We start from the raw sequence: 52,400 nt of genomic DNA on the forward strand, positions 1-52,400 counted from the left end.
TCATCGAGTAGCTGTTCGGCACTAGGCGCGAAGACACGACCGACGGTGGTGAGCGTAACGCTGCGCGTCGTGCGCTCGAAGAGACGCACGCCGAGCGCCTCTTCGAGCTTGTCGATCCGGCGGCTCAAGGCCGGTTGCGAAATATTTACCGCCTCGGCGGCCTTGCGGAAGCTTCCCAGTTCCACTACAGCTCTGAATGCCTGCAAGTCGTTCAGGTCGAAGTTGATGCCCACGTGCCATTCTCCGCATTCTAGATGCGGTATTTTGCACGATACTGTGCCGCGCGCCCTCGACGAAGACTGAACTGCTGCGGTGCGCCATGATAGTGCAGCGGGACCAGATAGCCCATCTCGACCGCGTAGAGTGTTTTGAAGTTCTACCACCGTTGAGCAATTAAGCACCCCATGCGGAGCCTCATGCAGCGATCATTGTGTTGCATCGATCGGATGAATCCGCCCTTTGTAAGCAGCCATTTCCCCAGGCGCTTACCCGGACGGCCAGAGAGGGTCGGACAGTGACCATTTCGCAAGACGCAAAATCAATCTCCCTTCATTGAAAAGGAATTGTCACAGAAACGCTTAATTCCTCCGACACGGAGCTAACGTCAATAGTGGTGTACGAACATTTTGATGGCGGTCGATTTCAAGCGGCAAGTTTCTGCTGAACCGGTCGATCGTCTTGCACCGGTTCGCCGTCCTTGAAGGCAACGCCCTCGAGCAACAGCTTGATCTTTTCCGGGCCGTTGATACGGCGCCAGGTTTTCCCGGCTTCCTCGATCAGCTTGAATGCCAGTCCGAGGAAGGTCGGTCGCGACACGCAGTTACGCGTACGTGTCGTGCGATGACGCATCGTCGCGAACGTCGATTCAATTGCGTTGGTCGTGCGCAGATGCTGCCAGTGCTCGGCAGGGAATTCGTAAAACGCGAGCAAGCTCTCCCGGTCCTTCTTCAACGTCTCGGTCGCCCTCGGATATTTGGCCACATAGATCGCAACGAAACGATCGAACGCAGCGTGCGCGTCGGCGCGGGTCGCTTCCCATGACTTGTCGTTGCTCGCGAAGTTGCCAGTAGCGGAAAACGTCTTCAACTTCTTTCCGCGCTTCGCGCTTTCGCGTAGTCCGCTAACCTGCGCGTCCCACACGATGGTCCAATTCCATTGATAGGGCGCGGCAGCATCCGTCTTGATTTCAAAAACAATCGATGGAAATTTTGGCGTCCCGTTGATATAGAACTTATCGCCCGTCGCCGGACGCACCCATTCTCCCGTATCATTCTGGATCACGACCTTGACAAGCGATTTATCATTCACGGACGTTTGCCGGGCGCGTGAATTTCGATGTTGCCGTCCTTGATGCGGATATACGCACCACCAGATGTCAACAGGATTTCCTGCTTTGCCACCGCTTCGATGTTGTTCGTCGCCGAGAGCAGCGCTGACGAGATTGGTCCGGGCATCACTCGCGATATGAACGGACTTCTGCGTGGACAGCGCGATACCCGCGGGGCTGCCGAACAGCATGACCGGTTGCTTGAACGCATTGGCGTTACCTGTCCCACCACCCGCTGTTTTCCCACCCGACGATGAACCGGATACGCCGTTCTGCGTCGCATCCGTGAACGATTTGAGCGAATCGTAGCCGTCTTTCAGGCTTTCGGCCTGATGTGTCGTGCTGGCGTGGGACATCGCTTCGAGCACGCTTTCCGACTTCACCAGTTGCGTGGTTGTGTTTCGCGCGTCGAACGGCTGGCTGGCGACGGGACCGGTAGTGACATACAGGCCTTGACCTGCGCGCACGGCGCCAAATGCGTCAGACTTCAGATCGAAGCCGCTCCCCAGATAATTTCCTCTCATGTTGCCATGACTGATCGATGAGGTAACCCAGGTGTAGCTGGGCATTCGTGCTGGACGAGTAGAGTTGAACCCGGTTCTGGCCGGTCGAGTCGTCCAGCACCAGTCGCGCCGACGTAGAAATCCGTTCGCTTGGAGACGGAATAGTCGGCGATCACGCCCAACTGGTTGAAGTGCCGGTTCCCCACCGCCCCCCCGGCACCGGTACCGACGGCGTTACCCTTCGTGTACTCGTAGCCGATACTCGCATAAAACGACGGCGTGAACCGATATTTGATGCCTATTTCGCCAGTATTGAATTTGAATTTTGCGGAGTTGCCGCCGAGCGCGGCGATGTTGCCGTATTCGACATTTGAATACGCGGCGCCGATCAGCATATTGCCAATCACATAGGTGGCCCCGGCAGCGACCAGCTTATACGAAGACGCCGTCGTCTAACCATTATTGAGCACACCACTGAGCTGCGTCGCGCCATTGGGGTTTCCCGTGAAAAAGCCGGTACTGCCGGTCGCACCTGTCGAGTTCTTGAAGTACTCGTAGGCTGCGGCGAGCGCGAACGACCCATTCGCATACAAGACGCCAGCGTTATACCCGCTGCTACCGGTGAAGTTGCCGAGCTGTCCGCCAAGGCTCCATTCGCCACCGAAGGTAAGTCCCCGGTAGTTCACGCTGATGTAGCGGATCGAGTTATTCAAGCGTAGCGAATTGTTCAGGTTGTCGAGGTCGCCGGGGTGCGAGAAAAGCGCGCTGCTGAAATAGCCCATCGTCGTAACCTGCCGCACCAGGTAAAAGAGCGAGTCATATTGCCGGCCAAGCGTAATGGCACCAAAGCGGTTGCTTGCCAGACCCACATACGCCTGTCGGCCGAACTCGGCGCCTCCCTGTCCAAGCTGGCCGCTATTCAGGTTCACGCCAGATTCCAGCTGGAAGATCGCAGCAAGTCCGCCCCCGAGATCCTCCGAGCCCTTCAACCCCCATATGCTGCCGGTGATACCGTTGGTCGAGTCGAGGGTGAGCTGCCGCCCACCGACATTCCGGCCATTCACCACATTCTTGTTGTTACTGATGAATTGCACGCCCTCGTCAATAATGCCGTAAAGCGTCACAGACGCTTTGGGCATACGCGTGCGATGCGCAGCGCCGCAGACCGCAGCACGAGTTCGTTTCATTGTCATTTACATGAACGTTCATTGTTATGAGATTGCCCGCGCGTTCTCCAGCGATTCGAGCCAATCACTTTTAATAGCCTTGGAAGGTCGGCTTCGCGTGGCTAGTTGAACTCGAATCACTTGATCTGCAACAGCGATACGCCTTTTGTCTCCTTCAGGAAGCCGAAGATTACCGCGAGCCCCAGCAGAACACCGATTGAGGTGAAGAGCCAGATACCGACCGCCATGTCGAGATGGAGAGTCCTGATCGACGACAGCACGACGTATGGGGCGATACCGCCGCCAAACACGCCAATGTTGTAGATAAAGCCAACGCCGGAACCGCGCACGTTGCCCGGCAAATTCTCCGCAATGATGGTTGCATAGCAGCCGCCTGCACCGACAATAAAGAAGCCCGAGAAAAATGCGAATACGACGGCGAGCGGCATGATGGCCACTGAGTTGACCAATGCGTAGACGCTCACGCTGCCCAGAATCAACAACAGCGCCAGACCTTTCTTGCGCCCGAGATACTCCACGACAAAACCGGATGCAGAAAACCCGAAGATCTGCCCCACCGCCGAGGCGCTTGTCAACCAGCTGATTGTCGCGGCACCGAAGTTGAGCCCTTTGAGAAAGGTCGGCAGCAGCCCTTGCAGCGGCCATGCGGCGAACTGCAAAAATATCAGCATCAGCGCGAGTATTAACACAAGCCACGGATGCTCCGCGAACAGGCGAAACGCGGGCCACCGGCCGCTCGCTTTGCCCTGCTTCTGGCTGCGTTGCCACATCGGCGATTCGGGCAGATACCGATACAGGAACCATCCCAGGATTGCACTGGGAACAATGCCGACAAAGAACAGCACACGCCATCCGAAATGCGGATAGACAAAACCATAGACGAGCGCAGCCAGAATCGCACCGATACCCCATCCGGCATCGAGCATTCCGATGCCAATCGCGCGGTGCTTTTCGGGCCACGATTCAGCAATGATCGTCGAACCCAGCGCAAAGATCGGCGCCATGCCAAAGCCGAGCAGCAGGCGGAACACGAGTATCGATGCAAAGCTCCACGCGACCCCGGTCAACGCGCCACCCACGGTGAACCATGCCAGCGCGATCAGCAGCGGAATCTTGCGACCGATTCGATCGCTCAGGCTGCCGAACATCAAGCCACCGAGCCATCGCACGCCAAAGGTCGCGAGGATCAACAGCGAAGCTGTGCTGGCCGCTACGCCGAATGCCTTCGCAATGTCGGTCAGCACAAAGGTGACCAGCAGAAAATCAAATGCGTCCATCGCCCAGACGCACCACACGCCTATCAGTACCCCCCATTGGCCGCGGCTGATCTCGCGATACCATCGTTGTCCGGAATCCGACCCGGCTTGCTGTTTGGCTGTTTCAAGCATTTCTCTCCTCCAGTATATTTCTCGGCTCTATTCGGCCTGCGCACCACCTGTTTGACTACTTACGTTGCGCTGGCATGACGTTCCATGCAGGTATCGAGAACGTCGCCGCCATCACGCTTACTCCAGTTTTCACTCGAGAAGATTTCGACCTCGTTGAAACCTTCGTACCCCGCGGCTTCAACCCAGCCGCGGATTTTCGGGATGTCGATGACACCATCGCCCATCATGCCCCGATCGTTAAGCAGATCGCGAGTGGGCACCAGCCAGTCGCACACGTGAAAGGCCAGCAGGCGAGTGCGACCCGCGCGATCGATCTGCGCCTGCAACTTCGGATCCCACCACACGTGGTAAACATCTACCGCAACACCTAGCGCCCTGCTTTTTTCCGGGTCCAGTTCATCGCAAAGATCGAGAGCCTGCTCCAACGTATTGACGCATGCGCGATCCGCTGCATACATCGGATGTAGCGGCTCGATCGCCAGTGGCATATGAACACTGCGCGCGTATTCGAGCACCTCTGCGATACCATCGCGGACCTGCTCGCGCGCGGCACCGATATTCTTGCTTCCTGATCCGACGGGCAAACCGCCGACGACCAGAACCAGGCACGCGGCATTCAACTCGCGAGCTTCGTCGATAGCACGGCGATTGTCATCGATCGCCTGTAGCCGTCCCAAAGGGGTCGACGCCGGAAACATGCCGCCCCGGCAATAGCCGGACAACACGATGCCGGTTTCCCGCAAAAGCTGTGTTACCGTGCCGCGCCCGATCGCCGCCACCTGATCGCGCCACGGCGAAATCGCGCGAATGTCGCGCCGGGCGCATTCCTCGATGATTCGATCGAGCGGCCATTGCCGTACGGTGGCCGTATTGATAGATAACCAGCGGTGATCTCGCGACAAATCACGCATCCCACACTCCGTTCATCGCCAGCAAGGTTTTCATGCGCGTCACTGCCAGCTCCGGACGCTCCAGCAAACCTGCCGCGTCCGCAAGCCGGAACAGTTCCCCGAAATGCTGCAGCGAGCGTGCACTTTGTTGTCCGCCCACCATCGTGAAGTGAGGCTGATAACCATTGAGCCATGCCATGAAGACCACGCCCGTCTTATAGAATCGCGTGGGCGCCCTGAAGATGTGCCGCGCCAGTGCAACCGTCGGCTGCAGGATCTCGTAATAACGCGCGGTTTGCCCCGCTGCCAGTTCACCCAGCGCGGCGGCCGCGGCCGGTGCGATAGCGTCGAAGATGCCAAGCAGCGCGTGGCTTTGCCGATGGTTCTCCAGCGCGCCTATGCCGTCCCCCGCGATCAGCTCGGGATAGTTAAAATCGTCGCCTGTGTACATCCGCACGCCCTCCGGCAGACGGCGACGCATAGCGATTTCTTTATCCTTGTCGAGCAGCGAGATCTTGATCCCGTCAACCTTGCTGGCGTGCGCCGCGATAATGCCAAGTGCGGTATCCATCGCCTGGCCGAGATCTGTGGTGCCCCAATAACCTGTCAGGGCAGGGTCGAACATATCGCCCAGCCAATGCAACACAACCGGCTGCCGCGCCTGGCTCAAGATGCGGTCGTACACGCGTTCGTAGTCGGATGGCGATTTCGCCACGCGCGCGAGCGCGCGGCTCGCCATGATGATCAAGGTCCCACCCAGCGCCTCGATCGCTTCCATCTGTTCTTCATACGCGCGAATCACGTCGTCGACGTTGCGTGCGTCGTCCGGCGCGAGCTGATCGGTGCCGCATCCGGATGCGATCAACGCGCCCGGCGTGTCTTTGGCCACGTCCAGCGAACGCCTGATCAATTCGAGTGAAGTCGCCCAGTCCAGGCCCATGCCGCGCTGGGCGGTGTCCATAGCTTCGGCCACGCCGAGACCGAGCGACCACAGGTGTCGACGGTAAGCCATCGTCGCATCCCAATCGATCGCGCTCTGCGACGAGGGATCATGACTGGCAAACGGATCGGCGACTACGTGCGCAGCCGAGTAAGCGATTCGCGCGGTCTGTGGGCGCAGATGACGTGCCGTGAAACGGGCCGCTTCGCGGAGTTGGTAGTGCTGCAAGTTGCCGTCGCCGGCCGGGAGCTTCAAGGCAATGCTCATCGATCTCTCTCTAACGAATATCTGGCGCGCACGGAAGTTGACAGTGCCTGTCTTTTCGTGAGCCCTGGTCAGGTTTGTGTACGCACAGCAAAGAAATCAAGGACAGCGTCAATCTGGCCTTCCAGCATGGCGGGTCCCTGGTGGGTGGCGCAGCCTCGTGCCTGCGCGGCTAGCAGTAGCGGTGTCATCACGGGCTTCAGGATGATGTCGGCGACGAGCGCGTGACTTGCCAGATGCGTGAGGTCGACCGGCAATGGATCGTCGGTGCGCATGCCAATCGACGTGCAATTGACGATCACGTCGAAGCCCGCCGCTTCCGGTTTTCCTTCGAATACATCGATACCCAGCTGGCGGGCTTTGATACCGTCCACCAGAACCTGAGCGCGCCGCGCCTCGATGTCGAACAGCCCGATCGCCTCTGCACCCGCTGCAGCGATGGCGTGTGCCACCGCGCATCCTGCTCCGCCCGCACCAATGACCAGTACGCGACGTCCGGTTAGTGTGTGTCCTCGCGAGGCCAAACCTCGAATGAATCCTTCGCCATCGAAGTTCTCACCGATTAACCGGCCATCGTCGCCTTTCCGTATCGTGTTGAGCGCGCCGGTGAGACGAGCCCGCGGGCCCAGTTCGTCGACCCATTCAGTGGCTGCGATCTTGTGCGGCACGGTAACGATGAGACCGTCGAAATTGCGAATCGCACGGAAGCTGTCGATCACCAGCCGTAGCGCGCCAGGCGCTGCATGCAACGGCACTAACACGGCATCTACGCAGCGCTTGCGGAAAGCGGTATTGAATAGCTGTGGCGATGCGACCTGTGCGATCGGGTCGCCGACGATTGCATAGAGCCGTGTGCTACCCGATAACGGACCGGGGACGCCTTGGGCCGCAGTCATGCTGCTGACTCCTTTGCCGCGAGTCGCGGGTGCGGCGCTCGCGTTTTGCCCGCCAGTTGCTGTTCGATTCCCATCGGCGCTGCTTTGAAGATGCGCTCATCCATGGTTCGCAGTGCGGGGGAAACGATGGGGCGGAATCCCATCTGGCCTAATACGTCCCGCTCCAGATCGATACCCGGTGCGATCTCGATCAGCTCCAGTCCATCTGACGAAGCCCGGAACACCGCTCGCTCGGTGACGAACAGCGTCGTCTGGCCGCGTTCGCGGCCGTAGGGGCCACTATAGGAAACCTGCTCGAGCGCCTCGACGAACTTGCGATGTTTGCCCTCGGTCACGATGGCAAGTTGCCCGTCTCCCGTCGCGATCTTCAGACCTCCTGCGGTGAACGTGCCGCCGAACACCATCTTCCGGGCATTCTGGCTGATGTTCACGAAGCCCCCTATGCCGATCACCCGGTTAGCAAACCGGCTGATGTTCACACTGCCTTGCGCATCGACTTCGACGGCCGAAAGGAACGCCAGATCGAGCCCGCCGCCGTCGTAGAAGTCGAACTGATAGGGTTGATCGATCATCGCCCAGTAGTTGCGAGCGGCGCCCGCGTCCAACCCATTGGCTGGCGCACCGCCGATCAAGCCCTGTTCATTGGTCAGCACGATGTGCTCGAGGATATTTTCCTCGGCGGCCACGATACCGATGCCCGTACAGATGCCTGAGCCGACGTTACAGATCGCGCCTGCCTGCAGTTCCATCGCGCAGCGTCGCGCGACGATCTTCCGCTCATCAAGCGGCAAGGTCGGAAACGAGTCGAGCGGAATGCGCAGTTGCCCTGCAAAAGCCGGGTCGTAACGCGTCTGGTAGGTCTGCTTCTGGTCCGGCTCGACAACAACCACGTCGACCAGCATGCCAGGAATCTTGACTGTCTTGCCCGGCAAGGTGCCGCGCTGCGAGAGACGTTTGACCTGCACGATCACGATCCCGCCGCAACGTCGTGTGGCTTGCGCCATCGACAGCATTTCACCGAAGACGGCCTCGTCTTCCATCGAGATATTGCCGTCCTGATCGGCGGTGGTGCCGCGCAGAAATGCGACGTTGATATTGAACGGCTTGTAGAACAGCCATTCACGCCCGTTGAGTTCCACGAGCTCGACCAGATCCTCGGCGCAGCGCGTGCTCTGCTTGCCGCCGCTGATGCGCGGGTCAACGAACGTGTGCAAGCCGACGTGAGTGAGCAAACCCGGGCGCCCCGCAGCGATCTCCCGCATCAATTGCGACAGCGCACCTTGCGGCAGCGTGTACGCCTCGATTTCATTGCGGTTTGCCATTTCGGCGACTGCTGGCGCGTCGACCACGGTGCCGCACACGATGCGCTTGAGCAACCCGGGATGGGCGAAATGCGATACGCCACGATGTGAGCGATCTCCCAGTCCGACCGGGTGCAGCGACGTGATCGAACGCGGTGCCGCAGTCGCCAGAAAACGCCGCGCCACCGCCTCGATCAGTGCTTCCGGGATGGCATGTCCTGAGCCCGAGCCGCCAATGACGATCGTATCGTCATCATGGATCAAAGCCGTTGCCTGATCAGCCGTCAATACCTGCATCGCTACTCCACTGGAAAAGTATGGAGGCGAGCTTAAAACTTATTTACTAGTAAGTCAATAAATGCTCGCATAACGGTCTACCCTGCCCGATGGAGGCCTGCGGACGGACGTAGGCAGACCCGCGTCGGGGGACGCAGGGAAATGCCGGGAGACGGGGAACGTACGGGGAGTCGTACCGAAAGACGCGCGCAAGTCGCGCAGGACCTTCGCCGGATTACTTTGTCCGACGGGGTGTTTTCGGCTCCGGCGCATAGGCCGACAACATCACACGGGAAAAGGCATCGAAAAACAGTTTCAATTTGTCGAAACCGCCGGTGCCTTGCGTAAATACAGACGAACTGTTCACGATATTAATCAGCAGGAACGCCAGATCCTCTCGCGGGGTATCTTCACGCAGTTCGCCGTTGTGCCAAGCCGTGTCGACTGCAAGGCGGATGCCTTCGTGAATCGACGAGGTGAATGATGCGAGGATCGCGCGCGCGTTCTCGCTCAGAAGGTCGCTCTCGAGCCGCAACCTACCGATCAGGCTCCACGATTGAGCGCCTTGATCGCTCTGGTTGAAGCGCCGGTAACGCTCAAAGTTATAGTCGACCACTTTCTGCAGCTTTTCCTGCAAGGTAGTGGTCTGATCGAGCCAGATGCGCAGATGGCGCCCCCTCGCCTCAGCCACGTAATCCGCCACGACCTCGTCCACCAGGCCCTGCTTGTTGCCGAAGTGGTAATGAATATTCGTGGTCGTGACGCCGAGCCGGGTCGCGATATCGCCAAAGCTGGTGCCGTTGAAACCGCGGCTGATCAGCAGTTCCGTCGCCACCTGTTTGATTTTTTCGCGCATATCGGAACGTGATGCAACCGGCGTCTTGGTAACCCGTTTTTTCCGCGTTCCGGCTTGAATCCCGGAGTTGGGTTCGGTTTCCGTGCTGTTTCCCATCTTGGCTGCCGCCTCTTCTGATCACAGTTCAAGCGCAGCATGCTACCGCATCCAGGCGCGCGATGCGGCACCGATCACACCTGCACGAGCAATAGCGTTTCGCCCTCTTGCACGACTTCCTTGCGGCCATTGATGACTTTCATCGCGAGTGTCACGATGCCGCGATCGCTGCGCCTGGTGACGCGTTTGTCCTGAAGCCGCACCTCGACATGGATCCGGTCCCCAATGAGTAAGGGTGCGCGGAACGCCCAGTTCCAGCTTAACGTTGCAATACCTTGAAGTCGAACGGGGCAGCGCGTTTTCAGTCCATCGGCGAGAGACAAACCCAACAGCCCGTGCGCTATCCGGCCAGGGAAACCCGCTGCCTGCGCGAATTCGTCATCCATGTGAACGTCGAACAGGTCACCGGACAGGCCGGCAAATCCCACCACATGCGCTTCAGTGACGGTTACGCCGCTCGTCTGGTAGGTGTCGCCGATCTGCAGGTCGTTGAATCCATACTCGCCTGGCACGAGCACTCGCGCTGGTTTCTGGTCTTCCGACTGGTTTGCCATGTCCATCACTTTCACCGTGTTCATTCATTGGAAAGCACGATCATATCTTATTTACTAGTAAGTAAAAATTGGACCTAGGTTCAGGTGAGCAAATTCTGGCTTTGCGCTCCTCCACTGACGATCGTCTATGGCGACAAGTGGGTAACGAAGGTCTCTGTGCAAACGGCAGCGTCGGCCGGAATATCCATGCCGCTCGTTCGACAGATTTCGGAGTCGATCGGCCATCCATGCTGCGGCGAGCGGCGGACACTCGGCCAACGCGGCAGGCTGGTAGCCTGAGATCGCCACCGATGGAGATTTACACCTTGAGCAGCGACGCTTCGGAGGTGAGGCTATCCTCGATAAAGCGGATCAACGCGCCCCCAGCATCATGGATGCTGGTTGCATCGCCAAACACCGCAATCTGACAGACAGGAAGGGGCGGCAGGTGACGGCCAATATCACGCAAGCCGGGGTTGCGCAACAGCGAGGACTGACCAAGAATCGCCAGGCCCGACCCCGCTGCAATCGCCGCTTCGACGCCCAGCAGGCTGGTGCAGGCGTAGACCACCTCGCTCGTGCGTCCCATGCCCGCCAGCGCGTCGATGGCCATGCGCCGATAGGGACACTGTGCCGGCAAAGCCACCAGTTGCACCGGCCCGTCCTCGCTCCACTCGAAATCGGTTGCCGCGACCCAGCGCAGAGGCTCGGTCCATACGACCCGCCCTCCCATATCGTCACTATCGCGGCTTGCGACGACAAGATCGAGCGCTCCCGCGCGCATCTCCTTCAGAAGATCGGCAGACAGGCCAACTTGTACTTCGAGCCGAACTCGGGGATGCGTGCGGCGGAACCGGGTCAATACGCGCGGCAGGTGGTCGGGGACGAACAGTTCTCCGATGCCGAGGCGGATAGCGCCGGTTGCTTCCGGCGCGCGCAGGTGCGCGACGGCTGCGTCGCTGTCGCGCACGAGGCGCCGGGCGTAGCCGAGCAGCAGTTCGCCCGCCGGAGTAAGTTCCGTGCGATGAGCGTTACGGAAGAACAGGGGCTTGCCGAGCGCGTCCTCAAGCTTGCGGATCTTGAGGCTGACGGCTGACTGGGTGCGTCCGACGCTGCCTGCAGCTGCGGTGAAACTACCCCTGTCCGCTATGGCCAGAAAAGCCCGCAGACTGTCCAGTTCCAGTTGAGTCGTTGCCATTCGTGTGCTCCCAGCGTCGCAAGGGACGAGTCTATCATTCGAAATTCGAATCTTGAGAATTAGAATTAATCGTTTTTCTAATGCAGGCCTCGGGTCGTATCGTGTCGCCACCGACAACAGAAAAGGCAAAACCTGATGCGTGCCTATGTAACAACCGAATTCGGCAAACCCGGTCAATTGCGTGACGATATACCCCGCCCGGTAGCAGGTCCGGGAGAGCTCCTCATCGCAGTACACGCATCAGGGGTCAACCCCGCCGATCTGAAGATTGCAGCGGGCCAACTGGGGCCGGCGGCGCCCGAACTGCCTGCCATTCTCGGCATGGACTTCGCCGGTGTCGTCGTTGAGGTCGGTCCGGGTGTGCGGGGCTTCGCGGTTGGCGATGCCGTATATGGCTGTGCCGGCGGTGTGCAAGGACGTCCGGGCACGCTGGCTGAATTTGTCGCCGTCGACGCGCGGCTCGTCGCATCGAAGCCCGCACGGTTGTCCATGCGGGAAGCCGCGGCACTTCCGCTCGTAGCCATCACGGCCTGGGAGGGGCTTGTGGACCGCGCCACGGTGAACGTGGATGAAACCGTGCTGGTCCATGCTGCTGCCGGCGGCGTCGGCCATGTCGCGATCCAGATTGCCCGCGCGTTCGGCGCGAAGGTGTTCGCAACTGCGTCTACACCGGCCAAACTCGCCATTGCCAGGAATCTGGGCGCGGAACCGATCCCCTATCGCGACATGACAACCGAAGAGTATGTTGCGCGCCATACCGGCGGCTCAGGCTTCGATGTCGTTTACGACACGGTTGGCGGTTCGGTCCTTGAGCAGTCTGCCGTGGCAACCCGCCTTTACGGACGGCTCATCAGCTGCGCTGCGTGGGAGCCTCACGATCTTGTCCCCGTGCTGGGCCGCAGTCTGGATCTCATCGGTATTTTCATGCTGCTGCCGATGCTGACGGGTCAGGGGCTCGCCCACCACGGCGATATCCTGCGAGAGGTCGCCGCGCTCGTCGATGCAGGCAAGCTCACGCCACTTCTTGATCCCGTTCGTTTTCCGCTTGCCGAAACCGCGGCGGCACATGCTCATCTCGACAGCGGCAGTGCCTTGGGCAAGGTCGTGATCGACCTCATCGACTGACCGGGGAGTCCATTCATGTCCGAGGAAATTGCCGTTATCGCAACCGTCCAGGCGAGTCCTGGTCTGGAGGCCGAAGTCGAAGCCGCCATCCGCCCGTGCATTGCCGCAACCCGCAAGGAAGCCGGTTGCCGCCTTTACACGGTCCATACCGATCTGGAACATCCGGGCAGGTTTGTGTTCATCGAGCGCTGGGCCAGCCGCGAGGCGCTCGCCGCCCACGAGCGGGAAGCACATTTCCTCGCCATGGTCGACGCCTTCCGGACCCGGCTGCACGGATCTATCCAGGTGCAGACATTGCGCGAACTGACCTGAGCGCACCGACTTGCATGGAAGCCCGACCCGCGATTTATATCGAATTCCGGGTGAGTGCGTATTCATGGCCGAACGGCACGCGGTGCACGCGTCCAGCACATTCCCTATGCGAAGCGGAGAGATGACATAAATGGGGCGAATGACCGAAACGCGTCGAGGCCCGGCCACATGTCACTGTCAAGCGAGCGGCGCTTCGCGGCGACCAAAAGCCGACGACCGAGTGCGGTGATGACCTCCGCCGTGCGCTCGATGCAAAGGCATAACGCGACCCAACGCGGACCTTCTGTCATCACGTCCCGAGCGACAACTTTGAGGCCGATAACGGCAGTCCGGGCGTGAAGACTACCGCGCCCCTCTCTCATGTCCTGGCCTTCGGGCAAACGTCACGAGATCGCTCAATTCCTTGAACGCCTGTTCGACGTGGACGCCAAGATCCGTCGATCCGTTCTCGAACCAGGCAGCAACCGCCTGACCCAGCGCCGCCATTCCGACTTGTGCCGCCAGGTCGGCGGCACGGTCGGACACACCACGCTGCCGGAATGCCTCCACGAGCGCCAACATGACCGCGCGGGACTTCGTCTGTGCCCGCTCCTGCAACGCGGGTTGGGCCGCGATGATGTGCCGACGCGGTTCGGTAAACGAGCGATTCTGGATGAAGAGCGGCTCCACCGACGGGAACGCGCGAACCAGGGCTTCCAGCGGTCCGAGGTCCGACGGAACGCTCGCCACCGCGCTCGTCAGTGTCGAGATGAACTCGTCTTCCCCGCCGAACAGCACTTCCCGCTTATCCGGGAAATGACGAAAGAAAGTGCGCTGCGTGACACCAGCCTCAGCCGCGATGTCGGCCGCCGTCGTGTCATCGTAACCACGGGTTTGATAGAGCTTGAGCGCTGCCTCCTGAAGGCGGCGCCGCACTTTTCCGGGATCTCTGGGCATGATTCACCAATCGTATTGTCACAAGCTGACTTTACGCGTATCGTCAGCATATGACGATACGCTATCGTTGTTCTCCGTCCGCCGCAAGCGTGGGAGGGACAACCGCGTGTCTCGCATCCATTGCCGACCGTCACGGAGAATTGCAATGTCGAGTTCCGATCCATCAACGATGAAAGCCCTTTGGGTTCAGCGCTACGGTGCGCCGGCGGACGTCCTGCATCTGGCTGATGTTCCCGTCCCCTCACCCCGCGCGGGGCAGGTGCGTGTGCGAGTTCATGCGTGCGCTTTCAATCCGGCCGACTGGGCGGTGTGCCAGGGCTTCTTTCCGTTGCCGCCGCCGCGCGGCATCGGCTTCGACGTGGCGGGGACGGTCGATGCGATCGGGGAAGGTGTCACTGACGTCGACGTCGGCGATCCCGTCTTTGGCGTTCCCGACTATCTCGGCTATCCCACCGCCGGAGCGGCGGAATTCGCCGTCCTGAAAGTATGGTTCGCCGTGCCGAACGGGTTGAGCCTCGAGCACGCGGCGTGTCTTCCCATGGCCGTCGAAACGGCCACCCGCAGCATCGACCTGCTGGGTCTATCGAAAGGGCAAACCATCATGATCAACGGCGGCGGGACGATGACCGGGTTCGCCGCTGTTCAGATCGCACTGCTGCGAGGCGCCCATGTGATCGCCAGCGCCGGCGAAACGTTCGCGGGTCGTTTGCGTGCGCTAGGCGCGAAAGTGACACCCTATGGCGAAGGCATGGTCGAGCGTGTTCGCGAGATCGCGCAAGGCGCGACGGATTTCGCCTTGCATACCGCGCGTGTCGAGGGCGTGCTGCCCGACCTCATCCGGATTGTAGGCGGCGACCCTCGCCGGGTGATGAGCTTCAGCGATTTTGACAAGGGCGGCCTCGGCGTTCGCACGACGGGGCGCGAGAAGGGCGTGGTGCATCGCTACGACGTACTCGGAGACTACGCCCGACTGGCCGCCATCGGGCAGTTCGTTATTCCGGTCGCGCGCACGTTCACGTGGAAAGACTGGCGAAAAGCGATCGAACTCAGCATGGCCGGGCGCGCGCACGGCAAGCTGCTCCTCATCCCCGGACCGCTTTAAACGGGTAGCGGCTCCGCAATCAATCCCCTGATTTGCGGCTTCCAGGGCCTGCGGCCATCGAGCACGTAGGTCGCTGACTCCCGTCGACTGAGCGTCGGCGGTATGGCGGGATGCCGACGTTGGCGGCACCGCGCAATCGTGAGCTGTGAGTCGGAAGCACTGTCTGTTGGCATCGTCACGTTGCTTGTGTGCGTCTCGCCGACTGCTATTAAGACATATAGCCTCTCGGCGGATTGACGTTCTGCAAGTCCGCCGACGCGCAATTCGGCATACGACTTCTTCCTCACTCGCGCCGCCTCGTCAAAAAGTCAGGCTAGAACGTGTGGGAGATCCCGACTGAGGCGCCCGTAGTTGTCCCTGTGGTGGCGTGCAAGGTGGTTGGTCCCTGGCTAATCGAAAGACCCAGATCCTGCGCACCGTGGTTATTGACCATGCCGAACTGGGCGTAAACCGACGTGCGCTTCGAGACGAAGTAGTACGCGCCGATCGCCCCTAACAACGAATGGCTGGCGGAAACGGAGCGGTTGTCGACATACCAGACGCCGGTATTCAAGTCGATGTTCGGGCGGAGCATGTAGTCGGCGCCACCACCGTACACGTCGTTGTTAGCCCCGCCGCCAACCTTGATCTTTTCATATGAACCTTTTACGGTCAACGAGCCGATCGTGTACGTCGCGCCAATCAACTTGCCATCGAATCCCACCGTGGTGGGCGGCGTAGTCGACACGTTGCCACCAGGATTGCCATTGTAATAGGCAGCATTGATAGCGAGCCCGCTCCAGGTGTAGCTCAGACTGGCGGAGTATTGACGGCCGGACTGGAAATTTCCTGCCACGCCGCCCAATGCGTACATCGCGCTACCTTGAAACCCCGCGAGTTTCGGGCTTGTATACGATATGGCATTGGGGTTGAAAATACTGGTTGCACCAGCGGCATTGGCGAGAATCAGGATGGAACTGCCAAAGTTTGACAGGTGTCGCGGGTCCTGTGCAATCAACGACATGAAATACGGAGATTGCTGCAAGCCGGCACGGACTTCGCCAAACCCGCCTTTCATTCCGACCCATGCGTTGCGACCGAAAAGGTTGCCGTTCGAGTTGTTATAGCCGCCATTGGCAGTGTCGATACCGCTTTCAAGCTTGAACTCGGCCGAGAGCCCCCCGCCAAGGTCTTCAGATCCAGTCATTCCGAATAGTGACGGAAGGTTTCCACTATCATTAAAACCAACCAACTTTCCACTGTTTCCGCTGGTTTTGTTCAAATAAATCAAACCGGAGTCGACAATGCCATACAGCGAAACGCTACTCTGCGCGTGAGATCCGGCAGAAAAAATAAGCCCGGCGGAGACAGCGATTGCGGGCCTGACAACATACAACCTTTTCATCAAAATCTCCCGACATTTAAAGTATGTTTATAACAATAAGTAATGCTAATGTTTAATATCGAACTTTCTCTTGACAAGAAGCGCCACAGAAACATCTCGACGTGTGGATTCCAGACCTGAACGAGAACTCGACTCCGGTCAAATTTGGCTTAGACGACCTCTACTCGCCGAGCTTCAATCTCTCCGCGGCGACGAGGACACGTTTCTTTAAGGAATAGTCCCACAAACGCGCTTAATATGGAGACAACGCCGACGATGAGCATCGGATAGGTCAAACCAAACTTGTCAGCAAGACCGCCTGCCACAACTGGCATCAGCACCCCACCGACGAGTTCGCTTACTGCGGTGGGAACCCCAACTGCCGAGCCGGTCAGCCGCGGCGGTACAGACTCACATGGGATCACAGCGAGGAACAGGGGTGCGATGCCAAATCCGAAGAAGCCGGCTGCGAAGAGATTCGCGAACTTCGCAGTCGGTGCCGCGTCAACCACGACGAAGGCAAGCATCAAAACACCGTACAGCGCTGCCGACAGAACGAGCACAATCCGGCGGCCGACGCGATCTGATATTGCGGGCACGATGATCATGCCTAGGAAGCCGCCGAATCCCCAGCCGGAGATGATCAAACCGACAACGCTTAGTGGAAGGGCGGCAACCTTCGTCAGGTAGAGAGCGACAAACGTGGAGAAAACGAACAGTCCGGTCTGGAACAGCGAGCCAATCAGCGTCGCTAGCCATACGTTCCGGAACTTCAGCACAGCAACTGCGCTGCCTTTCTCGTTCGGCTGGCTAGCGTGTGCCGATCGAGGCAAGGTGTTGCGCATTATCTTCGCGAGAATCATCGTCAGGATAATTCCCGGAATTCCCAACACGAAAAAGACCGCCTCCCACCTCATGTGAAGAATCAGCTGCGTAGCGATGATTGGACCCAGGCCAATTCCAAGTAGCGGGAAGAATGATTGGTGAATACCCAGATTCAGTCCGCGCTTTCGTGGCGTGGAAATCTCATCGATCTTTGCAACACTGGTACTGAAGACCCCACCTTCTCCGATCCCAAGAAGTCCGCGTACAGCCAACATGCTGTAGAAAGATTTTGCGACGCCAGTAAAGGAAGTCATCAGTGAGAAGAAGACGGCAGATCCAATGAGAATCTTCTTTCGACCGAATCGATCGGAAAGACTCCCCAGCACCCACGTCGATATCGCCCACGTCAACGCGAGGACTGACGCAATGGCGCCCGCCTGAGTATTGTTCAGTCCAAGCTCAGGCATCAGCACCGGGAAGAGATAGACGATAACGAGCCTATCCAACCCGACGACGCCGAATAAAACAGCCAGGAGAACCACAATTGACCACTCGTATCCCGTGTCTTTTTCTGGTTTCATTTCGCAATCCTATATATCAATCGATCCAGTATCTATGGTCTCTTTACAGGGACCAGCCACTTTTACATGAGATTAGCGATCGTTCGCGGGTGTCTCGACCGATTGGACTTCCTCACCGCCAATCGATTCGATGTTACGTGCCCCTCCTGCTGCCGAGAGGTCACCCATCTCCACCCCATCGCTTCTGTCACGTAACTCGTGCATTGGTGGGCGGCGACGTCTGTCAAGCACAAGTCGGACGACATCGGGTCGTGCATAGTGCCCCGCCGGGTCAAACACTGCTTTCGAGAGCGACTGTAGCGACAAATCGATTTCGGCGAAGAGGAGGCCTTCAGCGTCGGGCGGCAACTTCTCGAAGAGTTCTGCACCGTCGGGGCCATAACCTACGCTATGCCCCCCGCCCGCTTTCAGCAAATTTCGCCGTTCGGGAGTATCGCAAAGAAGGTCAATCATTTCTTGACTGACAACTGTCGAGGGTGCGAGGACAAAGCAGCCGCCTTCTACAGCGTAGGTCCGTGTCACTGCGTTGTTGACCTGGTAACTCAAGGCGCTCGCAAAATCGTAAAGGGAAAAGCTGGGCCATGCCGCGACATGTATCTGTTCATCTTGAGCAAACATCGCGGCCTTGGTAAGTGGCTGTACATGCTCAGCGCAGCACAAAGCACCAATCCGACCCAAGGCTGAATCAACGACGGTTAGCCCCTCCCCAGATCCGTCTCCAAAAACGGTTCTCTCAAGAAGAGTAGGCTTGAGCTTGCGGCGCTGAAGAAGCGTCTCTCCGTCCGGTCCGATTATCCATTGGGAGATATAGAGGGATCGCCCAGCGCGCTCTGATAACCCCACGACGACAGTGATCGAGTGCGCGCGCGCGGCCTCCCGGAGCTGTTCAGCCTCTGGACTGTCATAGCTGAGTGAATTGTCGAAATATCGCTGAACGTAACCCTCTTGCATGTACCACGCGGGAGTACCAAGCCAGACGTAGAAGGGGTAACCCGGTAACCAGACTTCAGGGAATGCGATGAGGCTCGCGCCTTGGTTCGCCGCTCCCTCGATGAGTCGGATCGATTTTTCGATCCCAGCCTGAAGATCCAGGAAGGCGGGCGCCGCCTGAACAACGGCGGCCTTATAGCGTGGGTGTTTAAGTGTCATGTCTCTACTCCAATCGGCTCTTGCCTACTTCGAACGCGTTTCACGGAAGTGTCGGGCCGCAATATTCGCGTTGCTTGATTGACGCTGAACTCGAACTTGACTGCGACTGCCTGTGGAGTTGAGCCGATAACCACTAGCCGACGCAGCGCCGGCGTCGGCAGCACACGCTCGCCGGGCGGGCAGTGCATGTATTTCCAGTGGGATCCGAAGGATAGGGTCGATGGCTGGTCTGTCGACCGCATCTGGGACAAATGGCATGCACGCGTCGATACCGCCGACGGCTGGCAGATTACGAAAGGCAAGGTCTACCAGAAGAACATCATCGAGATGTTTTCGGGTGTGAAAGTGCGCCGAGACTTACGTCAGACAAGGACAGTGATCCAGCGTCAGCTGACCACGCATCCAAGGCTATGAACGCCGCGCGCCTGCGCCGCGCAGTTGCCGGTATTCCCTGGCAGACACCCCAGCATGGCGCCGGAACGCGCGACTGAAGTGCGAGGGGTCATTGAATCCCCACGTCATCGCGATCTCGGTGATGGACAGATGCGCGTAGGCCGGTTGACGCAACCACGCGGCACAACCGTCCAGACGACCGGTGATGATCCGCTCGCTCATCGACTCGTGCTCGTGGGAGAACAAACGATACAGATAGCGACTCGACAACCCGAGTGCGGCCGCCACTCGATCCGGATTCAGCTCCGGGTCACGCAAATGCTCGTCGATGAAACGACGCGCCCGAATTATGTGCATCGCCCTCAGGTTGGTGTCCGCGCTCGGCATCCGGTTGAAGAAGTCGGCCAGGGCCACGGCCACGAGGTGTGCCGTCACCCCCGCCAGACCGGCGCGGGCCTCCCCGCACGTCGGCTCGAGTAACAGCTCGCGATGAACCGTTGCCACGTGCTCGGTGGCAATGCGCCGAATGCCGTCCTCACCGGGGATACGGACCGCCGTATGTTGACGGCTCAACGGCGCTAGCCCCGTCAGCAGTTGACGAGGAAATCGAACGGTATAGTGCTCCCCGGAGAAATGCCATTCGAAGTCGCGCGAAGCATCGAACAACACCATATCGCCGGGATAAACGACTGCGACACGGCCATCCTGTTCGATGGCGGATCGGTCACGTGACTGGATCGAGACGAGCAGGTAGTCGTCCTCGATCGACGACATCGCCCTGCGGCGATACTTCGCGACATGATCGACAGCCGCAATCTTCGAGACGTGCAACCCGCCGTTTTCGACAGCGAGCATCTCTCCCTCGAATGCCCCTTCCGACGTCATCGAATACACCATCGGCACGCAGCTTTCCTCAACCTGATGCGCCCAAGCTTGCAGGCGTTCGGCGGGAGTGGCAGCGGATTCAGGGGCGAGTTGTTTCATGAGAGACTCCGCTGAGCTGAGGAATCGCAAGCGATGCATCACAGAATCCCCCGCCGGATTGTCTCCGTCAAGTCCACCCGCTGCCTGCCGCCATGAAGGGCCGCTCAGCCACGAAGTCACGCGTCAACGCCGAAATTGCCGGACACCCGATCAGCGCCAGCGTGCGATCGATGTCGCGCCGGATCATCGCCAGCACATCCGCAACGCCGGCCTCGCCGTTGGCGGCCAGACCGTAGAGCGTCGCCCGCCCCAACATCACCGCATTCGCGCCCAGGGCGGTCGCCTTCACCACGTCGGCACCCGTGCGCACACCGCTATCGACAATCAGGTCGGATGCAGGTACGGCGTCTCGCACAGCCGCAATGATGTTTGCAGGTACGGGGAGCCCCGCGAGCTGACGGGCACCGTGATTGGACAGAATGACGCCATCGGCTCCTGCATCAATGCAGCGTGTAGCATCCGCGATGGTGAGAATGCCCTTGACCAGCAACTTGCCCGGCCATGCATCGCGTAAGCGCTTCAGGTCGTCCCAATCGAATCCGGCGTCCATCTCCCGGCGTAATACCGCCGCCTGAGCCGCGGTATCCGAGCTTGTGTCGGTCGCAAAATTGCGCAGTTGCGGCATGCCGTTCGTGAGGTACGACCAGAGCCACTTCGGATGCGTGAGGCCGTCGTAAGCTGCGCTAACACTCGTCCTGAACGGCATGGCGAACCCGTTGCGCAAATCCCGCTTGCGAAATCCGTTGACGGCGACATCCGTCGTCAGGATCAACGTCGAATATTCGGCGGCACGTGCACGCTCGACGAAGCTTTTCGCAAGGTTCTTATGAACGACGTAGAGCTGAAACCATAGGTCGCCCTGTACTTCCCGGGCCACCTCCTCGATCGACATGTTCGACGCAGTCGATAACGCAAACGGTATTCCGGCCCGCGCAGCCGCCTTGGCCAGGGCGAGATCGCCCTTAGGCCAGAACGCACCGTTGAGACCGGTCGGCGCAATCACGAGCGGCGTCGGCAGCGATTTGCCGAGCAGCCGCGTCCGCTGTTCTCGCGCGCTGACGTCCACCAATCTGCGCGGGCAAAACTCCCAGCGCTGAAACGCCGCCCGATTGTGGTCGAGCCCCGACTCGTCGTCGGCAGCCCCCTCCAGATAATCGAACACCATGGCCGGCAGGCGCTTTTTCGCCATGGCCCGATAGTCGTCGATGTCGAACACGCCCTTCATTTTCTTCGTCATTCGGTTTTTGCGTCTTTCAGGCTCTCTTGACCGGTGGAATGTGCCGTCGAACCACCATCAAGCAAACGAATACAAGCAACATCGCAGTAGTCAGCATCGCCAGATAGAGCGATGCGCCGCCCGCGGTAATCACAAACGCGCCCGCGAACGCGCTCAGGATCGCGCCAAGCCGGCCGAAAGCCAGGGCCGTCGCCGTGCCCGTTGCACGCACCTGCGTCGGGTAGACGTAGGCACAAAGCGCGTACATCGTCGACTGCACCGCGTTGACGAACAGTCCGTGCAGGCCGATGCCGAAAATCAGCATCGACGTATGCCCCGTGAAGCCGAGGCCTCGCACGGCCAGCGCGCTGCCGGCCGCCGCCAGACAGCAGATCAGCAATGGCCAGCGCGATCCGAAACGGGCAATGGCGACGGCACACCCGAGGGCGCCGAAAACACCGCCCAGGTTATAGGCGGTCAGCCCCGAACTTGCGACACCCGGGGCAAGCCCCTCGCCCGCGAGCATCGTGGGTAGCCAGCTGAATGCGCTATAGACGGCCAGCAGGTTCATGAAGAATGCCAACCAGATCGCGAGCGTGTCTCGCGCTTGACCTGGGGCGAAAAGCGCGCCAATGCCGGCACGTTCCTCAGCTTTTTGCTCGATCACATCGGTGAACGTCGAGTCTTTGCTCACGGCACGCGACATGCGGCACAGCAACCCTCCAAGCTCAGGCCATCGCGCTGAATGGCGCGCCAGATAGCGCGGCGACTCCGGCAATGCGAAGTAGAGCAGCGCAGACATCACCACCGGCAATGCGCCACCGAAAAGAAACAGGCCGCGCCATCCGTACATCGGCATCACAGTGTTCGCGAAGAGCCCGGCGAGCATGCCGCCCAAGGGTACGCACAGGATCGTCGCAGTCACCGCAACGGTTCGGCGACGCGCCGGCGTGAATTCTGCCGTCATCGTGGTGGAACTCGGCAGCGCACCACCAATGCCCAGACCGGCGACGAAGCGCAGCGCGGCAAGGGAGATTACGTCCTGCGACAGCGCCACGGAGCTGGTGGCGACGCCGAACACCATGACACTGCCGATCACCGCCCAGCGTCGTCCGAACCGATCCGCAAAAAGGCCGGCGCACGCACTGCCGATGCCCATCCCAACGAGCCCCGCCGCCACCGCCGGCGCAAAAGCGTTGCGTGTGATGCCCCACTCCTTGATCAGACTGGGAATGGCAAAGCCGATCAGTTGACCGTCGAAGCCGTCCATCACGATGGACAGCGCGGCTAGGAAGACGACGATCTTCTGAAACGTAGAGAATGGCCCTTCATCCAGCACGTTGCCGATGTCCACCGTTATGGGAAGTTGGTGCGGTCGATCGTTCATTACGCACCCCACGAAGCGAAAAAGCGGGCAGACATACACACCGGGAACGCTCGTTGTTCTCGAGAGCGCATCGAGATGCGGGGGGTGATGGTCAAAGTTGTCTCCTTGATGGCAACCGTTTGGCGCGATGGCCAGCCGACGCGAGGTTCATATCGTTATGTTTGCTACCACTGTCGCAGGCGGCGCTCGCCCGCCTCCCGCCGTTCCGCCGGAGTGATCGAGCGCCGTGCGGACTCAGAACGGGTAATGCCGCGGCGTTGTCTGCACGGTCACCCAGCGCAGATCCGTGAACTCGGCAATCCCCGCCTTGCCGCCGAAGTGGCCGAACCCGCTCGCCTTGACGCCACCGAACGGCATCTGCGCCTCGTCGTGCACCGTCGGACCGTTGACGTGGCAGATGCCGGACTCGATGCGCCCAGCGACGTTCATCGCGCGCGCCACATCGCGACTGAAGACGGCGGCGGACAGCCCATACTCGTTATCGTTCGCGCACGCGATAGCCTCATCGTCGCCATCGACGCGGACAATCGCCTTGACAGGGCCGAACGATTCTTCGTGATAAATGGCCATTTCCTGCGTCACGTGGTCGAGCAAGGTGGCGGGCACCAGCGTGCTGTCGGCCTTGCCGCCGCAGACGAGCGTGGCGCCCTTGGCGAGCGCGTCGTCGATCAGTTGATTGCAGCGCGTGACCGTCGTCATGTCGACGACTGAGCCCAGCACGGTCGGCCCCTTGCGAGGGTCTCCGAGGGGCAGGCTCGTCGCCTTGGCCTTGAGCGCTGCGACGAACGCGTCCGCGATCGCGTTGTCGACGATAATGCGCTCCGTCGACATGCAGATCTGTCCGGAGTTGGCGAACGCGCCGAAAGCCGCGCCCTGCACGGCGGCATCGATGTCAGCGTCGTGCAGCACGAGCAGCGGCGCCTTGCCGCCCAATTCGAGCACCGACGGCTTGAGATATTTCGCGCACTGCATCGCGATGATCTTGCCCACCCGCGTCGATCCCGTGAAGTTCACGCGTCGCACGGCGGGCTCTGCAATGATGGCCTCCACGATGGCGCCCGCGTCTTCCGGCGCGTTCGTCACAAAGTTCACGACACCGGCGGGCAAGCCCGCATCCTGCAGCGCTTCGACGATCAGCCCGTGGGTCATCGGGCAAATCTCCGAACCCTTGAGTACGACCGTGTTGCCGCATGCCAGCGGCAGAGCGATCGCCCGCACCCCCAGAATCACGGGTGCGTTCCACGGGGCCATGCCGAGCACGACACCTGCCGCCTGGCGCACGCCGAGTGCGACGCTGCCGGGAACATCGGAAGGAATCACTTCGCCGCCGATCTGCGTAGTCAGCGCTGCCGCCTCGCGAAGGCCGTCGCTTGCCAGCTTGACGTTAAAGGCGGCCCAGAGATGCGATGCGCCGGTTTCCGAGGCCATCGCCTTGACGAACGCGACTTCGCGCGCCTGCAGCGCATCTGCCGCCTTGTACAACAGCCCGCGGCGCTCGGTCGGCCCCATCGACGACCATTTTGGAAACGCCCTGGCGGCGGCAGCGACGGCTGCCTTCGCGTCGGCGGTCGACGCGGCGGCCGCCGTGCTTGCAACGGTGTCGTCGAGCGGGTTCCGGCGTTGGAACGTTGCCCCGTCACGCGCGTCGACGCGCTCGCCGTTGATCAACATGGATACCTGATTCATGCCTCTTTACCTTCCAATTAAGGTGCCCTGATGGACAGAAAAATGCACAAGCGGTTAGCTGACGACGATCTCGACCAGCCGTGGCTCGCTCGACGCCAACGCTTGCTCGAGCGCGGCTTTCAGATGACCCGCATCTGAAACCCGAACGCCCTCGCACCCCATCCCCGTGGCCAAGGCGACGAAGTCCAGTCCGGACAGATCGGTGCCTTGCACGGGATCGGTCGGCGCGAAGCCGAAGACGGGTGCGAACTCCTGCAAGGCGGCGTAGCGCGCGTTGTTCAGAATGACGAAGGTAATCGGCAAATGAAGCTGCACGGCGCTCCAGATGGCCTGAGGCGAGTACATGCTCGACCCGTCCCCGATCAGGGCGATCACGCGATTTCCCGGCTTCGCCAGGGCCACGCCGACGGCAGCCGGCATGCCGTAACCGAGTCCCCCACTGGCCATCGTGAAGAACGTATGCGCACGGGTGAAAGGCAGATAGCGCTGCATGACCGGCCGCGCGCTCGGTGCCTCCTCGACCACCACATCATTTGCCTCGCGCACTTCGGCCAGCGTTTGCAGCGCGAAAGCCGTCGAGATGACCTCGGCGGCCTGTGCCCGCTCCGCGGCGCGACGTGGTGCCGGGTGCTCACGCGAGGTCGGCACCGACGCGTCGATCAAGTCGCGCAGCCCGAGCTTGAGGTTGGCCACGATCGATGTCCCGACGGGCGTCCACGCTGCCGTCGCGGGATCGTCGATGATCTGGAACAGTGTCGCCCCCGCGGGGATATGGGGACCACTGCCCTCCACGTGATACGAGAAGGCCGGCGCGCCAAGCACGAGGATCAGGTCGTGCCCTTCGAGAAGGCTCACGATCTTTTCACGCATAGCGGGCAGAAAGCCGGCGAACAAACGATGATCTTCGGGAAAGCTGCACCGCGAGGACATCGGCGCGACGTACACGCTGGCGCCTTGCTGCTCGGCGAGCTGAACCACCTCGTCCCAGGCACCCGCACGATCGACCTCCGCACCGACGACGAACGCGGGATTGCGGCAGCCGGAGAGCGCCGCGCCGACGAGCGAAACCAGCGCGGGTTCCGGGCGTGCGCGCGTGCTCACCTGCGTCGACGCGACCATTTCCGCGGGCTGATCCCAATCATCGACTGGAATCGACACGAAAACGGGCCCCTTCGGCTCCTGCATGGCGATGTGGTAGGCGCGGGCGATTGCGAGCGGCACGTCGGCGGCGCGGGCCGGTTCGATACTCCATTTGACGTACGGCCTGGGCAGCTCGGTGGCCTGCGAGGCGGCGAGGAACGGATCGAACGGCAGAATCGAACGAGCCTGCTGCCCAGCCGTCACGATTAGGGGAGTACGGTTCCTGTAAGCGGTAAAGATGTTCCCCATGGCATTGCCGACGCCCGCCGCCGAGTGCAGATTGACCAGCGCGGCATTGCCGGTCGCTTGCGCGTAGCCGTCCGCCATGCCCACGACGACAGCCTCCTGGAGGCCGAGCACATAGCGGAAGTCTTCTGGGAAGTCGCGAAACATCGGCAGCTCGGTCGACCCGGGATTGGCGAAAACGGACGTGATGCCGAGTCGCCTCAACAAATCGATCACGGCGTGTCGAACCGTGATCGTCGCTGCGCCATGGCGGCCAACGGCCTGTGTGCTGTGCTCCATGTACATGTCCAAATACGTCGACCTTCGTTAGCCGACCGTGATTGCGATGGAGCGGAGTATGGGAGCTGGACTGTTGTTTGAAAATTGCCAAATCAGTCAAGACCCATTACATTTGGGCATGAGTTGCTGGAGATCGAACCGTGCCTCGACCACGGCTCGCCTTATCCGACGCGTATTCCCGGTCGCTCGCATCCTGTCGCCCGCCGGAGCGACTCAGGGAAAATACCGACGCCATACATGGAAGTCATCTGTGCAACGCTTGCACCAAGAGCCCCTTTTTTGTGCCCCCATTGCCGTTATGAGCTTCAGCCTTCAACAGTTGCACATGTTCACAACCATCGTCGATTGCGGCAGTCTGGGACGTGCAGCAAGCACACTCGGATTAACGCAACCGGCACTGAGCCGCGCCATCAAACGACTTGAATCGACTGTCGGCTCACCCTTGTTCGAACGTCATGCCAGGGGTATGCAACTGACGGCGATAGGCGAGGCGCTGCTGCCGCATGCAATGTCGCTTCAGCGAAACGCCGAAAATGCACAAGAAGAACTCGATGCAATGCGCGGACTCAAAAAAGGAGTGATCAAAGTGGGGGCAGTAGCCAGCATTGCGACTCTCGTGCTGCCGGTCGCGTTGGGTAATGTTTTGAAGAAATGGCCAAACCTTCGCGTCGAGGCGCACGAAGGCGTTTGGGATAGGCTTGCGGAAGGCCTTTTAACACACGAGATCGACATCGCACTCGCAACATCAGACGTTCAAACCGACGAAATTTCAGCCATCGCCGACTGCCGCTGGACCGATTACAGCCACGTCATCGCCTCCGCGAACCATCCCCTGCGACGCAAGCGCCAGCTTCGTCTCGAAGACACGCTGTCGCAGCAATGGACCCTGACACCAGAGGGGACCGGTCCATACGCACACATGAAATCGACGTTCGCGACAGCAGGAGTCCCCTTCCCCGAAATTGCGGTGCAAACGCGCTCCGTGACGCTCATCAAGAGCCTCGTGGCACGTTCAGGGTTCATCACCTGGATGTCAGAACCAATGTACGACATGGAGAAGGCGGCGGGCATTCTTGATCGGCTGAAAATCGACGGACTAGAGGCCCCGCGGACACTCACTGCGTTCAGGCGTCGCGACGGAATTCTACCCGCCCCCGCAGCAAAACTGCTGGACGAATTGCGGCATCTTACGAGCGGCACAGCCGATCAAGCATAGCGTCCGGAGCACGCGTTCATTGACAACGAGACCTGACATTCGTGGCCATCGATGTGCGAACGTCAGGAAACCGACTTTAAGCTGCCTCACTGCCGTTGACACCTGAACGTCAACTATGGCCGAATTTTGCAAGTAGCTCGTCCGTCAGGTTCCGGATGCATAGCCGCCAATCCAATGGCACATCTTCCGAAATCCTGAACGGCAGGTTGTGGCCGGGTGCATCCTGATGCAATTCGCATACGCTGCCCGGGCCTCGTAATGCCGCGATCGGCGGCACGAGACCCAATTCGGTCGCACGGATTCATCGTGCTAAACGTCCGCTTTCGATTACATTCGGCCAAAGCTCCTGAGCCGATGCAAATAGGATGGTCATCACCAATCCGACCGGCCATGGCGCTACGCCAACCGATGACTTTGCAACCTTTGCCTGGTCCTCCGGAGCAAAAGCAAGTCTTCGGCAACGAGCGCTGCCAATGACTATTAGCAAAGAGTCACCGTTGCAACTATCCGCATCTCGAACCGAGCGATGAAAGGCTCAAACCTCATTGCTTGATGGCGATACCGAATCACAGTAATTGAGCGGTAGGACGTACGACGATTTCGTTGATGTCGACTTCAATCGGTTGCTCGATGGCGAAGGTAATGGCGCGTGCCACGGCAGTTGGAGAAATCGCTTTTGTGTAGATTTCCAGAATACGCGCGCTGTCGGTGCCGGTGGTTTTGTTCTGAATACCACTGTCCACCGCACCGGGCGTGATCGAGGTCACACGGATCGAATGGCTGGCCATCTCGGCGCGCAGGCCTTCCGAGAGCGCCCGAATCGCAAACTTGGATGCGGAATGCACGGCGCCACCCGGTGAGAACACCTTTAGTCCATGCACCGAGCCCAGGTTGATCACATGGCCAAAGCCTTGCCGCAAGAACACCGGCAGCGCAGCGGCGATCCCCCATAGGGTCCCCTTCAAGTTCAGATCGATCGTGGTTTCCCATTCCTCCGTGTTCACCTCGGCCATCGGACGGATCAACATGACACCCGCGCTGTTGATCAACACGTCGAGCTTCCCAAAATCAGCGACGATGGTACTCACGACCAGCTCCATGTCTTTCTTTCGGGTGACGTCGACGTTGTATCGCTTGGCTTCGCCGCCCTCGGCACGAATGTGTTGGACCAACAAATCCGCTTTGATTTGATCTATGTCCGCAACCGCGACGATCGCGCCGTCCGCGGCTAATGCTTTCGCCGCGGCCGAGCCTATCCCGCCCGCACCTCCTGCGATTAGAACGACCTTTCCTTTGATCCCTTCACGCATGACGTATCCTTTCACCTTTGAGGAGCTTTAAGCCGCTTTCGTTGAGCAAATGTCAAAGCTGCCGGCCGTGCATCGACGGACGCTTTTTTAAGCCAGGGGTTCATGCTAATCGGCATGTCGTCGTTGAACCATTCGCTAATATCCGACAATGGCTGATCAAATTCGCACATCGTTCGATTGGGAAGACATCCGCATTTTCGTGTCTCTGGCGCGTTATGGCAGCCTTTCAGCTGCGGCCAGGGCGCTATCGCTTTCGCACGCGACCATTTCTCGGCGCATTCAGACGCTCGAGAAAGCGCTAGGGGAGAAATTGGTGGAGCGTCGCCCCGATGGTTATGCGCTGACCACGGCTGGCGTGCGCGCGCTTGCGCCAGCCAGCGAGATGGAAGTGGCGGCCGCACGACTCGGACGCGGCGGTCAACCGCAGGAGCCGAGCGGGCTTGTGCGCGTCAATGCCCCGCCAAGTCTGGCGCAATGTTTTCTTGTCGAGAAACTGGCCGGTTTGACTGCAGCGTATCCGACATTGGATGTGGATCTTGCCACCGACTTTCGAGCGGTCAGCCTTGAGCGACGCGAAGCCGACGTTGCGCTGCGGTTCGGGCGGCCAACAGACGGTGAAGTCATCGCAAAGCGGGCGGCCACGCTAGGTTTTGGTTTTTATGCCTTGGACGAATGGCGGCGACGTTTGGCAGCCGGCGAAAGCCCGACCTTCGTCGGCTTCGACGATGCGAACGCTCACTTGCCGGAAGCCAGCTGGCTCCGCGAAACCTATCCACGCGCCCGCGTGGCGTTCAAAAGCAATAGTCAGGTGATGCAGGCGGCAGCGGCCCGTGCCGGCGCAGGCATCGCACTGTTGCCTCACTTTGTCGGGCGCGGTGAAGCAACCTTGGTGCATTGCGAGATGAAGGAAGCGCCGCCATCCAGGGAACTTTGGCTATTGATTCGGCGCGATGGCGTCACCAACCTCGCAATCAAAACGGTGGTCGATTTCCTGATGAACCTCCTTTCCAGCGAGCGTGCACTGATCGAATAGGTCTTGCTGCGCCACCGCACGCATTTCCGTTGCCTGCAGCTCTTTCACGCGCATGCCAGTTCTGTCCTGAATGTACCTGTGCGAAATCGAGCATCCGCTGAACAAATGTGGGGAATGCCGCGCGGAAACCCAGGCCGCCATAATCGCCGCATTCCCACTTCGACATTGGACGCTGTGATGACTGGTGCAACTATTACGCTGATTGGCGGACCGACCGTTTTGATAGAGGTAGGTGGCTTTCGGCTTTTAACCGATCCGACCTTTGATCCGCCAGGTACTTACCAGCCATATCCTGGCAAGCCCGTGACGTTTCATAAAACCACCGGTCCCGCGCTCACGATCGGGGAAATCGGTCCATTGGACGCCGTATTGCTAAGCCACGACCATCACTTCGATAACCTTGACACAACGGGGCGCTCGATATTGCCGGCAGTGAAATCAACCTATACGACGCTCTCCGGGCAGGCCCGCTTGGGCGGTAATGCCTTCGGCCTGACACCCTTCGAAACAAAAACGTTGGAAGGTCCAGGCTCTGGGCGTTTGCTGATTACCGGCACGCCTGCGCGACATGGCCCAGTGGGAATCGAGCCGTATTCGGGCGACGTCATCGGTTTTCTGCTGGGAGAAGAAGAAGAGGGCGACGCGGTCTATGTGACCGGCGACACAGTTTGGTATGAGGGCACTGCCGAGATCGCCCGTCGGTATTCTCCAAAGGTGGTGATCGTCTTCGCCGGCGCGGCCGAGCCGCGCGGGCGCTTCCAGATGACGATGGACAGCAACGACGCACTGGCTGCCGCCCATGCATTCCCCAATGCGAAGATCCTGGCGGTGCACAACGAAGGCTGGAAGCACAACACGGAAAGCGCTGACGAGCTGGCTTCGGCATTTACCGCGCTTGGCGTCGGCGATCGCTTGTTGCGCCTGCTGCGCGGCGAGCCATTGAAGATCGAGTGGTGAGTAGTATCCCGGCGAATTGCGTTGAACATCTATGACGGTCCGCCGAGCGGAGCAGACGTTCAATTGTTTTTTTAATTCGATGTCGAACGGCCGAAGATGGCCGCACTGCGTCCCAAGACTGAGCGCGACGATCGCCCCGGCGCGCTTCATGCAGCATAAGTGATCTTACCCACGTTCAGGTGAGCGCAGAACGAGACCGTAGACGCCACGCATACGCACATACGAAAAGGTCAATTGCCAGCCCTAGTGCAGGGACGTGGTTGCCGGGTCCCGAAACCGTGTTCTCCTGATGCTGTATTCTCATCTGAAGGATGATGCAGCCGAACGCTCCAACAAACAAAGGAAACGCAATACGCCGTAGTTAAAACAACGTGACCGCACCACCCAGCTGCAATGCAAACGTCAGCCCGAGGAGTGTCCAGGCCAGCGTTGTCATCGACTCGACGGCCATCCGTGCTTTCGCAGAAAACGGCGCCGAGTGCCAAACGACGAGCAGTCCGCCGGCGGCAGGGACAATAGTCACCAGATAGTAAAGAAAGACAACCCAGACAAGAATTGGCCGTTTCGGTTTTTTTGTATTCATGCTTGTCTCGGAAGATTGGTCGCTTCGACTGTCCTCTCGGCGGCGATACGCGACCCATCTCGCTTCGAAGAATGCTGGGTTAAGTGCTCGCCGGTCCTCTTACTTCTCATCGAGGCTACCAACTTTTGTCGACGATACACGGTGCGCTGCCAAACGTCTGGTTGTGGCCGACCAGAGCCCCATGACAGGGCGCGGCGATCGTTCTGGGCCGCGGCTCTCATGCAAAAAGCATAACCCGATCCGTTGCTGCCGGTCCCACGGTCGGCCAACAAGGGGCCGCTAACAGACGTTCGGTCATCCACGCCGACGTATCGAAGACAGCAGCTCGGCCGAAGCGGACCAGACTCGCCAGCCACAGGGTGTTGGTCCAGTAGCTCCTCACCCCTTGCCGAGCGGCGGCCGACTGGGGAATCCCGCCATATTGCTCAACTGGGCCAGTTCATTCGCGGCCTCGCGGAGCGGGACGGAGTACTCGTGGATCTTCTCGGCGGTCAACCTCACCCGTGGTCCGGCCAGACTGATCACGCCGACGCAGCGCGAGCCACTTACCACAGGCACCGCCACCGCTGACATGCGCGGAGCAAACACCTCGTCGATCATCGCGTAGCCGCGCACGCGCGCAGCGTGCAGGAATCCCAGCAGCGCTTTAAGCGTCGTCGGCGCATTGGGCCCGAACTCATTCGGCTGTCCGAAACCCTGTTTCAAAACCAATGCGACCGCCTGTTCGTCGGTCATAGTCATGAGCCACGCGTGACCGGTCGACGTGCATGAAAGTCGTGCCGCGTGGCCCATGTCGGGATCGTAGCGAAAGCCAATGCGCTGTCCGTCCGCCTTACCCACCCAGATAATCGCTTCGCCGTCGACGAGCGACAGCCTTGCCAGTTCACCGGTTTGCGCGGCGACGCGCTCGATGATCGGTTGGGCGATATCCGCGATGCCCGTCAGGCTCAGGAATTCGAGTCCGTTCGACGTCATGCGCATTGTCAGAATGTAGCGGCTGTGATCAACCAACTGCCGGACATACCCGCTTTCGACGAGTTCGGCGAGCACACGGTGACACGTGCTGCGCGGCAGAGACAATGCCTCGGCAATGGCCACAAGGCCTGCGCCTTCGCCTTGCGACGCCAGGAAATCCAGAATTCTCAGGCCATTTCTTAGCGACATCTCTCGCTTTTTTCACAATATAAAATGCGGTTCCGGTGCGGAACGGGCCGCTTTTGCAGCGCAAACAATAGCATCTGTTCGTCGCCAGAAACGAACTTTCAACATAAGGGAATCAGGAGACAAAATGTCATTTCTCGCTCAATCGGACCTTGCTGCGGAAGAACAGTCTACGCAAGCTCACTTGATGGCGCGTCGGGCAGTAGCAGGCGCGACCGTCGGTACGGCACTCGAATGGTTCGACTTCGCGTTGTATGGCGTGGTCGCGGCCACGATTTTCCCCAAGCTGTTTTTCCCGTCGCTCGACCCAACCGCCTCACTGCTCGCATCGCTGGCAAGTTTCTGGGCAGGGTTGGCTGCTCGCCCGCTCGGCGCGGTGATTTGCGGGATCCTCGGCGACCGTTGGGGACGCCGCAAAATGATGCTGATCACCGTATCGGTGATGGGCGCGTCGTCTTTCCTGATGGGATTGCTGCCGACTTACAAGCAGGTCGGCATTCTCGCCCCTACGTTGCTGGTCTCGCTGCGGATCATCCAGGGCTTCGCGCTGGGAGGGGAATCGACGGGCGCGCAACTGATGGCGGTGGAGCACGCGTCTGCTAACCGGCGTGGTTGGTATTCGGGCCTCCTTGGAATCTGCTCGCCACTCAGCCAGATTCTCGCCAATTTCTCTCTCTTTACACTGGCCGCCCTGCTTTCATCGGACGACTTCGATTCCTGGGGATGGCGAGTCCCGTTCCTCGCAAGCTTTGTCCTGGTGCTGCTAGGCATCTCTATCCGCAGGAAGGTTAGCGAGACACCCGCCTTTGAGGCGCTCAAGAAGACAAGCGCTCCTACACGCGGCGCCAATCCGCTCGGCATCGTGTTCAAGTACCACTGGCGCACCGCGTTTCGCCTGACACTGTTCTTTTGTGGGCCGGCGGCGCTGTTTTATCTGATCGTGGTTTTCTCTCTCAGCTATCTGACAAAGCACCTCGGTGTGCCCAAGCAGACAGGTTTCATGCTGTTGATGATTGCGAATGTCTGTGCGATCGTGGGCGCGCTGGCGGGCGGTTATCTCAGCGATCGGATTGGACGCAAACGCGCGCTGATGATTGGTTCGTTCTGCACGCTAATCTGCTGCCTGATCTACTTTCCGATCGTCAACCAGAACTCGATCGCCATGACAATGGCCGTGATGGGCGCATTCCTCGGCTTCACACAGTTCCAGAGTGGCATCCAGCCGGTATGGTTCGCCGAGTCCTTTCCGACCGAAGCGCGATACACGGGGTCCGCGCTGTCGTACTCGGGAGCCAACTTGCTCACTGGCGGTCCGATGCCGATTGTCGCTGTGGCGCTATTGAATGTCTTTCACGGTTCCCCGTGGGCCATCGTCGCTGTGTGTGGCTCGCTCAATCTGCTGTCCTTTCTCATGATTGCGGTATCCCGGGAAACCAGAGGCACCGCCCTCGAACGCTCCTCTGCACATTGAGACCATGACTCGCAAACTCTATATCCTCAACGGCTCCAACCTGAACATGCTGGGCGTAAGGGAGCCTCACATTTACGGCAGCACCACGCTGAAAGACATCGAACAGAACTGCCTGACACTCGCCGACGCGCTCAAGTTCGACTGCGTATTCCGCCAGACCAACAGCGAAAGCGAGCTAATCGAGTGGATCCAGGAAGCGTTCGTGCAGGACGCCGCACTGATCATCAATCCGGCCGGCTTTTCGTTCGGTCGAATTTCGGTGCTTGACGCAGTCAAGCTCGTTCATCGGCCGGTAGTGGAATTGCATATCACCAACATACATGCGCGCTCGGAAGAATATCGTCACTCGACGATCTCGGTAGCGGCCACGGCGGTGATCTGCGGGGCAGGAGCAAACGGGTATCTGCTAGCGATCCGGGCGATTGACGATCTATGGGGCAACCAGAGCTGACCAATCCCGTCAATTTGTGAAACGCGCGGGTACCCTGAGGGAACCCGCTTCGCGACGTTCGCGTGTCGAGCATCGGCTGATTCGGCGCCTTCCAGCCGTTCCAGTGGCCGTTGCATTGCTCTAGCGAGTGGCAGAAACTGGCCGACCAGCGCCCGAGGACCGAACGCGGCGATCGCCTCTGGCGTCATCCGTGGGTCGCGCACGGGATCATGCCGCTCTTCGCACTCGCGAATGCCGGCGTACCGCTGACCGGTGACAGTTTTTGCGAACGATGAAACGCCCTGGATCATGTTCGGTGTCGCGCTGGCACTCGTGGTCGGCAAACCCGTTGGCGTGTTTTTAACCAGCTGGATTCTGGTCAAGCTTGGGCTTCGCCGATTGCAGACAGAGATGTCCTGACGAGGAGTCGGCCTCGTCGCGCTCCTTGCGGGCGTCGGCTTCGCGATGTCGATTTTCATTGCGACGCTCGCATTTGCCGAGGCTGCAACACTAGACTCGGCAAAGCTTGGCGTACTGCTTGGTTCGTTCGTCGCAGGGCGTGCGGGACTGGGCTGGGGACTGTATAGCACCCGGAACCCTGACTGAAGACAAGCAGCATCTCCCGCCTGTCTGCAGAGCCGCCGACAATGGACTCGGATCAGGCGATCGGCGCTTTTATCGCGCCTCGCCCGCGAGGCATTTGAACGTGAACCGATCTTTCATTTTCGCTGGCAACACAACGGAGCTGCAGTACGGTCTTTAGGGCGGCAACGGCCCAAACATTTCGACACCCAGGAAGCAGCGGATTTACATCTTTTCTTTTACACCCGAACGGATTAACCACCAGTTAACGGGATAGCTGGTTGCGAATCCCGCGAGCATGGCAAGTTGCATGGCGAACCAGAATTCGGCGCTCGCAACTTTCGCGATCCCTCCATAAGCCGGCTTGAACCACAAGAATTGGATAATGGCCATAAGTCCATACATGCCTACCTGCCACGCAGTGATCGACGCGATATCTGCTTTGACGGCCGCCACCACACCCGCACCTACCGACAGCCCCCGCATCGGTTTGATGGTGAAATACTGAAAGATGATGCCAAGCAGAAAGGCGACGATGAAATCGGGGATCCAGACGGCAAACGTTCTTTCGTGGAACACCGTGTGCCAGCCGAACCAGACTGCCAAGCGGGGGAAGGCAAACGCCGACCACTCTACAATGATGTCTCCCAGCGTACAGCCGGCACCGCAATGGCTCGTCCCTTTCATCACCATCACGGCGAACGGCTGCTCGTCGGCCTTCCGGCCGGCGTCAGCGATATTTCGTCCCCACGCGTAGTAAGCGGCGACCCATACGACTGTGCCGAACAAAGTCGTTAGGGGCCAGACGACGTTCATGATCCACATCTTCTGGGGGTGTCGAACCTCGTCAACCACGACCGTACCCGCACATATTGCGCCCAAATTGATCCACGTGAACGATAGCGTGTTCAGCCAAGGCGGGAAGGTTCCGTGAATCATCTCTCTGGTTCTGGCGGTTCGAATGCCAAACATTCAGCAAGGCGCGTTCCGTCCAGATGGCTGGTGTTTGCCGTTGTTCGGTCTGTCGATTCGGCCGGTCGAACGTCGTCTTCTGGCCGACCAGAGCCGGACGCCCGAGCGCGACGTTCGTCAAGGTGTGCGCGCGATGCAAAAGGCATAAGTCGACCCTCATCAGCCGTTCCACGCCAGGTCTGACCGATGTCTCTTGACGAGTTACAGCGGTCTCTCCCCTGAGAATCTCGCATCAGACGACCACTGTCGACGGACTTGAATTCGAGCGCAACCAAAGGCCAAAGCGCCACGCTGCCAATTGCGCTCACGAGGCGTGCCGATATCGGTCCTCGCGCGTGATGTCAATACGCACAGTGAGTCGTCTGCCGCGATACGTATTGGTCCGCCGACGGCGCCCAATGTCATTCGCACGGAGTTCCACCCGGCGCGAGCACCGGTGAAGTGATCGCGCAACTCTTGTCAACGCCTCAAGGCCTCAAGGCGTGTCGCGCCAACGAGGAGCGCCGCGCGCGACAGGAAGCTGACGACCTCGAACGCTAGACCTTTAATTACGCAGCATTCTTTCACGCCTTATTGGTCACGTCGTCATGCACTTGGCGCGCTTCATTGCGCCACCTTTGCCGTGCTCGATGCATGGTCGAAATAGCGAGGCGCGCGACCTTGTGCCATGCATAGGGCCTTGGGTCGGCGATCATGCTAAGCGCGCGGGCGTAGTCGAGCGTAAGCCCCGGCGTCCAAGCCATGGTGACTGCGCGCTTGCGAATCTGCGCGGCCACCCATAACTCCGGCGTCACGAGCATCCTGAACAAAGCGCCCCAGCCCGCGCGCGCGCCATACAGGCGCCCCACCGCGCCCTCCAGCGCCGCTTCGAGCGCGCGCGACACACTGCTCGAACAGTTGCGATGCGTGAGGTTATAAGTCGTATCTTGCCTGTACATGCGCCAGAAGCGTGCGAGCCTCACCGGATCGTAATTGCGTATGCGCACGCGTACGGTAGATGGACACCATGCCCTTGACTCGATCGCATAGCTCGGCTGAAACGTGCCGGGCACGTCATTCTCCCGTGTCGCGCGCAGCAGTCGCGCGAAGTCATCCGGAGACCGATCGATCTCGACCGCGGGATACAGACTCACATAGATGCCGCCCGGCGCTTCGAGCGCCGCATGTCCCGTTGAAATCACGCCGTTCCGGTCAACAGCCGCGATGTACCGATCCACCAGCAAGCGCCGCTGTACCTCGTGCTTCGATGAGCCTACCGGCGTCCACACATGCACGGTGAGGGCAGGCTCATCGTCGGCGGGCGGGCCGTCCCATTCGTGCTTGCCGAACACGGGAAGCGCCGATGCATCGCTTGCTGCGGGTTCCAGGCTCTCGGTTGCTGACTCCGCCTCGTCCGATAACGCGGGATTGCTTTTAAGCCTGCGTACACGCAGTGCGATAAGAATAAGGTTCCAGCCCGCAAAAATGCAAAGCGCTCCGATGCAATACGGCACGGTGCCGACATAATGCGTCGGATAAGGTTGAAACATGAAGATGGCCAGTGTGATCTCGAAAATCGCAAAGCCAAGCGCGGCTCGCCAGCGACGATAGCGCACCACCAGGGCCGATGCCGCCTGCAATGCACCATCGCTTAGGAACACCGCGCCGATCAAGAGAGAAAGGATGAAATGGCCATGATGCTGCTCCTGCAGGATCAACACCGCAGCGACGACGAACGTGATTCCCTTCGCGTACCGCAGCCTGCGCTGACCGCCCACGCCAGACCATGCCACCGAAAGCGTCACCATGCCTTCGGCGAGCAAGAGCCAGCCTACCCATGAAATTGGAAAGCCCAGCGCGCCGTCCAGTGCGTCGATTAGCACGCCAATGCCAAGCACCGACGACAGCGCGCCCATCACTATCAGGCCGCGCCAGCGATTGCGCAGAAAGTCTGTGCCCAGCAGAATCAGGATCAGTTTGACCATAGCTCTCGGCTCTCACTATCTGATGTGGCTAATTTCAAGCAAACGAACAGCCCCGTTCCTCGCCAAAGTATCAATCGACCAGTTGCGCCTACTCAGGTCGACCTAATCGCCTCCCGCCCCTTCGCAGCACCGCCTCCTCACGAGGTCGACAAGCCAATCGGCGAACACCTGGAAGCGGCGAGACAGATGTTGCCGATGTGGATAAAGCAGTGTGACCGGCATGGGGTGCCGCAGGATATTCCGGCAGGACCTCGACGAGTTCTCCGGCTCGGATATAAACTCCGACGTCGTAGGCGGGGATCTGTATGAGCCCAAGGCCCGACAGGCAACAAGCAATATAGGCTTCTGCATTGTTAACAGTGACGCGCCCCTTGATCGTGATTGTCCTGGTCGCGCCTTCCTCAACCCATTCCCATGGCGCGAGCCGGCCGCTGGATTGGGACGCGTAGCCGATCGCTATGTGATGGGCGAGGTCGCCGGGTTTGCGCGGAACACCGTACCGGGCAAGATACGTGGGACTGACGACGTTGATCCGTGTGAGCGTCCCAACGGAACGCGCGATGAGATCCGATTCGCCAAGCAGGCCGACGCGCAGCGCGCAGTCAATCCGCTCGCCAATCCAATCGACCGGTCGATCAGTTGCCCCTATCTCAACATGGATCTGAGGATACGCATCGAGAAACGCGGAAAGTGCCGGCGCGACGATCAAGCGCCCGATCCGGCCGGGCATATCGACGCGCAACGTACCGGCAGAAGCGAAATCGGCCGAACGGAAAAGGTTCTCCGTTTCCTCAACATCGGCGATTAGTCGCTGACAACGTTCATAGAAGGCAGCGCCGTCTTGTGTAGTCGTCACCTTACGCGTGGCGCGGTTCAGCAAACGCCTGCCAACGCGGTTCTCCAGGTCCCGTATAGCGGCTGACACCGACGAACGAGGCATGCTGAGGGTATCGGCAGCGCGGGTGAAGTTCGCGCACTCTACGACCCGTGCGAATACACGGAAAAGATCGATGCGGTCCATGCTTGCGATCAGTTTGCACTGGAGAGTACGTCAACTGAAATTGGTCGCGAATCCTGACAGGAGTATCCAAAAGTAAGGGCTTTATAGGCTGCAGATCGAACTATAGCATCGGCAAGTGGGTGACGGCATTGGGTCGGTCACGTTAATCGGAGCGAAAAGATGGCAAAACATGACATCCAAGGCAAAACCGTGCTCCTTGCAGGTGGTGCGAAGAACCTCGGGGGCCTCATTGGGCGGGATCTGGCCAGGCACGGCGCGAAGGCGGTCGTGATTCACTACAACAGCGACAGCACTCGGCAAGCTGCAGATGACACCGTTGCAGTGATCAAGCAACTTGGGGCCGAAGCGATCGCACTGCAGGCGGACCTGACGAGTGCGGCAGCGGTGGAGACGCTGTTCGCCGATGCGATCGCGGCGGTCGGGCGTCCGGATATTGCCATCAATACTGTTGGGAAGGTTCTGAAGAAGCCTTTCACGGAAATTAGCGAAGCTGAGTACGACGCGATGACGGCCGTGAATTCAAAATCGGCCTTCTTCTTTTTGCGCGAAGCAGGCCGTCACGTGAACGACAACGGCAAAATAGTCACGCTCGTGACGTCGCTGCTCGGCGCATTCACTCCCTTCTACGCGGCGTACGCCGGCACTAAGGCACCGGTCGAGCACTTCACGCGCGCGGCCGCCCAGGAGTTTGGCGTGCGCGGAATCTCGGTAACGGCGGTAGGACCGGGCCCGATGGATACGCCGTTCTTCTACCCTGCTGAAGGTGCCGACGCGGTTGCTTATCATAAAACGGCTGCCGCATTGTCCAAGTTTTCGAAGACGGGGTTGACTGACATCGAGGATGTTGTGCCGTTCATCCGACATCTCGTTAGCGATGGCTGGTGGATCACTGGGCAGACCATATTGATCAACGGCGGATACACCACGAAATAAGAATCCTCGATCGCGTCGGGCGGAGTGGATCCCTGCGTACGCGCGGAGATGCGTAGGGCGGCATCAGGGTGAATGGCCGTTTCCGCAGGCGAAGCTGACGCCCGAGCGTCCGTCCGGCACAGCAGGTGAACGGCGGCTCATGGCCGCGTCGAGGCAGTGTCCTCTGCAATTTGCTCACTGTAAACCGGCCATTGAGCGAGGCCGGATGAATCCTCGGTCAACCTAACTGGACGACGACCTCGACCGGCCGTTCATGGCCGATGGCGTGCGCCCGCCGATTTCGCCGTTAGTTGTCGTTCAAAAAACATACCCAGGCGCGAGCGGCAGCTTTGTGGTGGCGCCGTTCAGCGGGTGAAACCGGCCAGGAAGCAGTCGTTTAACCGAGCCGTCGGAAGGTCATTCGAGAGTCCGTTTTCACACCGGTCGCGGACGCTATAGAGGACGCGTTGTGGCGCCTATGCCGCGGATATATCTTTTGGCAAGGCTACGAGGGGTTGGATTCAGGTATGGCGGTCTTGGAAACGCATAGTCTGCAATTCGAGCACTTGAGCCCGGTTGGATGCTCAACCTGGCGCGTGTTGGCTACGTTCCATGAAATCTCGCTATGTGTTTGTGGGACCTGTTGCTTGAGATGAGCGACTGCCTCAAAGGCGCACGCGCGGTAAAAATCCGACCTCGAAGCGGAGGATTGTCCGACGACGTTCTGTCAAAATACCCGCTTAATCCTCTTGACCGACCGCGGAATGGAACTCAGACAGCTACGCTATTTTCTCAGCGTCGTGGAACACGGAAGCATGGGCAAGGCAGCGCTGGAACTCGGCGTGGTGACCTCGGCATTGAGTCAGCAGATCAGCCGTCTCGAAGGCGAACTGTCCACGCGTCTGCTGCAACGCACCTCGGGCGGCGTCGTTCCGACCGACGCAGGTTTGGCGTTCTGGCGTCAAGCGCAACTCGCGCTGCGTCATATCGACGATGCCGCGCTCGCTGCACGCTCAGCCCGTCTGTCGGGCCATGTCAGCGTCGGCATGGCGCCGAGCACGGCGAGCGTGCTGGGTGTCGCATTCATGCAGGCCATGCGCTCGCGCTATCCCGATGTGCGGCTGCACATGGTCGAAAGTCTCTCCGGCTATCTGGCATCCATGTTGAGCGCGCGTCAGATCGATCTCGCCGTGCTGTTCCGCGAGGAGTCCGCGCAACGCTGGAGTGTGCTGCCGCTGCTGGACGAGCGGCTGTTCCTGATCGGCGCGGGCGATCTCAATGGCATGCCGACGAGCGCATCCGTCCGGCTCAAAAATCTCGGCAGTCTTCCGCTGATTCTCCCCAGCAGCACGCACGGGCTGCGTTCGCTGCTGCTGTCAGCATTCAGACGCGCCGAGTACGAGCCGAACATCGTCGCCGAAGTCGACGGCCTCGCGCTCCTGATGGACTTCGTCCGCACCGGCAGCGGCGCGACGATACAGCCGGGCGCGGCGCTCGCAAGGCCCGAGAACGTGATATTGACGAGCGTGCCCATCGCCGAGAAATACGCCACGCGGCCCAACATGCTCGCCAGCATCTCCGATGACGAACTGTCTCCCGCCGGTCTCGCCGCGCGCGTGGTGCTCGCCGATGTCGCCCGTCAACTGGTGCGGGAAGGCCGCTGGCCCGGCGCACGGCTGCGGGAACGTCAGCCTTCACAAAAAGTGAACACCCGTTGACGGCTGACTGATAGCGGCGCGGACACGAGGCCTTTACGATTTGCCCGAAAGGAGACAAGTCTGATGGTCGATGTGCTCGTAATCGGAGGAGGCAATGCCGCGCTGTGTGCCGCATTGATGGCGCGCGAAGCGGGCGCCTCGGTCCTGCTTCTCGAATCCGCGCCGCGCGAATGGCGCGGCGGCAACTCGCAACACACGCGCAATCTGCGCTGCATGCACGATGCCCCCCAGGATGTTCTCGTCGATGCCTATCCGGAAGAGGAATTCTGGCAGGACCTGTTGAAAGTCACCGGCGGCATCACGAACGAGCATCTCGCGCGGCTGACGATCCGCGCGTCGTCGTCGTGCCGGCCGTGGATGCGGAAGCACGGCGTACGCTTCCAGCCGCCGCTGTCCGGTGCGCTGCACGTGGCACGCACCAATGCGTTCTTCATGGGCGGCGGCAAGGCGCTCGTCAACGCGTATTACCGCAGCGCCGAAGCACTCGGCGTCGATATCCGCTATGAAACGCCCGTCGATTCGCTTGAACTCGACGGCAACCACTTCATCGCAGCGCGCAGCGGCCGCCAGCGCTTCGAGGCGCACGCCTGCGTGCTGGCGGCGGGCGGCTTTGAATCAAATCGCGAATGGCTGCGCGAAGCGTGGGGGCAAAACGAGCGCGGCGAATGGCCCGCCGACAACTTCCTGATTCGCGGCACGCGCTTCAACCAGGGCGTGCTCATCAAGCATATGGCTGACGCCGGTGCCGACATGATCGGTGACCCGTCGCAGTCGCATTGCGTCGCCATCGATGCACGCGCCCCGCTGTATGACGGCGGCATCTGCACGCGCATCGACTGCGTGTCGCTGGGCGTCGTGGTGAATCGTGACGCCCAGCGCTTTTACGACGAAGGCGAGGACTTCTGGCCGAAGCGCTATGCAATCTGGGGACGGCTCGTTGCGCATCAGCCGGGGCAGACCGGCTATTCGATCATCGACTCGAAAGCAATCGGCCGCTTCATGCCGCCGGTGTTTCCGGGCGAAAAGGCCGACACGCTGCCGGAACTCGCGCGCAAGCTCGGGCTGCCGGAAGCACGCTTCATGGAGACGCTCACGCGCTATAACGATTCGTGCCGCGACGGCATCTTCGATCACACCGCACTCGACGACTGCCACACCGAAGGTCTCGAGCCGCCCAAGACGCATTGGGCGCGTCGCATCGAGACGCCGCCGTTCTACGGTTATGCATTGCGGCCAGGCATCACGTTCACGTATCTCGGACTGAAGACCAACGACCGCGCGCAGGTTCATTTCGGCGGCACCGCCAGTGAGAACCTGTTCGTGGCCGGCGAAATGATGGCCGGCAACGTGCTCGGCAAAGGCTATACAGCGGGCGTCGGCATGTCGATCGGCACGGCCTTCGGGCGCATTGCCGGGACGCAGGCCGCGCGCGCCGCACTCAAAACAACGGAGGCAACCCGTGCAGCAGTCTGACCCGCTCGCACCCGAACACACGCGCACGGCCTTTTCGGTCGATACGAAAAAAACGCCACGCGACAGCATGGCGCGCGTGATTCCCATTGTGCCGATGAGCGCCAGCGAAACCGAAGTCGCTCGGCAGATGCAGATCTGCAACGCCTGCCGCTACTGCGAGGGCTTCTGCGCCGTGTTCCCTGCCATGACGCGCCGCCTGGAATTCGGCAAGGCGGACGTCAACTATCTAGCGAATCTCTGCCACAACTGCGGAGCGTGCTATCACGCGTGCCAATACGCACCGCCGCACGAGTTCGGCGTGAACGTGCCGAAAGCGATGGCCGAAGTCCGGCTCGAAACCTACACCGAGTACGCGTTTCCCGCGTCGTTCGGCGCGCTATACAAGCGCAACGGCTTGACTGTGTCGGTCGCGCTGGCGGCCGGACTCGCGCTGTTTCTGCTGCTCGGTACGGCATTGCACGGCGGCTTGTCCGGCGATGTCGCGCCCGCGAACTTCTACGCGACCTTCCCGCACAACCTGCTCGCGGCGATGTTCGGCATCGTTTTCCTGTTCGCCATTCTCGCGCTCGGTATGGGCGTCACGCGCTTCTGGCGCGACGTGTCGGCAGGAACAGCGAGCGCGAGCGCGCCGGCCGTCGCGGAAGCGGCCAGGAACGCGCTGACGCTCAAGTACCTGGACGGCGGCCACGGCGACGGCTGCAACGAAGAGAACGATACGTTCACGCTGGCGCGGCGCCGTTTCCATCACCTGACGTTCTACGGCTTCATTCTGTGCTTTGCGGCGACCGCCGTTGCGACGCTCTATCACTACGCCTTCGGTCTGGAAGCGCCGTACCCGTTTCTGAGCGTGCCGGTGCTGCTGGGAACTGCAGGCGGCATCGGACTGATTGCGGGGCCGGCGGGACTGCTGTGGCTGAACCTGAAACGCGTTCCGGAGCGCGGCGATGCCCGTCAGCGTCCGATGGACCGCGGCTTCATCGCGCTCCTGCTTCTGACGAGCACATCCGGTCTCGCGCTGCTCGCACTCCGCACGACCTCGACGATGCCATCGCTGCTCGCAATTCATCTCGGCATCGTGATGGCGCTGTTCGCCACGCTGCCTTACGGCAAGTTCGCGCACGGCATCTTCCGATCGGCGGCGCTGCTCAAATCGTCGATCGAGAAGCGTCAACGCAACACACTGAGCCTCGGTTCGGATTAGCCAGCTACCCGGGTGCGCCTTGGGCGCCCATCACTATAGACAAGAAGCAGGAGACGCAATGAACCGTACCGAACCGATCGCCGCTACGCCCGGCGTTTCGCCCACGAAGAGGGCCGCCACCGTGTTGCGTGTGACGAGCGGCAATTTCATCGAACAGTTCGATTTCTTTCTGTTCGGCTTCTACGCGACATCAATCTCGAAGATCTTCTTTCCGTCTACCAGCGAGTTCGCCTCGCTGATGCTCACCTTCGCCGTGTTCGGCGCGGGCTTTTTGATGCGTCCGCTCGGTGCGATCTTTCTCGGCGCGTATATCGACAAGGTCGGACGGCGCACCGGGCTGATCGTTACGCTGTCGATCATGGCGAGCGGTACCATTCTGATTGCCTGCGTGCCCGGGTACGCGACCATCGGCCTGCTCGCGCCGGCGCTCGTGCTGCTCGGGCGTCTGTTGCAGGGTTTTTCCGCAGGAGCCGAACTCGGCGGCGTATCCGTCTATCTCGCGGAAATGGCAACGCCCGGCAACAAAGGTTTCTACACGAGCTGGCAGTCGGCGAGCCAGCAGGTGGCCATCGTCGTGGCGGCGGCCATCGGTTACAGTCTGAACGAGTGGTTGTCCGCACAGCAGATCGCCGCATGGGGCTGGCGCGTGCCGTTCTTTATCGGCTGTGCGATCGTGCCGTTCCTGTTCGTGTTGCGTCGCTCGCTGCAGGAGACCGCAGCGTTCGAAGCGCGGCGGCATCATCCGCAGGCACGCGACATTTTTGCGATGCTGATCGGCAACTGGCGCACCGTGATCGGCGGCATGCTGCTGACGGCCATGACCACCACCACCTTCTATCTCATCACGGTCTATACACCGACCTTCGGCAAGTCGGTACTGAAGCTGTCCACCTCGGACAGCTTGATGGTGACGCTGCTTGTGGCTGCATCGAATTTCATCTGGCTTCCGATCGGCGGCACGATCTCCGACCGCATCGGCCGCAAGCCGTTGCTGCTCGCCATTTCCGTACTGGCGATCCTCACAGCTTATCCGGCGCTGTCCTGGCTTGCCGATGCGCCGAGCTTTGCGCGCATGCTGATCGTGCTGCTGTGGTTCTCGTTCTTCTTCGGCATGTATAACGGCGCGATGGTCGCCGCGCTCACCGAAGTGATGCCGGTCGAAGTGCGCGTCGCGGGTTTCTCGCTGGCGTTCAGTCTCGCCACGGCGCTGTTCGGCGGCTTTACGCCGGCGGTATCGACGTATCTGATTCAGGTCCTGCACGACAAGGCCGCACCCGGCTACTGGCTCAGCTTCGCCGCGCTCTGCGGCTTGTGCGCGACGCTCGGGCTGTACCGTCGCCGCGCGGACAGCAACGCGTCGGCGGCATCGTCGGCCTGATAGCGATTGCATCGGCGCGAGTCGGTCACCCCGACTTCGCGCCGGACTTTCGTTTTTCCAGCGGCGGCGATTGTATGGTGTGCTCAATGAAGGACCGGTGCTGTCCAAATACACCGTTTCGGAAGATCGCCCGTAGCATCCACGAGAATGCACGGAATGTTGCCCGACAGATCGCAACTACCCCGCAATACCGGCGTTCAAGCTGCGAGCGAAAGAAGGTGGAGATGCTCTTTACTCACCTCAAGCGCATCCTGAAGCTGGATCGGCTGCGCTTACGAGGACTGTCGGGGGCGCAGGACGAGTTCCTCCTAGCTGCCACAGCTCAGAACCTACGACGCATGGCGAAGCGGTTGATGTCAAATGAGTCGAACTCGATGGCAATAGCAACATGAAATGGCATCCCGGGGGGGCGGATGCCCCCGAATCCGGGTGCACTTGATCCTCCCGGCAAAGCAGAGCCGCAGAATACGCATCGAATGCTGTGCGCGCGCGCCTGAAAACTCGGGTTTTTCAACACTATCGTCAATCAACGGTCACTGCCTGGCCCCCAGGTTCCACCGCTGCCACAGCCCTGCGCGTGACAAGTTCACCGAGCGCAACGTCGGCAAGCCCGATCCCAAGCGATTTGAAGACGGTTATATCGCCTGGCGAGCGCTCCCGAACATCACCATTGGCGATGATGTCGCCGAGTTCCACAACGTTGCTCCAGTCAACGATACCTGGCGCTGCCATCAGCAGGTCCCCCGCCTCTTCTTGCGCCTGCTCAAGCGATTCGACGACGACTATGCTCGCGCGGGAGAGCGTCGTATCGTCGATTTCACGCGCACCCGGCTTGCTGGACCCGATCGCTGCGACGAAGGTTCGCGGCTTGAGGTCGGCACCGTCGAAAAGCGGGACTGTGCTGCGTGTAGCGGTTACGACAATGTCAGCTGCCTGCACAGCCGTCTCCACTGTGGACGCCTCGAAGGAGACGCTGGTGAAACGCGCCTGCATTTGCGCAACCGTTTCCTGCACCCCCTCGATGCCGACTATCAGAACGCGCTCGATGCCCGACTTCCCGACAAGCGCCCGGATGTGCGCTCTGGCCTGAGCACCGGTACCAAACACCGCGAGAACCTTTGCATCAGCACGGCCGAATGCGTCAAACGCGATGCGGGTCACCGCTGCGGTGCGATATTCCGTGAGCGCTCCGCCGTGGATGATGGACAGCAATCTGCCGTCATCCGTAGAGAACAGGGGAATCACGAAATCGAAGACTCCCTTGTGCGTCGAATAGACCTTCGCACCGCACACGCCAGCGCCGGGCAGGATTGCCCCCATGGTACTCAGCGACACGTTTTCGCCGGGCGTGCGCACGCGTGGCTGGATCTTCGCTTGCCTGCTGCCTTGTTCAGCAAGCGCAGAGCGCAGCACTTCGATGGCGTCGCTCATCGTGATGAGTCGATGAACGTGTTCGTCAGTGATTATGTACATTGTGTTTTCCTGGCAGAGTTCAAAAGCGATAAAAGGCTGCCTGCAATGCGCGGCGCTCGTCCGGGTGACCCAGCATCGCCAGCATCAAAAGAATGCGGGCTTTTTGAGGTGGCTGATCGTCGACGACGAGCCAGTCATAGTCGTCGTCAGGCTGCGCGCCGTTGCGGATGACCACGCCGCTGCCTGTGCGTGAGGCCCTTACCACGTGCAGCCCCCGACGCGTCGCCTCCCGCAGTGGCTCGACCATATGTTCTGCGATGTTGCCGTTGCCAGTGCCGGCAAAGACAAGCCCGCTCGCGTCAGCCGCAATGGCGCGGACCAGTTCGCTCTCGAGCGCACCATGGGCATATACGACGTCGACTTTCGGCAGCGTCTCGATCTCGTCGATTGACCACGGAGTGGATACAGTGTGATCGCGCGAGGGTGTACGGTAGTAGCGAGGCTTGCCCTGGGTCACGTAACCGAGCGCGCCATAGGGCGAGCGGAACGCCTCGAGCTTGAAGCTGTTTGTCTTCGTCACGTCCCGGGCGGTGTGGATTTCCTCGTTTGCGACGACAAGCGCTCCTTTTCCATGCGAGGACGGATGAATCGCTACCGCAATCGCGTCATAGAGATTCAGGGATGCATCGGAACTCATCGCCGATGGCGGCCGCATGGAGCCGACTACGACGACGGGTTTCGTGCTCTTCAACGTCAGATGAAGAAAGTACGCGGTTTCCTCGATGGTGTCGGTGCCGTGCGTGAGAACGACGCCGTTTACCGTGTCGTCCTTGAGCACCTCCGATACCCGCTTCCCGATCATGAGCAGATGCTGCCCGCTGAAATTCTCCGAACCTGTCTGGAGCAATTGTTCGGCGCTCAGGTTCGCGAGCGACGACGCTTCCGGAATGGCTGACAGGATTTCGTCTATGCCCAGCACCGAGCATGTGTAGGCTGAAGTGTCGACAGCGCTTGCGCCACGGCCGGCAATCGTACCGCCCGTGCCGATGACTACAATATTGGGCTTGTCTTTCATTCGGTATCGATTCGAGGAACTTTTGATGGAAGACAGCCGTGCATCACATGCTGCACGGGTCATTGAGCGAGCGAGAAAAGGCGGGCCAGCGACGGGTCAGGCTTTCCGTCGATCCAGCCCGTGAGCAACGCGGCCGACCCGGAGGCCAACGTGAAGCCGAGCGCACCATGCCCGATGTTGAGCCAGAGATTCGGATATCGTGTAGGCCCGATAACCGGCGCGCCCTGGGGCGTCGCCGGACGCAATCCGGTCCACTCAGCCGCATCGACGTCATCGGCTACGACCTGCGGGAACAGCGCGGCGGCCTCCGCACGCAGCGCGGCAACGCGCGACGGATCCGGCTTTAGCGAGTAGCCGTCGAGGTCAGCCATGCCCGCCACTCGTAACCGGTTGCCAAGACGCGCATAGACCACTTTGCGGGCGAAGTCGGTGACACTCAATGTCGGTGCTACTGCCTGGGGTCCCAGCGGGTAAGTCAGGCTGTAGCCCTTGAGCGGATAAACGGGCACGTGGAGGCCCAAAGGCTGGAGCAGTTGCGCTGCGCTGGCCCCGGCAGCCACGACGACATGGTCCGCCTCGACCACCCCGTCACTGCTGCGCGCTACGATATGTCCGCCTTTGGCGACCTCCAGTGCATCGATGCACGTATTCATCGCAAACCGCACGCCGCGCGCTCTCAAAATGGCTTCGAGACCTTTGCTGAAGCGATGGCAATCGGCTGTATCTTCGCTGCGCGTATGGATGCCGCCGACGATCCGTTCGCGCACATGAGCCAGCGCGGGTTCGAGCGCGACGCATTCTTCGGCAGACAGTGCCTCCTGTTCGCAGCCGAGCGAGCGCTGGAAATTGAGCAGATTGATGGCGGCTTGCATCGCCGCAGCATCGCGATGCAGGACGAGCTTTCCAGAGTGCTGGAAGTCGAAGTCGAGAGTGGGTTCGTCGCGCAGGAGCTGGTGCATGAGCGCACGGCTTGCGAACGAGAGCGAGAGCAATTCGCGCGTGGTGAGATTGCTACGCCGTTGCGTGCAGGCGAACACGAATTTTAGGCACCAGAGCCACTGCTCCCGACTCACGGATGGTCGAAAACGCACCGGCGAGTCCCGCCGGATGAGCCACGCGGGCAGCTTCGACAATACGCCCGGCCCCGCCAGTGGTGCGACGTAGCTATACGATAACTGGCCACCGTTGCCGAAGCTGGTTTCGGTGGCCACCTCACCATGCCGTTCGATGACGATGACCTGATGTCCGGCCCGGTTCAAATAATAGGCGCTCGTCAGACCAATGACACCAGCACCCAATACGGCAATCTGCATGTCGCTTGTTTCCCTGTTTTACGGTGCACTCGCACGAAACAGGATGTTGAGCCAGGCGACACCGGGGGGATTGCACCGATGAGCAAAAAAATAGAAGAAACGCGACAACGAATCGCCGCCAGACAGGGTGCGCGAAGATCGCATCGCCGCCGCCGCACAGCTTCAGGCTTCGGTGGGACCTGTGCGCGAGCCGCGCAGCTTGCCCGGCGTCACGCCGTAGGTCTCGCGGAAGACCCTGATGAAATGAGCGGAATCAGCGAAGCCGCATTCGTATGCGATGTCCGTGACCTTGCGCCCGGTGTTCAGCAGCATCCAGCGCGCGTAGCGTAGCCGCATACCGCGATAGAACTCATTCGGCGACACGTTCATCTCTGCCACGAACGCCCGCTCCAACTGACGCACGCTCGTGCCAATCATCTTCGCGATCACCGCGATGTTGAGCGGCGCTTCGAGGTTTTCCTCCATGAGCAGCGCGGCATGACGTACGTTTGCATCGTCCACCGACAGGTAGCCCAGTGCGCGGCGGCGCTCGATGAACGAGGCGCCGGCCTGCCGGCTGACAGTCATCTGATGAATCACCTTCGATGCGCGGTCGGGCCCGCAATGCAGATTGACGAGCCGCGCGGCGAGTTCGATGACCGAGATTCCTCCCGCACAAGTGATGCGATCGCCGTCGATGAGGTAGTCGGCATGCGTGACGACGCGTAACCCGGGAAACATGTTCCGATAGTCGTCGAAGTGAAAGCTGTGCACGCACGCAACGTGATCCTGCATTAGCCCAGCATGGGCGAGGACAAAACTACCCGTGCAGATGCCGACCAGCGGAACGCCCGCTTCTGCAGCTACGCCCAGATAGTCCCAGTAGCGCCTGTCGACCTTCCCGATATGTGGCAGCAGGCCGCCGATAACGACGATGTAGTCGAACTGTCCGACGTCCGGAAAGGCCGCCTGCACCGGTACAGCGATACCGCAGCTCGATTCGACGGTGGTGTCGTGCACGCCGATCGTCGTCCAGAGACAGCGCAACTGACGACTCTGATCGCTGCGATCGGCAGCGTGACGTAACGCGTCGCAAAGGCCGCCGAGCGACAGGAGCGGAAAGCGCGGCCATAGCAGGATTCCGACATTGAGCTCCGCGCCGGGACGCCCCTGAGGCAACTCCGGTGCCGTGGAAAGTGAGTCAAGCCGATCAACCAGTTCGTGGGCTGGCGGTGCCTTGGCCGGGGGATCGTCGGAGGAAAACATGGGCGGCGCGGATAATCAGTATCACGCCATTATAGGACCGCGCGACCCGCCTCGCCGCCGTCGCATTTCTTCTATTTTCTGGCAAATCGGTGCAATGCCGCCGGTTTGTGTCCGCATAAATTTGTCTCGCCAGCGCAGACCACACGGTGCGCGGTACAAGGACGGAAGCGACGGGGACAATCCGGCGGATCGCCCTCGATGCAGATAACTATCGATGAGGTAATGCAATGACCAAGAGCAAAAGACTGGGTCGCCGTGCGACGACCTTTGGCATTCTGGGGGCGCTGGCCGCCGTTTCTGCCGGGGTGGCGCATGCCGACGAAACCGTGAAGGTCGGTGAAGTGGCGCCTCTCACCGGTCCGGCTTCCTATCTGGGCAAGGACACTGAGAACGGTGCAAGGCTCGCGGTCGAGGAAATCAACGAAAAGGGACTTGTCGTCGGCGGAAAGAAAGTCACGCTGGTTCTCGACACCGAAGACGATGCTGGCGATCCGCGCCAGGCCACGCAGGTCGCGCAAAAGCTGGTCGACGACAAAGTCGTGGCGGTAGTCGGTCACATGAATTCGGGAACGACGATTCCTGCCTCCAAAATCTACAGTGACGCCGGCATCGTGCAGGTCTCGCCGTCGGCAACGAATCCGGCGTACACGCAACAGGGCTTCAAGACCGCATACCGCGTGGTTGCGACCGATGCCCAGCAAGGGCCGGCCCTCGCCGATTACGCGACGCGGACGCTAAAAGTCAGGACGGTCGCGATCGTCGACGACGCAACCGCGTACGGGCAAGGACTGGCCAATGAATTCGAGAAGCGCGCGAAGGCAGACGGTCTTTCGGTGGTCTCACACGACGCTACCAACGACAAGGCCACCGACTTCCGGTCGATCCTCACGAAGATCAAGGGCGAGCATCCGGACATCATCATGTACGGCGGTCTCGATGGGACGGGCGGCCCGTTCGCGAAGCAGGCCAAACAGCTTGGCATGGCGCAGAAGATTCTCGCAGGCGACGGCCTGTGCGCTGACGATCTGTCGAAACTTGCCGGCGATGCGGCCGATGACGTGATCTGCTCCATCGCAGGCTCGCCGCTCGAAAAGATGCCGAAGGGTCCAGGCTTCACGCAACGCTACGAAAAGCGCTTTGGGACCCACCCTGTCCTGAACTCGCCATTCGCTTACGACGCGGTGTACGTCATCGCCGAAGCGATGAAGCGTGCGGGCTCGACGGCCCCCGACAGGATTCTTGCCGCAATGCCAGCGACGAACTATGAGGGCGTTCTCGGTCAGACACAGTTCGACGCGAAGGGCGATCTGGTCCACGGGACGATTTCTCTTTACAAGTACGTTGGTGGAAAGCAAACCCTCCTCGACTACGTGAAGAATTAACCCGCCAGGGTCTGCTGATCAAACCGGCACAACTGCAGCGATGCGGTTGTGCCGGTCATACGCCTTTCTTTTTCCTCCCCCCCGCCGCATTGATAGCGAAACGCGCTGGCTACCGACGCGGTCCCGTCGCGCAGGGCGCAATTCCTGCAAACGCACAACGGCCAGAAGTTCTGAACCGGATATGGACATCTTTCTACAGCAGTTGATCAAT

General features: G+C 60.3%; 45 protein-coding genes and 6 pseudogenes. 19 read left to right on the top strand and 32 right to left on the bottom strand.

The genetic code is table 11. The annotated features are described in order from the left end of the window. The 12 genes and pseudogenes from BHE01S_RS31125 to BHE01S_RS36325 all read right to left on the bottom strand — a co-directional run. Positions 1–233 (bottom strand): LysR family transcriptional regulator (locus BHE01S_RS31125; protein ID WP_042270897.1); only part of this gene is annotated, 233 nt, incomplete at its 3' end. A gap of 409 nt (positions 234–642) precedes the next feature. Then, positions 643–1,032 (bottom strand): annotated as a pseudogene (locus BHE01S_RS39370) (transposase); the annotation flags it as partial. A gap of 281 nt (positions 1,033–1,313) precedes the next feature. Continuing rightward, positions 1,314–1,957 (bottom strand): annotated as a pseudogene (locus BHE01S_RS39375) (type VI secretion system Vgr family protein); the annotation flags it as partial. Between the two features lie 58 nt (positions 1,958–2,015). Further along, positions 2,016–3,023 (bottom strand): annotated as a pseudogene (locus BHE01S_RS31135) (porin); the annotation flags it as partial. Positions 3,024–3,133: 110 nt separating this feature from the next. Next, the gene (locus BHE01S_RS31140) at positions 3,134–4,405 is read right to left on the bottom strand and encodes an MFS transporter (protein ID WP_042270901.1); all 1,272 of its coding nucleotides are present in this window, start codon (positions 4,403–4,405) and stop codon (positions 3,134–3,136) included. Positions 4,406–4,464: 59 nt separating this feature from the next. Beyond that, positions 4,465–5,316, bottom strand: coding sequence for a sugar phosphate isomerase/epimerase family protein (locus tag BHE01S_RS31145; RefSeq protein ID WP_042270903.1), 852 nt, complete (start codon positions 5,314–5,316; stop codon positions 4,465–4,467). Continuing rightward, positions 5,309–6,502: a dihydrodipicolinate synthase family protein gene (locus BHE01S_RS31150; protein ID WP_042270905.1), complete on the bottom strand. Its 1,194-nt coding sequence runs from the start codon at positions 6,500–6,502 to the stop codon at positions 5,309–5,311. The genes BHE01S_RS31145 and BHE01S_RS31150 overlap by 8 nt, the downstream gene beginning before the upstream one ends. Positions 6,503–6,570: 68 nt before the next feature. Next, the gene (locus tag BHE01S_RS31155; protein WP_042270906.1) at positions 6,571–7,395 is read right to left on the bottom strand and encodes a shikimate dehydrogenase family protein; all 825 of its coding nucleotides are present in this window, start codon (positions 7,393–7,395) and stop codon (positions 6,571–6,573) included. Beyond that, complete coding sequence (locus BHE01S_RS31160) at positions 7,392–8,993, bottom strand: acyl CoA:acetate/3-ketoacid CoA transferase (RefSeq protein WP_042270907.1); 1,602 nt, start codon at positions 8,991–8,993, stop codon at positions 7,392–7,394. Before BHE01S_RS31160 ends, BHE01S_RS31155 begins: the two co-directional genes overlap by 4 nt. Before the next feature lie 214 nt (positions 8,994–9,207). Further along, positions 9,208–9,924, bottom strand: coding sequence for a TetR/AcrR family transcriptional regulator (locus BHE01S_RS31165; RefSeq protein WP_245639912.1), 717 nt, complete (start codon positions 9,922–9,924; stop codon positions 9,208–9,210). A 74-nt stretch (positions 9,925–9,998) separates the two neighbouring features. Then, entirely contained in the window at positions 9,999–10,502 is a 504-nt protein-coding gene (locus BHE01S_RS31170) for a MaoC family dehydratase (protein WP_245639913.1), read from the bottom strand. Positions 10,503–10,776: 274 nt separating this feature from the next. After that, complete coding sequence (locus BHE01S_RS36325; protein ID WP_042270909.1) at positions 10,777–11,655, bottom strand: LysR substrate-binding domain-containing protein; 879 nt, start codon at positions 11,653–11,655, stop codon at positions 10,777–10,779. A 135-nt stretch (positions 11,656–11,790) separates the two neighbouring features. Here BHE01S_RS36325 and BHE01S_RS31180 point away from each other — a divergent pair, with 135 nt between their 5' ends. Next, a complete protein-coding gene (locus BHE01S_RS31180; RefSeq protein ID WP_042270910.1) occupies positions 11,791–12,780 on the top strand; it encodes a zinc-dependent alcohol dehydrogenase family protein in 990 nt (329 codons plus the stop codon). 15 nt (positions 12,781–12,795) lie between these two features. Next, entirely contained in the window at positions 12,796–13,092 is a 297-nt protein-coding gene (locus BHE01S_RS31185) for a putative quinol monooxygenase (protein WP_042270911.1), read from the top strand. 342 nt (positions 13,093–13,434) lie between these two features. Here BHE01S_RS31185 and BHE01S_RS31195 read toward each other — a convergent pair whose 3' ends face one another. After that, positions 13,435–14,028, bottom strand: a complete 594-nt coding sequence (locus BHE01S_RS31195) for a TetR/AcrR family transcriptional regulator (RefSeq protein WP_042270913.1) — start codon at positions 14,026–14,028, stop codon at positions 13,435–13,437. A 145-nt stretch (positions 14,029–14,173) separates the two neighbouring features. Between BHE01S_RS31195 and BHE01S_RS31200 the strand changes: the two genes are divergently transcribed. After that, entirely contained in the window at positions 14,174–15,130 is a 957-nt protein-coding gene (locus BHE01S_RS31200; RefSeq protein ID WP_245639914.1) for an NADP-dependent oxidoreductase, read from the top strand. Positions 15,131–15,443: 313 nt separating this feature from the next. Here BHE01S_RS31200 and BHE01S_RS31205 read toward each other — a convergent pair whose 3' ends face one another. The 3 genes from BHE01S_RS31205 to BHE01S_RS31215 all read right to left on the bottom strand — a co-directional run bounded on the left by BHE01S_RS31205 (position 15,444) and on the right by BHE01S_RS31215 (position 19,048). Next, positions 15,444–16,514 (bottom strand): porin, encoded by a 1,071-nt coding sequence (locus BHE01S_RS31205; RefSeq protein ID WP_042270915.1) that lies wholly within the window; start codon positions 16,512–16,514, stop codon positions 15,444–15,446. 149 nt (positions 16,515–16,663) lie between these two features. Continuing rightward, positions 16,664–17,899: an MFS transporter gene (locus tag BHE01S_RS31210; RefSeq protein ID WP_042270917.1), complete on the bottom strand. Its 1,236-nt coding sequence runs from the start codon at positions 17,897–17,899 to the stop codon at positions 16,664–16,666. 72 nt (positions 17,900–17,971) lie between these two features. Continuing rightward, positions 17,972–19,048: a carbon-nitrogen hydrolase family protein gene (locus tag BHE01S_RS31215; RefSeq protein WP_063769116.1), complete on the bottom strand. Its 1,077-nt coding sequence runs from the start codon at positions 19,046–19,048 to the stop codon at positions 17,972–17,974. A 186-nt stretch (positions 19,049–19,234) separates the two neighbouring features. Here BHE01S_RS31215 and BHE01S_RS31220 point away from each other — a divergent pair, with 186 nt between their 5' ends. Beyond that, positions 19,235–19,462, top strand: coding sequence for a hypothetical protein (locus tag BHE01S_RS31220; protein ID WP_042270919.1), 228 nt, complete (start codon positions 19,235–19,237; stop codon positions 19,460–19,462). Here the strand turns inward: BHE01S_RS31220 and BHE01S_RS31225 are convergent. The 5 genes from BHE01S_RS31225 to mdlC form a co-directional block, all read right to left on the bottom strand. After that, the gene (locus BHE01S_RS31225; protein WP_042270921.1) at positions 19,457–20,425 is read right to left on the bottom strand and encodes a helix-turn-helix domain-containing protein; all 969 of its coding nucleotides are present in this window, start codon (positions 20,423–20,425) and stop codon (positions 19,457–19,459) included. The two genes, BHE01S_RS31220 and BHE01S_RS31225, sit on opposite strands and share 6 nt — an antisense overlap. Positions 20,426–20,492: 67 nt before the next feature. After that, entirely contained in the window at positions 20,493–21,662 is a 1,170-nt protein-coding gene (locus tag BHE01S_RS31230; protein WP_084069431.1) for an alpha-hydroxy-acid oxidizing protein, read from the bottom strand. A 16-nt stretch (positions 21,663–21,678) separates the two neighbouring features. Further along, positions 21,679–23,028 carry an MFS transporter gene (locus BHE01S_RS31235; RefSeq protein ID WP_042270923.1) on the bottom strand — a complete coding sequence of 450 codons (1,350 nt, stop codon included), beginning with the start codon at positions 23,026–23,028 and terminating at the stop codon, positions 21,679–21,681. Positions 23,029–23,262: 234 nt separating this feature from the next. Continuing rightward, the gene (locus BHE01S_RS31240) at positions 23,263–24,714 is read right to left on the bottom strand and encodes an aldehyde dehydrogenase (protein WP_042270925.1); all 1,452 of its coding nucleotides are present in this window, start codon (positions 24,712–24,714) and stop codon (positions 23,263–23,265) included. Positions 24,715–24,768: 54 nt separating this feature from the next. Then, complete coding sequence (gene mdlC, locus BHE01S_RS31245) at positions 24,769–26,379, bottom strand: benzoylformate decarboxylase (RefSeq protein ID WP_042270966.1); 1,611 nt, start codon at positions 26,377–26,379, stop codon at positions 24,769–24,771. Positions 26,380–26,677: 298 nt separating this feature from the next. On the opposite strand from mdlC, the gene BHE01S_RS31250 reads away from it, so the two are divergent. Next, positions 26,678–27,595 (top strand): LysR family transcriptional regulator, encoded by a 918-nt coding sequence (locus BHE01S_RS31250; RefSeq protein WP_042270927.1) that lies wholly within the window; start codon positions 26,678–26,680, stop codon positions 27,593–27,595. A gap of 566 nt (positions 27,596–28,161) precedes the next feature. Here BHE01S_RS31250 and BHE01S_RS31255 read toward each other — a convergent pair. Next, positions 28,162–28,905, bottom strand: a complete 744-nt coding sequence (locus BHE01S_RS31255; RefSeq protein ID WP_042270968.1) for an SDR family oxidoreductase — start codon at positions 28,903–28,905, stop codon at positions 28,162–28,164. 148 nt (positions 28,906–29,053) lie between these two features. Here BHE01S_RS31255 and BHE01S_RS31260 point away from each other — a divergent pair, with 148 nt between their 5' ends. Beyond that, on the top strand, positions 29,054–29,938 hold the full coding sequence (locus BHE01S_RS31260) for a LysR family transcriptional regulator (RefSeq protein ID WP_042270929.1): 885 nt from the start codon (positions 29,054–29,056) through the stop codon (positions 29,936–29,938). A gap of 3 nt (positions 29,939–29,941) precedes the next feature. Further along, complete coding sequence (locus BHE01S_RS31265) at positions 29,942–30,895, top strand: MBL fold metallo-hydrolase (protein ID WP_245639915.1); 954 nt, start codon at positions 29,942–29,944, stop codon at positions 30,893–30,895. 361 nt (positions 30,896–31,256) lie between these two features. Here BHE01S_RS31265 and BHE01S_RS38155 read toward each other — a convergent pair whose 3' ends face one another. Both BHE01S_RS38155 and BHE01S_RS31270 read right to left on the bottom strand, forming a co-directional pair. Then, a complete protein-coding gene (locus BHE01S_RS38155) occupies positions 31,257–31,478 on the bottom strand; it encodes a hypothetical protein (RefSeq protein ID WP_157025755.1) in 222 nt (73 codons plus the stop codon). 378 nt (positions 31,479–31,856) lie between these two features. After that, positions 31,857–32,642, bottom strand: coding sequence for an IclR family transcriptional regulator (locus tag BHE01S_RS31270; protein ID WP_042270933.1), 786 nt, complete (start codon positions 32,640–32,642; stop codon positions 31,857–31,859). A gap of 184 nt (positions 32,643–32,826) precedes the next feature. Between BHE01S_RS31270 and BHE01S_RS31275 the strand changes: the two genes are divergently transcribed. The 4 genes and pseudogenes from BHE01S_RS31275 (at position 32,827) to BHE01S_RS37340 (ending at position 35,146) form a co-directional block, all read left to right on the top strand. Next, positions 32,827–34,110: an MFS transporter gene (locus BHE01S_RS31275; RefSeq protein WP_042270970.1), complete on the top strand. Its 1,284-nt coding sequence runs from the start codon at positions 32,827–32,829 to the stop codon at positions 34,108–34,110. 4 nt (positions 34,111–34,114) lie between these two features. Next, positions 34,115–34,561 carry a type II 3-dehydroquinate dehydratase gene (locus BHE01S_RS31280; protein ID WP_042270934.1) on the top strand — a complete coding sequence of 149 codons (447 nt, stop codon included), beginning with the start codon at positions 34,115–34,117 and terminating at the stop codon, positions 34,559–34,561. A 209-nt stretch (positions 34,562–34,770) separates the two neighbouring features. Further along, entirely contained in the window at positions 34,771–34,836 is a 66-nt protein-coding gene (locus BHE01S_RS39615; RefSeq protein ID WP_281177780.1) for a hypothetical protein, read from the top strand. Positions 34,837–34,849: 13 nt separating this feature from the next. Then, positions 34,850–35,146 (top strand): annotated as a pseudogene (locus BHE01S_RS37340) (Na+/H+ antiporter NhaA). 201 nt (positions 35,147–35,347) lie between these two features. Here BHE01S_RS37340 and BHE01S_RS31285 read toward each other — a convergent pair. Continuing rightward, positions 35,348–36,061, bottom strand: coding sequence for a DUF4396 domain-containing protein (locus BHE01S_RS31285; RefSeq protein WP_042270937.1), 714 nt, complete (start codon positions 36,059–36,061; stop codon positions 35,348–35,350). Positions 36,062–36,083: 22 nt separating this feature from the next. On the opposite strand from BHE01S_RS31285, the gene BHE01S_RS38160 reads away from it, so the two are divergent. Continuing rightward, positions 36,084–36,242 (top strand): hypothetical protein, encoded by a 159-nt coding sequence (locus tag BHE01S_RS38160; protein WP_157025757.1) that lies wholly within the window; start codon positions 36,084–36,086, stop codon positions 36,240–36,242. A 415-nt stretch (positions 36,243–36,657) separates the two neighbouring features. Here BHE01S_RS38160 and BHE01S_RS31290 read toward each other — a convergent pair whose 3' ends face one another. Both BHE01S_RS31290 and BHE01S_RS37345 read right to left on the bottom strand, forming a co-directional pair. After that, positions 36,658–38,058, bottom strand: a complete 1,401-nt coding sequence (locus tag BHE01S_RS31290) for an HdeD family acid-resistance protein (protein WP_042270939.1) — start codon at positions 38,056–38,058, stop codon at positions 36,658–36,660. A gap of 102 nt (positions 38,059–38,160) precedes the next feature. Continuing rightward, a pseudogene (locus tag BHE01S_RS37345) lies at positions 38,161–39,079 on the bottom strand (LysR family transcriptional regulator). A 159-nt stretch (positions 39,080–39,238) separates the two neighbouring features. On the opposite strand from BHE01S_RS37345, the gene BHE01S_RS31300 reads away from it, so the two are divergent. From BHE01S_RS31300 to BHE01S_RS37350, 6 genes and pseudogenes are all read left to right on the top strand, one after another. Beyond that, positions 39,239–40,012, top strand: a complete 774-nt coding sequence (locus BHE01S_RS31300; protein WP_042270942.1) for an SDR family oxidoreductase — start codon at positions 39,239–39,241, stop codon at positions 40,010–40,012. A 743-nt stretch (positions 40,013–40,755) separates the two neighbouring features. Next, the gene (locus tag BHE01S_RS31305) at positions 40,756–41,709 is read left to right on the top strand and encodes a LysR family transcriptional regulator (RefSeq protein WP_042270944.1); all 954 of its coding nucleotides are present in this window, start codon (positions 40,756–40,758) and stop codon (positions 41,707–41,709) included. A gap of 63 nt (positions 41,710–41,772) precedes the next feature. Continuing rightward, entirely contained in the window at positions 41,773–43,182 is a 1,410-nt protein-coding gene (tcuA, locus tag BHE01S_RS31310; RefSeq protein ID WP_042270946.1) for an FAD-dependent tricarballylate dehydrogenase TcuA, read from the top strand. Beyond that, positions 43,169–44,383 (top strand): tricarballylate utilization 4Fe-4S protein TcuB, encoded by a 1,215-nt coding sequence (tcuB, locus tag BHE01S_RS31315; RefSeq protein WP_042270948.1) that lies wholly within the window; start codon positions 43,169–43,171, stop codon positions 44,381–44,383. The genes tcuA and tcuB overlap by 14 nt, the downstream gene beginning before the upstream one ends. Before the next feature lie 58 nt (positions 44,384–44,441). Then, positions 44,442–45,761, top strand: a complete 1,320-nt coding sequence (gene tcuC, locus BHE01S_RS31320; RefSeq protein WP_042270950.1) for an MFS transporter — start codon at positions 44,442–44,444, stop codon at positions 45,759–45,761. Between the two features lie 56 nt (positions 45,762–45,817). Further along, a pseudogene (locus BHE01S_RS37350) lies at positions 45,818–46,153 on the top strand (transposase); the annotation flags it as partial. 130 nt (positions 46,154–46,283) lie between these two features. Here BHE01S_RS37350 and BHE01S_RS31325 read toward each other — a convergent pair. From BHE01S_RS31325 to BHE01S_RS31340, 4 genes are all read right to left on the bottom strand, one after another. Further along, the gene (locus BHE01S_RS31325) at positions 46,284–47,234 is read right to left on the bottom strand and encodes an ornithine cyclodeaminase family protein (RefSeq protein ID WP_042270952.1); all 951 of its coding nucleotides are present in this window, start codon (positions 47,232–47,234) and stop codon (positions 46,284–46,286) included. 19 nt (positions 47,235–47,253) lie between these two features. Then, positions 47,254–48,312: an asparaginase gene (locus tag BHE01S_RS31330; RefSeq protein WP_084069434.1), complete on the bottom strand. Its 1,059-nt coding sequence runs from the start codon at positions 48,310–48,312 to the stop codon at positions 47,254–47,256. Then, entirely contained in the window at positions 48,309–49,562 is a 1,254-nt protein-coding gene (locus tag BHE01S_RS31335) for a D-amino acid dehydrogenase (RefSeq protein ID WP_042270956.1), read from the bottom strand. Before BHE01S_RS31335 ends, BHE01S_RS31330 begins: the two co-directional genes overlap by 4 nt. A 162-nt stretch (positions 49,563–49,724) precedes the next feature. Beyond that, on the bottom strand, positions 49,725–50,807 hold the full coding sequence (locus BHE01S_RS31340; RefSeq protein ID WP_042270958.1) for a GlxA family transcriptional regulator: 1,083 nt from the start codon (positions 50,805–50,807) through the stop codon (positions 49,725–49,727). Between the two features lie 227 nt (positions 50,808–51,034). On the opposite strand from BHE01S_RS31340, the gene BHE01S_RS31345 reads away from it, so the two are divergent. Then, positions 51,035–52,189: a branched-chain amino acid ABC transporter substrate-binding protein gene (locus BHE01S_RS31345; RefSeq protein WP_084069436.1), complete on the top strand. Its 1,155-nt coding sequence runs from the start codon at positions 51,035–51,037 to the stop codon at positions 52,187–52,189. An 18-nt stretch (positions 52,190–52,207) separates the two neighbouring features. Here the strand turns inward: BHE01S_RS31345 and BHE01S_RS38810 are convergent. Beyond that, positions 52,208–52,400: hypothetical protein (locus BHE01S_RS38810; RefSeq protein ID WP_218000434.1), on the bottom strand; the 193-nt coding region annotated here is incomplete at its 5' end.

It is taken from the genome of Paraburkholderia heleia NBRC 101817, assembly GCF_000739775.1.
Taxonomy (GTDB): domain Bacteria; phylum Pseudomonadota; class Gammaproteobacteria; order Burkholderiales; family Burkholderiaceae; genus Paraburkholderia; species Paraburkholderia heleia.

Coding starts and splice junctions, on each gene's coding strand:
- BHE01S_RS31150 (WP_042270905.1), bottom strand. CDS start 6,502: ATGAGCATTGCCTTGAAGCTCCCGGCCGGCGACGGCAACTTGCAGCAC.
- BHE01S_RS31185 (WP_042270911.1), top strand. CDS start 12,796: ATGTCCGAGGAAATTGCCGTTATCGCAACCGTCCAGGCGAGTCCTGGT.
- mdlC (WP_042270966.1), bottom strand. CDS start 26,379: ATGGAGCACAGCACACAGGCCGTTGGCCGCCATGGCGCAGCGACGATC.
- BHE01S_RS31330 (WP_084069434.1), bottom strand. CDS start 48,312: ATGACCCGTGCAGCATGTGATGCACGGCTGTCTTCCATCAAAAGTTCC.
- BHE01S_RS31220 (WP_042270919.1), top strand. CDS start 19,235: ATGTATTTCCAGTGGGATCCGAAGGATAGGGTCGATGGCTGGTCTGTC.
- BHE01S_RS31215 (WP_063769116.1), bottom strand. CDS start 19,048: ATGACACTTAAACACCCACGCTATAAGGCCGCCGTTGTTCAGGCGGCG.
- BHE01S_RS31225 (WP_042270921.1), bottom strand. CDS start 20,425: ATGAAACAACTCGCCCCTGAATCCGCTGCCACTCCCGCCGAACGCCTG.
- BHE01S_RS31240 (WP_042270925.1), bottom strand. CDS start 24,714: ATGAATCAGGTATCCATGTTGATCAACGGCGAGCGCGTCGACGCGCGT.
- BHE01S_RS31230 (WP_084069431.1), bottom strand. CDS start 21,662: ATGACGAAGAAAATGAAGGGCGTGTTCGACATCGACGACTATCGGGCC.
- BHE01S_RS31285 (WP_042270937.1), bottom strand. CDS start 36,061: ATGATTCACGGAACCTTCCCGCCTTGGCTGAACACGCTATCGTTCACG.
- BHE01S_RS31275 (WP_042270970.1), top strand. CDS start 32,827: ATGGCGCGTCGGGCAGTAGCAGGCGCGACCGTCGGTACGGCACTCGAA.
- BHE01S_RS31180 (WP_042270910.1), top strand. CDS start 11,791: ATGCGTGCCTATGTAACAACCGAATTCGGCAAACCCGGTCAATTGCGT.
- BHE01S_RS31235 (WP_042270923.1), bottom strand. CDS start 23,028: ATGAACGATCGACCGCACCAACTTCCCATAACGGTGGACATCGGCAAC.
- BHE01S_RS31200 (WP_245639914.1), top strand. CDS start 14,174: ATGTCGAGTTCCGATCCATCAACGATGAAAGCCCTTTGGGTTCAGCGC.
- BHE01S_RS31205 (WP_042270915.1), bottom strand. CDS start 16,514: ATGAAAAGGTTGTATGTTGTCAGGCCCGCAATCGCTGTCTCCGCCGGG.
- BHE01S_RS31290 (WP_042270939.1), bottom strand. CDS start 38,058: ATGGTCAAACTGATCCTGATTCTGCTGGGCACAGACTTTCTGCGCAAT.
- BHE01S_RS38160 (WP_157025757.1), top strand. CDS start 36,084: ATGCCAAACATTCAGCAAGGCGCGTTCCGTCCAGATGGCTGGTGTTTG.
- BHE01S_RS31170 (WP_245639913.1), bottom strand. CDS start 10,502: ATGAACACGGTGAAAGTGATGGACATGGCAAACCAGTCGGAAGACCAG.
- BHE01S_RS31270 (WP_042270933.1), bottom strand. CDS start 32,642: ATGTCGCTAAGAAATGGCCTGAGAATTCTGGATTTCCTGGCGTCGCAA.
- BHE01S_RS31280 (WP_042270934.1), top strand. CDS start 34,115: ATGACTCGCAAACTCTATATCCTCAACGGCTCCAACCTGAACATGCTG.
- BHE01S_RS31260 (WP_042270929.1), top strand. CDS start 29,054: ATGGCTGATCAAATTCGCACATCGTTCGATTGGGAAGACATCCGCATT.
- BHE01S_RS31255 (WP_042270968.1), bottom strand. CDS start 28,905: ATGCGTGAAGGGATCAAAGGAAAGGTCGTTCTAATCGCAGGAGGTGCG.
- tcuC (WP_042270950.1), top strand. CDS start 44,442: ATGAACCGTACCGAACCGATCGCCGCTACGCCCGGCGTTTCGCCCACG.
- BHE01S_RS31340 (WP_042270958.1), bottom strand. CDS start 50,807: ATGTTTTCCTCCGACGATCCCCCGGCCAAGGCACCGCCAGCCCACGAA.
- BHE01S_RS38155 (WP_157025755.1), bottom strand. CDS start 31,478: ATGAATACAAAAAAACCGAAACGGCCAATTCTTGTCTGGGTTGTCTTT.
- BHE01S_RS31345 (WP_084069436.1), top strand. CDS start 51,035: ATGACCAAGAGCAAAAGACTGGGTCGCCGTGCGACGACCTTTGGCATT.
- BHE01S_RS31325 (WP_042270952.1), bottom strand. CDS start 47,234: ATGTACATAATCACTGACGAACACGTTCATCGACTCATCACGATGAGC.
- tcuA (WP_042270946.1), top strand. CDS start 41,773: ATGGTCGATGTGCTCGTAATCGGAGGAGGCAATGCCGCGCTGTGTGCC.
- BHE01S_RS31300 (WP_042270942.1), top strand. CDS start 39,239: ATGGCAAAACATGACATCCAAGGCAAAACCGTGCTCCTTGCAGGTGGT.
- BHE01S_RS31210 (WP_042270917.1), bottom strand. CDS start 17,899: ATGAAACCAGAAAAAGACACGGGATACGAGTGGTCAATTGTGGTTCTC.
- BHE01S_RS31160 (WP_042270907.1), bottom strand. CDS start 8,993: ATGCAGGTATTGACGGCTGATCAGGCAACGGCTTTGATCCATGATGAC.
- BHE01S_RS31250 (WP_042270927.1), top strand. CDS start 26,678: ATGAGCTTCAGCCTTCAACAGTTGCACATGTTCACAACCATCGTCGAT.
- BHE01S_RS31140 (WP_042270901.1), bottom strand. CDS start 4,405: ATGCTTGAAACAGCCAAACAGCAAGCCGGGTCGGATTCCGGACAACGA.
- BHE01S_RS31165 (WP_245639912.1), bottom strand. CDS start 9,924: ATGGGAAACAGCACGGAAACCGAACCCAACTCCGGGATTCAAGCCGGA.
- BHE01S_RS36325 (WP_042270909.1), bottom strand. CDS start 11,655: ATGGCAACGACTCAACTGGAACTGGACAGTCTGCGGGCTTTTCTGGCC.
- BHE01S_RS31195 (WP_042270913.1), bottom strand. CDS start 14,028: ATGCCCAGAGATCCCGGAAAAGTGCGGCGCCGCCTTCAGGAGGCAGCG.
- BHE01S_RS31305 (WP_042270944.1), top strand. CDS start 40,756: ATGGAACTCAGACAGCTACGCTATTTTCTCAGCGTCGTGGAACACGGA.
- BHE01S_RS31335 (WP_042270956.1), bottom strand. CDS start 49,562: ATGCAGATTGCCGTATTGGGTGCTGGTGTCATTGGTCTGACGAGCGCC.
- BHE01S_RS31145 (WP_042270903.1), bottom strand. CDS start 5,316: ATGCGTGATTTGTCGCGAGATCACCGCTGGTTATCTATCAATACGGCC.
- BHE01S_RS31155 (WP_042270906.1), bottom strand. CDS start 7,395: ATGACTGCGGCCCAAGGCGTCCCCGGTCCGTTATCGGGTAGCACACGG.